This window comes from Bradyrhizobium sp. Pha-3, from assembly GCF_042258615.1.
In the GTDB taxonomy this organism is placed as follows: domain Bacteria; phylum Pseudomonadota; class Alphaproteobacteria; order Rhizobiales; family Xanthobacteraceae; genus Bradyrhizobium.
On the sequence record NZ_CP170152.1, the window covers coordinates 2,179,751 to 2,235,516 of the forward strand.

54 protein-coding genes (2 of these 54 running past the window's edge) are annotated in these 55,766 nt (G+C 62.4%); 35 read left to right on the top strand and 19 right to left on the bottom strand.

Annotated elements, in window-relative coordinates; all coding sequences use genetic code 11:
• The 4 genes in view from ACE10Z_RS10190 to ACE10Z_RS10205 are tightly spaced (at most 54 nt apart) and all read right to left on the bottom strand, a layout consistent with a single transcriptional unit that may run on beyond the window.
• Positions 1-532, bottom strand: the 5' portion of a protein-coding gene (locus ACE10Z_RS10190) for a phospholipase D-like domain-containing protein (protein ID WP_375787803.1). The gene continues 473 nt to the left of window position 1, outside the view; 532 of the gene's 1,005 nt are visible here — the first part of the coding sequence; its start codon is at positions 530-532; its stop codon lies beyond the left edge, outside the window.
• Positions 533-577: 45 nt separating this feature from the next.
• On the bottom strand, positions 578-2,452 hold the full coding sequence (locus tag ACE10Z_RS10195; RefSeq protein WP_375787804.1) for an ABC transporter ATP-binding protein: 1,875 nt from the start codon (positions 2,450-2,452) through the stop codon (positions 578-580).
• Positions 2,453-2,498: 46 nt separating this feature from the next.
• A complete protein-coding gene (locus ACE10Z_RS10200) occupies positions 2,499-2,771 on the bottom strand; it encodes a hypothetical protein (protein ID WP_375787805.1) in 273 nt (90 codons plus the stop codon).
• 54 nt (positions 2,772-2,825) lie between these two features.
• On the bottom strand, positions 2,826-3,935 hold the full coding sequence (locus ACE10Z_RS10205; protein WP_375787806.1) for an HlyD family secretion protein: 1,110 nt from the start codon (positions 3,933-3,935) through the stop codon (positions 2,826-2,828).
• 385 nt (positions 3,936-4,320) lie between these two features.
• Between ACE10Z_RS10205 and ACE10Z_RS10210 the strand changes: the two genes are divergently transcribed.
• From ACE10Z_RS10210 to ACE10Z_RS10235, 6 genes are all read left to right on the top strand, one after another.
• Positions 4,321-4,656: a DUF992 domain-containing protein gene (locus ACE10Z_RS10210; protein WP_375789795.1), complete on the top strand. Its 336-nt coding sequence runs from the start codon at positions 4,321-4,323 to the stop codon at positions 4,654-4,656.
• Between the two features lie 91 nt (positions 4,657-4,747).
• The gene (locus ACE10Z_RS10215; RefSeq protein WP_375787807.1) at positions 4,748-5,407 is read left to right on the top strand and encodes a hypothetical protein; all 660 of its coding nucleotides are present in this window, start codon (positions 4,748-4,750) and stop codon (positions 5,405-5,407) included.
• Positions 5,408-5,507: 100 nt separating this feature from the next.
• A complete protein-coding gene (locus ACE10Z_RS10220) occupies positions 5,508-6,938 on the top strand; it encodes a DUF1254 domain-containing protein (RefSeq protein WP_375789796.1) in 1,431 nt (476 codons plus the stop codon).
• Positions 6,939-7,042: 104 nt separating this feature from the next.
• Positions 7,043-7,189, top strand: a complete 147-nt coding sequence (locus tag ACE10Z_RS10225) for a hypothetical protein (protein WP_375790127.1) — start codon at positions 7,043-7,045, stop codon at positions 7,187-7,189.
• A gap of 169 nt (positions 7,190-7,358) precedes the next feature.
• Positions 7,359-7,712, top strand: coding sequence for a response regulator transcription factor (locus tag ACE10Z_RS10230; protein ID WP_375787808.1), 354 nt, complete (start codon positions 7,359-7,361; stop codon positions 7,710-7,712).
• A gap of 190 nt (positions 7,713-7,902) precedes the next feature.
• A complete protein-coding gene (locus ACE10Z_RS10235; protein WP_375787809.1) occupies positions 7,903-9,678 on the top strand; it encodes an ATP-binding protein in 1,776 nt (591 codons plus the stop codon).
• A 447-nt stretch (positions 9,679-10,125) separates the two neighbouring features.
• On the opposite strand, the gene ACE10Z_RS10240 is transcribed toward ACE10Z_RS10235, so the two are convergent.
• Both ACE10Z_RS10240 and ACE10Z_RS10245 read right to left on the bottom strand, forming a co-directional pair.
• The gene (locus ACE10Z_RS10240) at positions 10,126-10,548 is read right to left on the bottom strand and encodes an SseB family protein (RefSeq protein ID WP_375787810.1); all 423 of its coding nucleotides are present in this window, start codon (positions 10,546-10,548) and stop codon (positions 10,126-10,128) included.
• Between the two features lie 95 nt (positions 10,549-10,643).
• Positions 10,644-12,521: a sigma-54-dependent Fis family transcriptional regulator gene (locus ACE10Z_RS10245; RefSeq protein ID WP_375787811.1), complete on the bottom strand. Its 1,878-nt coding sequence runs from the start codon at positions 12,519-12,521 to the stop codon at positions 10,644-10,646.
• 335 nt (positions 12,522-12,856) lie between these two features.
• Between ACE10Z_RS10245 and ACE10Z_RS10250 the strand changes: the two genes are divergently transcribed.
• The 10 genes from ACE10Z_RS10250 (at position 12,857) to ACE10Z_RS10295 (ending at position 22,737) form a co-directional block, all read left to right on the top strand.
• Positions 12,857-13,900, top strand: coding sequence for an NAD(P)-dependent alcohol dehydrogenase (locus ACE10Z_RS10250; RefSeq protein ID WP_375787812.1), 1,044 nt, complete (start codon positions 12,857-12,859; stop codon positions 13,898-13,900).
• Between the two features lie 57 nt (positions 13,901-13,957).
• Entirely contained in the window at positions 13,958-14,329 is a 372-nt protein-coding gene (locus ACE10Z_RS10255; RefSeq protein ID WP_375787813.1) for a hypothetical protein, read from the top strand.
• Complete coding sequence (locus ACE10Z_RS10260) at positions 14,326-14,559, top strand: hypothetical protein (protein ID WP_342713104.1); 234 nt, start codon at positions 14,326-14,328, stop codon at positions 14,557-14,559. The genes ACE10Z_RS10255 and ACE10Z_RS10260 overlap by 4 nt, the downstream gene beginning before the upstream one ends.
• Positions 14,560-14,711: 152 nt before the next feature.
• Positions 14,712-16,382: an aromatic/alkene/methane monooxygenase hydroxylase/oxygenase subunit alpha gene (locus ACE10Z_RS10265; RefSeq protein WP_375787814.1), complete on the top strand. Its 1,671-nt coding sequence runs from the start codon at positions 14,712-14,714 to the stop codon at positions 16,380-16,382.
• Positions 16,383-16,486: 104 nt separating this feature from the next.
• Entirely contained in the window at positions 16,487-17,527 is a 1,041-nt protein-coding gene (locus ACE10Z_RS10270; RefSeq protein WP_375787815.1) for an NADH:ubiquinone reductase (Na(+)-transporting) subunit F, read from the top strand.
• Positions 17,528-17,576: 49 nt separating this feature from the next.
• Positions 17,577-18,680 carry an aromatic/alkene monooxygenase hydroxylase subunit beta gene (locus tag ACE10Z_RS10275; protein WP_375787816.1) on the top strand — a complete coding sequence of 368 codons (1,104 nt, stop codon included), beginning with the start codon at positions 17,577-17,579 and terminating at the stop codon, positions 18,678-18,680.
• Between the two features lie 44 nt (positions 18,681-18,724).
• Positions 18,725-19,081 (top strand): MmoB/DmpM family protein, encoded by a 357-nt coding sequence (locus ACE10Z_RS10280; RefSeq protein ID WP_029085595.1) that lies wholly within the window; start codon positions 18,725-18,727, stop codon positions 19,079-19,081.
• Positions 19,082-19,192: 111 nt separating this feature from the next.
• On the top strand, positions 19,193-20,236 hold the full coding sequence (locus ACE10Z_RS10285; protein WP_375787817.1) for an amidohydrolase family protein: 1,044 nt from the start codon (positions 19,193-19,195) through the stop codon (positions 20,234-20,236).
• A 5-nt stretch (positions 20,237-20,241) separates the two neighbouring features.
• The gene (locus ACE10Z_RS10290) at positions 20,242-21,042 is read left to right on the top strand and encodes a metal-sulfur cluster assembly factor (RefSeq protein WP_375787818.1); all 801 of its coding nucleotides are present in this window, start codon (positions 20,242-20,244) and stop codon (positions 21,040-21,042) included.
• A 66-nt stretch (positions 21,043-21,108) separates the two neighbouring features.
• A complete protein-coding gene (locus ACE10Z_RS10295; protein WP_375787819.1) occupies positions 21,109-22,737 on the top strand; it encodes a molecular chaperone GroEL in 1,629 nt (542 codons plus the stop codon).
• Positions 22,738-22,831: 94 nt separating this feature from the next.
• Here the strand turns inward: ACE10Z_RS10295 and ACE10Z_RS10300 are convergent, their stop codons facing one another.
• Positions 22,832-24,757, bottom strand: coding sequence for a sigma-54-dependent Fis family transcriptional regulator (locus ACE10Z_RS10300; protein WP_375787820.1), 1,926 nt, complete (start codon positions 24,755-24,757; stop codon positions 22,832-22,834).
• A 438-nt stretch (positions 24,758-25,195) separates the two neighbouring features.
• Between ACE10Z_RS10300 and ACE10Z_RS10305 the strand changes: the two genes are divergently transcribed.
• Positions 25,196-25,726, top strand: coding sequence for a GMC oxidoreductase (locus tag ACE10Z_RS10305; protein ID WP_375787821.1), 531 nt, complete (start codon positions 25,196-25,198; stop codon positions 25,724-25,726).
• 11 nt (positions 25,727-25,737) lie between these two features.
• Here ACE10Z_RS10305 and ACE10Z_RS10310 read toward each other — a convergent pair whose 3' ends face one another.
• From ACE10Z_RS10310 to ACE10Z_RS10320, 3 genes are read right to left on the bottom strand one after another with little or no spacing between them, the layout of a single operon-like run.
• Positions 25,738-26,760 carry a class II aldolase/adducin family protein gene (locus ACE10Z_RS10310; RefSeq protein WP_375787822.1) on the bottom strand — a complete coding sequence of 341 codons (1,023 nt, stop codon included), beginning with the start codon at positions 26,758-26,760 and terminating at the stop codon, positions 25,738-25,740.
• Positions 26,761-26,770: 10 nt separating this feature from the next.
• Positions 26,771-27,622, bottom strand: coding sequence for a TIGR01459 family HAD-type hydrolase (locus ACE10Z_RS10315; RefSeq protein ID WP_375787823.1), 852 nt, complete (start codon positions 27,620-27,622; stop codon positions 26,771-26,773).
• Positions 27,619-28,899 (bottom strand): FGGY-family carbohydrate kinase, encoded by a 1,281-nt coding sequence (locus ACE10Z_RS10320; RefSeq protein ID WP_375787824.1) that lies wholly within the window; start codon positions 28,897-28,899, stop codon positions 27,619-27,621. Before ACE10Z_RS10320 ends, ACE10Z_RS10315 begins: the two co-directional genes overlap by 4 nt.
• 185 nt (positions 28,900-29,084) lie before the next feature.
• On the opposite strand from ACE10Z_RS10320, the gene ACE10Z_RS10325 reads away from it, so the two are divergent.
• From ACE10Z_RS10325 to ACE10Z_RS10370, 10 genes are all read left to right on the top strand, one after another.
• On the top strand, positions 29,085-30,074 hold the full coding sequence (locus ACE10Z_RS10325) for a sugar-binding transcriptional regulator (protein WP_375789797.1): 990 nt from the start codon (positions 29,085-29,087) through the stop codon (positions 30,072-30,074).
• 22 nt (positions 30,075-30,096) lie between these two features.
• Positions 30,097-31,536, top strand: coding sequence for an extracellular solute-binding protein (locus ACE10Z_RS10330; protein WP_375787825.1), 1,440 nt, complete (start codon positions 30,097-30,099; stop codon positions 31,534-31,536).
• Positions 31,537-31,643: 107 nt separating this feature from the next.
• Positions 31,644-32,576, top strand: a complete 933-nt coding sequence (locus tag ACE10Z_RS10335) for a carbohydrate ABC transporter permease (RefSeq protein WP_375787826.1) — start codon at positions 31,644-31,646, stop codon at positions 32,574-32,576.
• Between the two features lie 15 nt (positions 32,577-32,591).
• Positions 32,592-33,449 carry a carbohydrate ABC transporter permease gene (locus ACE10Z_RS10340; RefSeq protein ID WP_375787827.1) on the top strand — a complete coding sequence of 286 codons (858 nt, stop codon included), beginning with the start codon at positions 32,592-32,594 and terminating at the stop codon, positions 33,447-33,449.
• Positions 33,450-33,453: 4 nt separating this feature from the next.
• A complete protein-coding gene (locus ACE10Z_RS10345) occupies positions 33,454-34,557 on the top strand; it encodes an ABC transporter ATP-binding protein (protein WP_375787828.1) in 1,104 nt (367 codons plus the stop codon).
• 19 nt (positions 34,558-34,576) lie between these two features.
• Positions 34,577-35,686, top strand: a complete 1,110-nt coding sequence (locus ACE10Z_RS10350) for an ABC transporter ATP-binding protein (protein ID WP_375789798.1) — start codon at positions 34,577-34,579, stop codon at positions 35,684-35,686.
• A gap of 2 nt (positions 35,687-35,688) precedes the next feature.
• Positions 35,689-37,269 carry an FGGY family carbohydrate kinase gene (locus ACE10Z_RS10355; protein ID WP_375787829.1) on the top strand — a complete coding sequence of 527 codons (1,581 nt, stop codon included), beginning with the start codon at positions 35,689-35,691 and terminating at the stop codon, positions 37,267-37,269.
• Positions 37,262-38,302, top strand: a complete 1,041-nt coding sequence (locus tag ACE10Z_RS10360) for a 2-hydroxyacid dehydrogenase (protein ID WP_375787830.1) — start codon at positions 37,262-37,264, stop codon at positions 38,300-38,302. Before ACE10Z_RS10355 ends, ACE10Z_RS10360 begins: the two co-directional genes overlap by 8 nt.
• 19 nt (positions 38,303-38,321) lie before the next feature.
• Positions 38,322-39,056, top strand: coding sequence for a class II aldolase/adducin family protein (locus ACE10Z_RS10365; RefSeq protein WP_375787831.1), 735 nt, complete (start codon positions 38,322-38,324; stop codon positions 39,054-39,056).
• Positions 39,053-40,555, top strand: a complete 1,503-nt coding sequence (locus tag ACE10Z_RS10370) for a glycerol-3-phosphate dehydrogenase (RefSeq protein WP_375787832.1) — start codon at positions 39,053-39,055, stop codon at positions 40,553-40,555. Before ACE10Z_RS10365 ends, ACE10Z_RS10370 begins: the two co-directional genes overlap by 4 nt.
• 267 nt (positions 40,556-40,822) lie before the next feature.
• On the opposite strand, the gene hemN is transcribed toward ACE10Z_RS10370, so the two are convergent.
• The 6 genes from hemN to ACE10Z_RS10400 all read right to left on the bottom strand — a co-directional run bounded on the left by hemN (position 40,823) and on the right by ACE10Z_RS10400 (position 45,258).
• On the bottom strand, positions 40,823-42,175 hold the full coding sequence (hemN, locus tag ACE10Z_RS10375) for an oxygen-independent coproporphyrinogen III oxidase (RefSeq protein ID WP_375787833.1): 1,353 nt from the start codon (positions 42,173-42,175) through the stop codon (positions 40,823-40,825).
• A 55-nt stretch (positions 42,176-42,230) separates the two neighbouring features.
• Entirely contained in the window at positions 42,231-42,908 is a 678-nt protein-coding gene (locus ACE10Z_RS10380) for a helix-turn-helix domain-containing protein (protein ID WP_375787834.1), read from the bottom strand.
• Positions 42,909-43,081: 173 nt separating this feature from the next.
• The gene (locus ACE10Z_RS10385; protein ID WP_375787835.1) at positions 43,082-43,240 is read right to left on the bottom strand and encodes a hypothetical protein; all 159 of its coding nucleotides are present in this window, start codon (positions 43,238-43,240) and stop codon (positions 43,082-43,084) included.
• A gap of 25 nt (positions 43,241-43,265) precedes the next feature.
• Positions 43,266-43,988: a CBS domain-containing protein gene (locus ACE10Z_RS10390; protein WP_375787836.1), complete on the bottom strand. Its 723-nt coding sequence runs from the start codon at positions 43,986-43,988 to the stop codon at positions 43,266-43,268.
• A 62-nt stretch (positions 43,989-44,050) separates the two neighbouring features.
• Positions 44,051-44,344, bottom strand: a complete 294-nt coding sequence (locus ACE10Z_RS10395; protein ID WP_375789799.1) for a c-type cytochrome — start codon at positions 44,342-44,344, stop codon at positions 44,051-44,053.
• Positions 44,345-44,421: 77 nt separating this feature from the next.
• Entirely contained in the window at positions 44,422-45,258 is an 837-nt protein-coding gene (locus ACE10Z_RS10400; protein ID WP_375787837.1) for a universal stress protein, read from the bottom strand.
• Between the two features lie 164 nt (positions 45,259-45,422).
• Here ACE10Z_RS10400 and phbB point away from each other — a divergent pair, with 164 nt between their 5' ends.
• From phbB to ACE10Z_RS10425, 5 genes are all read left to right on the top strand, one after another.
• A complete protein-coding gene (gene phbB / locus ACE10Z_RS10405; protein WP_375787838.1) occupies positions 45,423-46,148 on the top strand; it encodes an acetoacetyl-CoA reductase in 726 nt (241 codons plus the stop codon).
• 9 nt (positions 46,149-46,157) lie between these two features.
• Positions 46,158-46,643, top strand: coding sequence for a CBS domain-containing protein (locus ACE10Z_RS10410; protein WP_375787839.1), 486 nt, complete (start codon positions 46,158-46,160; stop codon positions 46,641-46,643).
• The gene (locus ACE10Z_RS10415; RefSeq protein WP_298365146.1) at positions 46,640-47,020 is read left to right on the top strand and encodes a hypothetical protein; all 381 of its coding nucleotides are present in this window, start codon (positions 46,640-46,642) and stop codon (positions 47,018-47,020) included. The genes ACE10Z_RS10410 and ACE10Z_RS10415 overlap by 4 nt, the downstream gene beginning before the upstream one ends.
• An 86-nt stretch (positions 47,021-47,106) precedes the next feature.
• A complete protein-coding gene (locus ACE10Z_RS10420) occupies positions 47,107-48,921 on the top strand; it encodes a PHA/PHB synthase family protein (RefSeq protein WP_375787840.1) in 1,815 nt (604 codons plus the stop codon).
• Positions 48,922-48,974: 53 nt separating this feature from the next.
• A complete protein-coding gene (locus ACE10Z_RS10425; protein ID WP_375787841.1) occupies positions 48,975-49,178 on the top strand; it encodes a hypothetical protein in 204 nt (67 codons plus the stop codon).
• A gap of 326 nt (positions 49,179-49,504) precedes the next feature.
• On the opposite strand, the gene ACE10Z_RS10430 is transcribed toward ACE10Z_RS10425, so the two are convergent.
• From ACE10Z_RS10430 to ACE10Z_RS10440, 3 genes are read right to left on the bottom strand one after another with little or no spacing between them, the layout of a single operon-like run.
• On the bottom strand, positions 49,505-49,759 hold the full coding sequence (locus ACE10Z_RS10430; protein WP_375787842.1) for a hypothetical protein: 255 nt from the start codon (positions 49,757-49,759) through the stop codon (positions 49,505-49,507).
• Between the two features lie 54 nt (positions 49,760-49,813).
• Positions 49,814-51,406, bottom strand: a complete 1,593-nt coding sequence (locus tag ACE10Z_RS10435; protein ID WP_375787843.1) for an AAA family ATPase — start codon at positions 51,404-51,406, stop codon at positions 49,814-49,816.
• A complete protein-coding gene (locus tag ACE10Z_RS10440) occupies positions 51,406-52,389 on the bottom strand; it encodes a zinc-dependent alcohol dehydrogenase family protein (protein ID WP_375787844.1) in 984 nt (327 codons plus the stop codon). The genes ACE10Z_RS10435 and ACE10Z_RS10440 overlap by 1 nt, the downstream gene beginning before the upstream one ends.
• Positions 52,390-52,521: 132 nt before the next feature.
• Here ACE10Z_RS10440 and ACE10Z_RS10445 point away from each other — a divergent pair, with 132 nt between their 5' ends.
• The 3 genes from ACE10Z_RS10445 to ACE10Z_RS10455 form a co-directional block, all read left to right on the top strand.
• On the top strand, positions 52,522-52,995 hold the full coding sequence (locus ACE10Z_RS10445) for an Hsp20/alpha crystallin family protein (RefSeq protein WP_298365133.1): 474 nt from the start codon (positions 52,522-52,524) through the stop codon (positions 52,993-52,995).
• A gap of 73 nt (positions 52,996-53,068) precedes the next feature.
• Positions 53,069-53,545, top strand: coding sequence for an HPP family protein (locus tag ACE10Z_RS10450; protein ID WP_375787845.1), 477 nt, complete (start codon positions 53,069-53,071; stop codon positions 53,543-53,545).
• Positions 53,527-55,766 carry the 5' portion of a bifunctional acetate--CoA ligase family protein/GNAT family N-acetyltransferase gene (locus ACE10Z_RS10455; RefSeq protein ID WP_375787846.1) on the top strand. The gene runs 532 nt beyond the window's last position, so only the first 2,240 of its 2,772 coding nucleotides appear in the window; it begins with the start codon at positions 53,527-53,529; its stop codon lies beyond the right edge, outside the window. The genes ACE10Z_RS10450 and ACE10Z_RS10455 overlap by 19 nt, the downstream gene beginning before the upstream one ends.

Here is a 55,766-nt window from a genome sequence, read left to right on the forward strand (position 1 = left end):
GGCTTTTCTTGGCCCCGTCGATGAAAGCCGCAATACGTTCGCGGCCATCGTTGGGACACCAGATGAGCCGCGACTTGGGGGCCGGCTTGAACGGCTTTCGTGACCAATCGGCGTTGAAACACGCTATCATCTCCGCAACTTCGCGCTTGCTGGTCGTTACGACGGCGTAGTCGCGAGTTTCCGTAAGGTCCCGTGTCTCCCAGTTGAGAGACTCCACAAATCCAGACGTATCATCAACTACCATCGATTTCTGATGGGTTAGTGCAAACTTCTCGCTGCTGTTCCGGACCTTGACTCCTGCTTTGAGTAATAGCTTGCGCGCCTTTTCGTTATCGCTTTCCCCGTCGCGTCGCGCCGGGTTCAGCATCACGCGGACATTGACGCCGCGGTGTTGCGCCGCAATCACGGCACGCAACAGTGTCGGATCGGTGAACAGAAACATTCGAATGTTGAGCGAATGTTGAGCCGCATTGATCGGGTCAAGGATCGATTTGGCGGTGTCATCCGGGAGAACGATTAGCCTGTGCGACATTGCCTTAGCTCCGAAAAATCATAAAGCGAGATGGCCGACCGGAAGCTACGGGGTGCCGGCCAGTCTTGCGGTGGACGGTTCATATTGGGCGCGGTGCAGTTCGGCGTAGACTCCCCCGCGTGCAATCAATTCGTCATTTGAGCCTTCTTCCGCGACGACGCCGTCCTTCAGGACGACGATCTTGTCGGCGTCGACGATGGTGCTGAGGCGATGCGCGATCATGATGACCGTGCGTCCCTTCATTAGACGCTCCAGGCCTTCAATGACCAGACGTTCGGATTCCGTATCGAGCGCCGCCGTGGGCTCGTCAAGGATCATGATTGGACTGTTGCGAATGACCGCACGCGCGATGCCGATGCGCTGCCGTTGGCCGCCCGAAAGCGTGTCGCCACGCTCGCCGACAGGGGAGTCGTAGCCGTGCGGCATCCGACTAATGAACTCGTCCGCGTTGGCAATTTTCGCGGCAGCGATGACCTCGTCATTCGTGGCCCCGGGGCGTCCATAAGCGATGTTCTCGCGAATGGTTCCGCGAAACAGCACCGTTTCCTGCAAGACGAAACCAACCTGAGAACGCAGCGACGCGAGCTTGTACGTGGAGATGTCGGCGCCGTCGATCAGCACTCGTCCGCCGGTGGGATTGTAGAAGCGGGGGACCAGGCTCAGCACCGTCGATTTGCCAGAACCCGTTGGGCCGACAATTCCCACGACCTGTCCGGGCTCGATACTGAACGAAACGTCGCGCAACACTGGAGCGTCGTCGCCATAGCCGAATGCGACATGATCGAACGTTATAGCGCCCTTGAGGCGACCAGGATCTGTGGCATCCGCATGCTCTTGGATGATGTCATCGGCGGACAAAATGGTTTGTATGCGTTCCAGGGCCACCGTCGTTTGCGCGATGGCGCTTGTCATGCTCGCGAGGTCTTTGACAGGTTTGAAGAACTTTGACAGATAGGCCAAATAAACGGTCAAAGCGCCTGCGGTCATCGTCCCTGCGACGATCAGGGAAGTCCCTTTCCACAGCACGATCCCCGTACAGACCGCCACCACGATATTGACCATCGGCGACAGCAGGGATTTCACCTGTCGCGCCTTCAGTGCAGCTTCAACGGTGGCGTGGCTCGCGGCCTCCAGATGGGAAACCTCGAGATCCTGCCGTCCGAACGCCTTGACGGCCCGAACGGAACCCAGCCCCTCCTGGACAACGGCAACGATCTCGCTCTGGCGCGCACGCACGGTTCGTGTGACGTCCTTCACCGCCTTCTTGAAGTGGAAGAGGAACACCACCAGGAAGGGCGTGAAACCGACGGCAATCAGGGTGAAATCCCAGTCGAGCCAGAACATCAGCCCGACCATGAAAATGATCGTGATCAGGTCAACGACGATATCGAGCGTCGATGACGATGCAAAACTTTGAATCGTTGCAACGTCGCCGGTGATCGTGGACATCAGCGCGCCGGTCTTGACGTTGTCATAGTAACGCAGCGAAAGGCGATGGAGATGCTCGTATATGCGAATACGAAGGTCGTTTGCCACCCATTGCCCAACGCTTGTGGTGTAGTAATTGTCGATGTAAGTGGCGATTGCTCCGAAGATGGCGATCAGCAGGGTTGCGACCCCTGCGAACAGGGCGACGCCGAGCGTATGGCGTCCAAAGCCGTAGTCGTGTGCCCAGGCGAGCCAGTCCGGGAGCTTGTGGTGTCCGAGGGCGTCGTCGAGCACTAGCTTGAGTGGCCACGGTGCTGCCAGGCTCATGGCGATTTCGACCAACATCGCGACGAACACAATGATTAGCCAGCCACGGTACGGCCTGAGAAGGTCAAGAACCAGGCGAGTCAACTGCCCGCTCTTCGCACGGTTCTCTTTAGAGACTTCGCCGACCGAAGCGGTGGTCGTTGCGGCGGATTTCGAATGCGGCATTCCTGATTACCTGGTCATGGCCGTCCTTCTACCTCGGTTTAAATTTTCACGATGTGACATCATCCGCTATGCAGAATCGGGCAAATCGTGGAGACCGAATTGTTCGGATGAGGGAACGAGGTGCCGATATCGCGCGCGTCATCGTTTCGTGGTTTGCATAGACGGACGGCGCGATGCCGAAATAGACACGATCAGCGAAAGCGGTCTGTTCGTGACCGTTGCCAGGGAAGAACGAGGCAGCAGCGAAGCCGCCGATTCCAGCGTCGCAATCTCCCGGATATTCGATCCATTCCTCATGCGCTGTCCGTTCTTTCAGCATGCCGGAATCTGCCTGATACCTTCCGTGGTCGGGCAACCAAGGAGGCGGCATCGGCTAAAGGTAGGCTGTGTAGGAACTGACCCAGACCAGAATGGAGGCGAGCAGCCCGATAACGCCCGCATTCGCAGCAAAGGCGGTTGCGCTGCCGGACATCCCGAGCCGGAGCGAGTCGCGGCTCATTTCGTCCGGAATGGAGATCACGGCCGGAAAGACCGACGCCCCACCGATCGCATTGGTCCGCGCCAGGGTGCCGGATGCGGCAATCTGTCCCTGGCCTATCCCCTTTGGAATTTCCGTGATTTTTGCGTGATAGATTCGTCCGGGGGCGTTGTCGAACACGATATCGACGGGCGCGCCGGCCTTGACCGTCTGGAAGCCGTTTTGTGAAAACATTCCGACAATCGTAATTTCATTCTCAACGATAAACGACATCGTTGAGCGTGCCTGCAGGGCACGATCGCCGACAGTGAGTGCAGCAGATGTGACAAGGCCGTCGGCCGGCGCGCGAATGGTTGTCTGCGATAACTCCCAATTGGCATTCTCCAGCTGGGCCTGAATCTGGGCAACGGAGGTGTTCACTCCACCGATTTCCGAATCCAGGGCGAGCTTGGCGCTCTGCTGGGCGGCCTTGGCCACATTGAGCTGCGCCAGTGACGTCTCATATTGATTCTGGCGATCCTGCCCCTGGAATTGTGTGTTGGCATCATCAGTGACGAGCTTCAGTATGTCCGCGAGACGTTTTGCGTTGAACGCGACCTGCGAGGTCAAACCAACAACGTTGGCGGTGGCTTGCTCGTAGTTGGATTTCAGGATCTCGGTTTGCTGTTTTGCGGCAGCAAGCGACGCCTGCAACTGTGTTACCTTGTATTGAAATGGTGCCGGATCGATTTGAAACAGGATGTCACCTGACTTCAGCGGCACGTTCGGCTTTACCGGAATCGTTACCACCTGACCCGTCACATTCGGCGTCACCTCGACCACCCGGCCAGCGACCGTCACCTTGCCCGACGGTGTCAGATTATTAAACAGCGCGAGGAATATCGCGAGAATAAGTGCGCCGATCAGTGTCGAAATCGTTCCCGATAGCCAACCCCAGCGCACGAGCTTGAACCTGGAAAACACGACCCACATCGCAGCAATATAAAGGCACAGGATGATGACCACGGGTCCCCCGTCGTTTGGGCACGAGATCGCCATTTGCCGGCAATCGATCAATGCGTGCTATGCAAAATCGGCGTCGTGAAAATCTTCGTACCAAACGATCGCCGTGCTTGTTTTTGCATAGTCGACGTAGCGTGACCTCTCCATGGTGGCCGGCGAGCGAGACCACGTCGGAATCATCGTGACCAACTAGGAGATATACCGGCGCTCAGACGTTGGCCTGCGTTCAGCTTGCGAGCACCTGGCAGGAAGACGCGGAGTTGCTGACGTCCGTCGGAGACGGTGGCAAGGTCGCGGGTGCAAGGAGCGCGATGAAGCGATGCGCTTCAGCCAGCGTCATCCACCGTAGGGCGTTCTGGCGTCTACCGCTGGCGTTCCTGTCGGCGCTCTGGCTGGCACCTATGTTGGTGCAAGCGGTGATTTGGCATTGGGACTTGGTGTCGGGGCAAACGTTCTGGTCGGCGGATCGAACAGAAGCTTCGGGCTGCAACCGGTACCGGTCGAGAGCGTGACCTGCCGGAGACCTGTGATCCCCGCACTAACTGCTACGATCGCTTCGGTCGGTGGCGACTGGCCGGCGTCTGGCATAGGGTCATGGATGCGCTTGTTGCGGCTCGTGGCGGTACGGACGATTGATGATGCGTCGTCCAATGGCGAGGCGGCTCGCTTTATGTTTCCGGTCGGTTGGTTTTTGCATAGTCGGTGCGTCATCGCGCACCCATAGTGCCGGTTAGCGCGGCCGACCGCTGCTGACATTGGTGATAACCCGAGTCCCAACAGGAGATGGAGAGATGACGACTGCAAGATTGTTTCAGATGGCCGGGCTGCTCGCGGTGACGGCGATACTGGGCAGCATGGCAACGGCCAGTGCCCAAACCGCACAGGCGCCGTCTGCGTTGAAAACGATTGGTGCGCCGTCCGCCGCAGCCAAGCCTGAGATCGTCCCCTCGCTGTTCGTGCTCAATTCCCGTGCGGCGACGTTGCAGGGCGAGACGCTGGTGCTGACGGGCATTGCCCCGAGTTCCATCATATTTGCCGACCGCCCGGTGCGATCCGCCGGCCATCAGCTCACCGCCGACGTCATCGCGGAATGGGGATCGGGCGACGACAGCTTTGCCAAGAATCCACCGAACGCGACCGTGTCGGTGCTGGGTAAGGATGGCTCGGTCAAGGACGCCGTCGTGGTGCTGAAGAATCCGAAACTTGAGGGCGACAAGCTCACTTTCAATGTCCAGACCCTCGAAGGCGATCTGGCAGGTGCTGACGGCGCGGCCGCGCTTTTCATCGATATCATCGGCCGGCCGTTCACGCCGCTGTCGTTTGCCGGCGTCGCCCGCCGCACGGCATTCCGGGGCGCGATGTATGCCGGTGCGGTCGGGGCGGCCGCGTATGGGGCGGCTGCCTACTACCACCCGTACGCTTACGCCTATCCCCGTCCGGCCTGCGGCTATTACCCGTATCCGCCCTGCTATTGAGACGAGAGCAGCCGGGGAGGCGCATTTCCCCGCTTTCAATCGATTTCGTTTTCGATCGACGACCCCACACAAAAAGCCAGCCAGTAGAATGGAGATTGCAATGAATATCACCCGCCGTAGCCTTGCGATGGGCGGCCTGAGCCTTCTCGCCAGTGCTTCGATGACCACCTTGAGCCGCGCCGAGTTCGGCGAGGCCCTGGGTCTCGGCGAAGGTCTCGAAGACTTCTGGCTCGCGACCGACGCCTATGTCTATGGCTATCCGCTCGTGACCATGGAGATGACGCGGCGCGTGGTCACCAACACTGCGTCAGCGGTCGGGATGCACGCTCCGATGGGCCAGATCATCAAGCTGCGGGAATATCCCAATGCATCGTTCCGCGTCGTTACTGCGCCGAACGCCGACACGCTTTACACGACGTCGTTTTTCGACGTCGGCAAGGAGCCGTGGGTCCTCAGCATTCCGGATATGAAGGGTCGCTATTTCCTGATGCCCATGCTGGACGGCTGGACCGATGTATTCCAGGTCCCCGGCAAGCGCACGACCGGCACCGGTGCACAGACTTACGCCATCAGCGGACCGGGCTGGAAGGGCTCTCTGCCCGCCGGCGTCAAGGAGTTGAAGTCGCCGACCAGCATGGTCTGGCTGCTTGGCCGCATCTATTGCACCGGTACGCCGGAAGACTACGCCGAAGTTCACAAACTGCAGGATGAGTTCAAGCTCGTTCCGCTGAGTTCGTACGGCAAACCCTATACCCCGCCGGCGGGGACGGTCGATCCGTCCATCGACATGAAGACGGCCGTGCGCGACCAGGTCAACCGGATGGACGCGGTGGCCTATTTCAAGATGCTTTGCGAGTTGATGAAGACCAATCCGCCGCCGGCCGCGGACGCTGGCCAGATCGCCAAATTTGCCAAAATCGGCATCGTGCCCGGCCAGGATTTCGACGCCAGCAAGTTGAAAGCGGATTTCCTCAAGCGTGTGCCGGAAGTGGCTGTGGACCGCATCATGCTCCAGTTCAAGGTCAGCAAGGACATAAAGGACGAGAACGGCTGGGCCTACACCACCAAGGGCGGCGTATACGGCACGGAATACTTGTTCCGCGCGCTGTGCTGCGCGATCGGGCTGGGGATGAACCGTCCGCAGGACGCCATCTACCCGGTCTCGCAGAAGGATGCCGAAGGGCAGGCCTATAGTGGCACAAACAAGTACGTCATGAAGTTTGCCAAGGGGCAATTGCCACCCGCGGAGGGCTTCTGGTCACTGACCATGTACGACAAGGATTATTTCTTCGTGGAGAATCCGATCAACCGGTACTCCATCAGCGCGCGGCAGCAACTGAAAGCCAACCCGGACGGGTCGATCGATCTGTATCTGCAAAAAGACTCGCCGGGCAAAGACAAGGAATCGAACTGGCTGCCTGCGCCAGCGGGCGATTTCATCCTGATGCTGCGCATGTACTGGCCGCAGGAGAAGACCCCTTCGATCATCAATGGCTCCTGGACGATCCCGCCGGTGAAGAAAGTCGCCTGAACCAGCGGCGGCGTCGGCGCTTCGGCGCCGACGTCTCATCCACAACCAAAAACGAAATGGAGCGCACGGTGTAGGGCCCTGATTTTCGCAACGATATGTCCACGATGGCGATTCCGGTCGCCCGCGAGGTTGATTTGAGCACCTATGCTGACGCCAACGGGTTCTTGAATGTGCAGACGCTGACATGCGCCCAACTCGCCGGGACCTGGCAAGGCGATGCCGACCGGCTGACGGCCTGGTACAGCCACTAAGGTCGCGGTGCCCTTTGCCACAGGGGCGGATTTTGCATAGTGACAAAAGGGACATCGGTGCAGAAAGGCTGTTTGCAAGCCGCGCGCTGGTAACCTCATCGCGGTCCGTATCCAGGGCAAATTTTTTTTGCCGAGGGGGTAGCTGCAAACAGCCAATGATCGTTTCGTCATGCGCACCATAGCTGTCGTCGATGACAATCCCAGCTTGCTGCAAGGTCTAAACCGCCTTTTGTCGGCCCACGGCTTTCACGTCAGGACGTTTGCATCGGCGGAGGCTTTTTTGGAGGCCTATGTCGAGTGCGAAGCGGATTGTTTGCTTCTCGATATTCACCTTGGCGGAATCTCAGGCATCGACCTGCAACGGCAGTTGATCGCGTCAGGTAGGGAACTACCAGTCATTATAATGACGGCCATCGATAATGAGGTCAGCCGGCAGGAGGCATTCGACGCGGGCTGCGTTGCGTATTTGAAGAAGCCGTTTCTGTCAAAACTGCTCATCGATGCCATCGGCAGGATTCCCTAAGGAATGGAGCTCAATTTCTTAACGATTGCAGGGGATTATCGCGGAAGTTGATGTTTATAAGTGCTCTCCCAGGCGCTGGGCAAGTCGAGTAGGATTGGGTTCTCGGTCATGATGTGACATCACGGGTAAATGGCCGCCTTATCGCATGATAATTCGACTACTTTTCAGTTCGATCGTTCTGCTCCTGGCGATGACCGGTGCCGCGTTTTCCGAGCCGAAGCGGGTGCTGATTGTTCATTCCGTCGGTCGCGATTTTTCGCCGTGGGATGACTACGCACGAAAGATCCGCGAGGAGCTGAGGCTTCAGTCGAAAGATCCCATCGATATCTTCGAGGTGTCGCTGTCGACGGCCCGCTTCCCCGACGGCAATGAAGACGCCTTTGTCAGCTATTTGAATGCGGTGTTTTCCGAGCGCAAACTCGACCTGATCATGACGATCGGGGGTCCCGCGGCTGCGTTCTTTCGGAAGAACCGGCAAAGGATCTTTCCTTCCGTCCCAACCCTCTATGCTGCCTTTGACCCACGAATGTCTCCGAACATATCGGAGGCGGACGCGATGGTCCCGGTTTCGGTCGACATATTCGGCACTCTCGACCAAGGTCTACAGTTATTTCCGGACGCGAACAAAGTCGTCGTCGTGATCGGGAATTCTCCGATCGAGAAGCTTTGGCTCGAGGAGATGCACAAGCTGTATCAGCCGCTGACAAACCGGGTCGAGATAACCTATTTCAACGAACTGTCGCTAGAGGAGATACTCAAGCGGGTGGCTGTCCTGCCACCCCGGACCATCATCGTCTATGGGCAGATGTTGGTGGACGCCGCTGGCGTCGTTTACGAAGGCGGTCATGCCATAGATCGGCTTCACGCGGTCGCCAACGCGCCTATGTTTTCGGAGCAAGACACGTTCTTTGGTCGAGGGATCGTCGGCGGCCGGATGTCGGACATAGCCGACATCAGTCGACAGACCGCCGCAGTTGCGGTGCGGATCCTGGGTGGGGAGTCGCCGGGTAACATAAAAACGCCTCCGATCCCCGCTGCATCGCCGAGATACGACTGGAGGGAGCTGAAGCGCTGGAACATCAGCGAGAGCCAATTGCCTCCAGGCAGTCGGGTAATGTTTCGCGTGCCGAGCGTGTGGGAGCAGTATCGGCTGGAAGTGTCAGCTGTTACGGCCGCTATCCTGCTGCAGGCCGGTATCATTGGATTGCTGCTGGTCGAGCGGCGCCGGCGCCATGTCGCTCAAGCCGAGGCTAGCAGTCGTCGTCAGGAAGTGGTCCGCTTGAACCGCGTTACAACCGCCAGCGTTCTGTCGTCATCGATAACGCATGAACTCAACCAGCCGCTCGGAGCGATTTTGAGCAATACCGAAGCTGCGCAGGTGCTGCTGAGGGCGAATCCACCTGACATTGCTCAGCTCGGTGAGATCCTCTCCGACATCGTCCGGGACGAACAACGGGCCAGCGGCATCATCGGCGGGTTGCGAAATTTGCTGAACAATAGGACGGAATCCGATCTGCGAACGTTCGATTTGAACGATTCTGTGCGAGACGTAGTCAAAATTGTGTCTCCTGAAATTACAAGGCGGGGCGTGAACTTGCGTACCATTCTCGCGCCCGAGCCGTTACGGGTGCGGTGTGATCCGATTCATCTGCAACAAGTCCTCATGAACCTTGTGATGAATGGCGTGGATGCGATGGACGAGGTGGTCCTGCGCAATCTTTCGATCCGGACGGCGCTGGCGGACGCGGATAGCGTCGAAGTCCGGATATCCGACTCAGGACCGGGCATTCCCAACAACAAGCTGGCCAGCATCTTCAATGCATTCGTCACAACGAAGCCGCAAGGGACGGGGCTGGGACTCCCGATCGCGCGAACGATCCTTGAAAGTTATGGTGGCGAGCTCTGGGCTGAGAACCGCCCTCGCGGGGCCGTGTTCTCCTTCAAGCTTCCGCTGGCCAAAGCTTAGGCAAAATGAGCGGTCACATTCGTTGCGCCGATATGATCTTCTACCGTGATGACTACATCTGTCGATCGACGACACGAACAGTCGGGAACAGCGCGTGAAAAATCGCGCCATCATCCTTGACGGGTGAGACCAAAACTGGCCTTGATCGCCTCAGGGCCGGCTAGCTAGCGAACTGGTTGCCGTGCCGCGGGGTGGGTTCAATATGACCATGAGCGTCGACGGCCCGAAGACGACAACCCTTGCCGTGAAACTTGGAGCTGGAGAAATATCGATATGCGGCCCACGGGCGCAGATTCGATCCCATCTGGTGCTTGGCCGCTTAGAACGCGTCCTGCGAACGGGTCCATCGAGCGCCTTGCGGTCCGAGCTGAGTGTGACAGCGACGAGTTCGACGTGGCCTGCCGTGCTGGCTGGTCGTGCCGATACGTTGTTGCACGAGTACCGCGCCTATCGCGCGGACTTCATCGGCATGCCAAAGATCTTGCCACTCATGAGGAGAGCGATTTCAGTGGCGGGCATCGGCTTCTGACATTCGGATAACGGATTGAGCCAGAAATTAGAGTCAGGCAACATTTCGAACAGATTGCGCGCAGCGGCGCCAAGGCACACCTCAGGCTCCTTGATGTAGTCGTAGATGCGCTTCTTCGAGGTGAAGGCGGGGTGCCATCTCATGTTCTGGAAATCGACCGTTGCGACATTGATCTCCTCCTGAAACTTGAGCGAGCGACGGCGTCCAGGTTTCATCGGCGCCTCCGGCGTCAGAATGTAAATCTCCGTCTCGAGCAACGCGCGATAGAATGCGGGAACGATGCTGGCGTCCCTTGCGGCGGCCTGCATCAGGGCCTCGAGACTGTTTTCCGGTTCGAACATGGCGACACTCCCAATTGGACCCGGCGAGGGGCTGGACTTCAGAGCCTTCAGTTACAGCCGGATCGAGTTGTCGCGGCTCCTCAGCCGCGATCGTGCTAGTCCTTGTTGCCGCGCAGGGCGCGATAGATCGTATTGCGCGACACGCCGAGGCGGCGCGCAGTCTTGCTGATGTTGTTGCCGGTTTCGGTGTACGTGGTCAGCACGTGCGAGCGTTGAATCTCGTGCAGATTGGCCTTGAGCCCACCAGCCGCCGCCTTGCCGGTCAGGCGCCCGCCGCCGGAATGTGCAAGGACGGACTCGACCGATGTCTCGCAGATCAGATCTCCCGGCTCGGCCAGTGACAATCGGGAAAGCACGTTGCGCAGTTCGCGGATGTTTCCATCCCAATCGAGTTCGGCCAAACGATCGATCGCCCCTTCGGTCAAATCCATCAACGGATCGATCTTGTGGATCAAATGCCGCGCGATCTCGGCGAAATCGGAACGCTCGCGCAAAGGCGGCAACGTCACCTCCAGCGTGTTGAGGCGAAACAGCAAATCCGATCGGAATCGGCCCTTCGCTATCGAGTCGTCGAGATTGGCATTGGTGGCAGACACCAGGAGAACGTCGACCTGACGTTTAGTGCCACCGACCGGCCGGACAGTCCAGTCATCCAGAAAGCGCAACAGCACGGCCTGCAACGTCACCGGCATGTCGCCGATCTCGTCGAGGAAGAGCGTTCCGCCGTCCGCTTCCTTGAACAGTCCCGCAGCCCCGCCCTTTTTGGCTCCCGTGAAAGCGCCTTCGGCATAGCCGAACAACTCGGCCTCGATCAGGCTGTCGGGGAGCGCTGCGCAATTCACCGGGACGAAAGTGCCAGCCCGTCCACTGGCGGCATGAGCATGGCGGGCGAGTTGCTCCTTGCCGGTGCCGGTTTCGCCGCGGATGAGGATCGGCATCTTCCGGACGGCCGCGATGCCGACCTGCTGGACCACGGAGGCGATCGCGGGATCCGCCGACACGAATTGCGTGGCGACGCCCTTGGGTGCCGGAGGCCGGGGCCGCGAGATCGCCTGGATCATCGAGAACTGGCGCGCGTTCTCGATGGTTGCGACGAACTGGCTGCCGACCTCATCTTGCAGGCGCTGGCGTTCTTTGTGCCGCCCTTCATCGACAAAGGCGCTGAACTTGGTGCGAAACACGTCGGCGAAGCGGCGCCCCGGTGAGGCGGGCAGGCCATGCAGCAGGACGCTCGCGGCGCGGTTCGCCGCAAGGATACGGCCCTCATTGTCGACGGCGAGCAGGCCGGCGCTCAGAGTGTGCAGGTATTCGCCGCGGTTGTGGAAGGCGATCAGGATGTTGCCGCGGTGATACTCGCGGAACAGGCCATTCTCGATCTGGGTTGCCGCCATCGCCACCAGCGCCTGGGTGTGAGCCTGGCGCGACATGCAATCCGATGACGCATCCAAGATTCCTGCCAGTTCTCCGTCGGGCGCGAAGATCGGGGCCGCGATGCATGTGAGGTTGCTGTAGCGCGGGAAGAAGTGCTCGCGTCCGTGAACGACGATGGCCCGCTTGAGATAAGCCGCCGTGCCGAGGCCGTTGGTGCCGCAGCTGGCTTCGCTCCACACCGTGCCGGGCCGGATACTCGCGGCGTCGGAGGTGTCACTGAAGCTCGAGTCCGAGATGATGTCGAGCAGCAGGCCGTCGGCATTCGCAAACGCGATCATGAAATTCGAGCCGGCGATCTGCTGATGCAAGGTGTGCATCTCCGCGAGCGCCAGGCCGCGGATCAGTGAGCAGCGCTGCTGTTCATGGCGCAGCACGGCGCTGCTCACGAGTTCGGGCGATGGCGGACGCAGGGTGTCGAGGCCAAGCGAAATGCAGCGCATCCAGCTATCGTAGATGTCCGCGGACAGAAGTTCGGCCGGCAGTGCACCGCGCTGCTCGAGCGTCATCCAAGTACTGTCGATGCGTCGGCCGGATGTCAGCATTCTGGCTCCTCCCAGAGTCGCGGCTTGGCGTTTTCCTCTTGGTCGCGTCGCTCGGCTCGTGTTGTTCGCGCGACGCAGTTTTCACAATCATAGATCAAGCAATCGAAAATCCAAATTTCGGCGCCGTCGTTGTCGCGCTCATCGAACTGTTCCGACTCGGAACAGTTGCGCGCAAAGCCTGCTCCGTGGCGGATCGGCGCGCGCACGCCGGCGATCGCAAGAACGATAGGAAGATCAGGCCTTTGTGGGCTTGGCACAGCCCTTGCTGACTTATTCAGCGAGATGGCGATCGCGTCCGATCGACAGAATCAAAAATTTTTGGGGAGGCCTTTTCAATGAAAGCGGCGGTGCTGCATGAGTTCGACGAGAAGCTGACGGCAAAGGAGTTCGTCAGGTTCGAGGACGTGACCGACCCGAAGATCTCGCGTCCGATGGACGTGATCGTGCGCATCGGCGGCGCCGGCGTCTGTCGGACCGACCTGCATATTGTCGAAGGCATTTGGCGCAGCAAGGTCGACGTCAAGTTGCCTTACATCATGGGTCACGAGAATGCCGGCTGGGTCGAGGCGATCGGGCCGGGTGTCGAAGGGGTCAAGGTCGGCGACAGCGTGATCTGCCATCCGCTGGTGACCAGCGGGCATTGTCTGGCGTGCCGCCGCGGCGACGACATGCACGCGCTGGATAGTTCGTTTCCCGGCATCAACGCCAATGGCGGCTATGCGCAGTATCTGCTGACCGGCCAGCGCTCGCTGATCAAGTTGCCGAAGTCGCTCGCACCGAAGGACGTCGCTCCCTACACCGACGCCGGCCTCACGGCCTATCGCGCCGCCAAGAAGGCATCCCGCCATCTGCTGCCGGGTGAATATGTCGCGGTGATCGGCGCCGGCGGGCTGGGCCATATCGGCATCCAGGTTCTGGCAGCGCTCTGCGCGGCAGAGATCATCGTGATCGATCGCGTTGCCGACTCGCTCGAGCTCGCCAGGAAGTGTGGCGCGCATCATCTCGTGAAGGCTGACGGCAATGAAGTTGAAGCCGTGCTGGCGCTGACCGGCGGGCGGGGTGCGGAGGCTGTGATCGATTTTGTCGGCGAGGGTGACGCTATCGCCAAGGGCCTGTCGATGACGGCGAACGCCGGCTACTACTACATCGTCGGGTATGGCGGGAAGATCGATATCCCGACCATCGACATGATCACGTCGGAAAAGACAATCGTCGGCAATCTGGTCGGTACCTATGCCGAACTGGTCGAGCTGATGGCGCTCGCGGACCGCGGCCTCGTCGAACTCCACACCAGGGAATACCGGCTCAGCGAGGCCAATGAGGCGCTTCATGATCTGCATCATGGGCGCATTCATGGCCGTGCGGTGCTGATCCCCTAGGGCATGTGCCGCGAGATGCAAAGCTTCAGTCCGGATCGTCGAGCGAGAGTGGCGCGAGTGACAGACGACAGCCCGCCAAGGCCACAGATCACCGCCGGGGATGCGGCCGAACTGCGGCGCGCCCGCGACCGGATGATCGCCCGGGACAAGGTGATCGACGAGATGGTCGACAACAACGAGCGGCGGATCACCAACGAGCATGCCCGCGGTGGCGCCGAAATCGAGCTCGCCTGTGCCGTGCGTGGCGCGGCGCGTGCCGAAGCCGGGACTGAGGCGCATGCGGAGCTGGAGCGGGCGATCGCACGGCTGGAGCTGCTCCGGGAGGAGGATCGGCGCCTGGTGGCCGAGCGCGAGTGGCTCAATACGTCACTGCGCGAGATCGACGACGGCCCGTCACCCGGCGAACACGAACGTTCGGGGCACGCATGACGAACGAGGCGACCATGATTGCATCAGAGGAGCAGAAGCAAATGCCGTCTCCGCAACCGGGCATGAGCGAGGAGGACAGGTCGAAAGACGCCTTCTTCATCCAGCTGGCCGAGATCGCGGAAGCCATGATCGCCGCTCACGGCAAGGATTTCGCCACGGGCGCACTGGTTCTCTCGGCGAAATTCGTCGCCGAAGGAAAACCTCTCATCAAACGGGCCAGCGGAGGGTGACGAGGAACGACGAAGTCAGCAGATCGATCAATCCATTTAACGGACTCAAAGTGAGTTTTGCAGCCGAGAATTTCAACAGAACGAACCAGGGGTTTTGACCTCTGATCAAAACGAGAATGCCGGAAGCAACGCAACGTTCAAAGGAGCTGGAAATGACCGCAAGTCTGACACTGAACAAGATAACCGCGCAGAAAGGGATCAGCATCGCTGAAGCGGCCAACCGCGTCGCGGATCTTGGCTGGACGCCAAGCTACGTGCAGGAGGCGATGACGTTCCCGACCGACTACAAGATCTCGAAGACGCCGCGTGACCCGATGAAGCAGGTGCTGCGGTCCTATTTCCCGATGCAGGAGGAAAAGGACAACCGGGTTTACGGCGCGCTGGATGCCGCATTACGCGGCGACATGTTCCGCAATGTCGAGCCGCGCTGGGTCGAGTGGATGAAGCTGTTCCTGGCGATCATCCCGTTCCCGGAGATTTCGGCGGCGCGTTCGATGGCGATGGTCGGGCGGCTCGCGCCCGGCGAGGAACTGCGCACCGGCTTCACCATGCAGATGGTCGACGAGTTCCGTCACTCGACGATCCAGATGAACCTCAAGAAGTGGTACATGGAGAACTATATCGATCCCGCCGGGTTCGATATCACCGAAGCCGCGTTCGGCAAGTGCTATGCGACCACGATCGGCCGCCAGTTCGCCGAAGGCTTCCTGACCGGTGACGCGATCACCGCCGCCAACGTCTACCTGACCGTGGTCGCGGAAACCGCCTTCACGAACACCCTGTTCGTGGCGATGCCCTCAGAAGCCGCCCGCAACGGCGACTATGCGCTGCCGACCGTGTTCCTGTCGGTTCAGTCGGACGAATCCCGCCACATCGGCAACGGCCACTCGATGCTGATGGCAATGATCAACGATCCGTCGAACCACCAATTGCTGGAACGCGACCTGAAATACGCCTTCTGGCAGAACCACGCGATCGTCGACGCGGCGATCGGCACCTTCATCGAATACGGCACGACCAACCGCGACAAGAACAAGGAGTCCTACGCGGAGCTCTGGCATCGCTGGATCTACGAGGACTACTACCGGACCTACATGCTGCCGCTCGAGAAGTACGGCATCAAGATCCATCACGACGACGTCGCGGCCGCCTGGGACCGGATCGTCAAGAAGAACTACGTCCACAAGACCGCGCAGTTCTTCACGGTCGGCTGGTCGGTGAACTTCTGGCGCATCGAGGCCCAGACCGAGCGGGACTTCGAGTGGTTCGAGCATAAATATCCGGGCTGGTACGCCGAATTCGGCGACTTCTGGAAGTGGCACGCAAAGCTCAGTGTGCCCGGCGAAACCAACATCCTCTTCAACAGCGAAGTGGGCTACGTGTACCCGCATCGATGCTGGAGCTGCATGGTTCCGTGCCTGATCCGCGAGGACTTCGTCTGCGACGAGGTCGACGGCAAGATCTACACCTACTGCTCGGAAGGCTGCCGTTGGACCCACAAGGTGGCGTTCGCCGCCGAATACGAGGGGCGGGCGACGCCGGCGATGGGCCGCTTCAGCGGTCGCCGCGAATGGGAAGACTGCTACCACGGCTGGGATGTCGCCGATGCGATCAAGGATCTCGGTTTTGTCCGGCCTGACGGCAAGACCATGATCGCACAGCCGCATCTGCGCTTCGACGCCAAGGACATGTGGACGCTCGATCACGTGCGCGGCCACACGCTCGGCAGTCCGTTGCGCGGGTTCCGGGCGCTCTCGCCTGCCGAACGTGAGGTCGCGACGGCGGAATATCGCAAGGGCTTCAAGATCAACCCCTGCAACTAAGCGTGACGATGGGAGGGGCCGCGCTTCGCGGTCCCTCCTGCCGGCGGCCGGCGAAGGCTCGTCCGGCTGTTCTGTTCAATTGCCGTGAAGACAAGGCGGGGACGATGACGGACGTGCTGGTTCATAAGGTTCGTTTCGAGCCGGTGGGCATCGAGATGGAAGTGGAAGAGGGCGAGACGGTGCTCGACGCGGCGTTTCGCCAGGGCATCTCGCTGATGCATGGCTGCAAGGAGGGCCAGTGCGGGAGCTGCAAGTCCAGGCTGGTCGACGGCGACATCGAACTGCTGAAATATTCGACCTTCGCCTTGCCGGACTACGAAAGCGACACCGGCCACGTGCTGCTGTGCCGGACGCATGTCTACAGCGACATCAGCGTCGAGCTGCTCAATTATGACGAGGATCTGCTCAGCCGCTCGATCGCGGTGAAGGCGTTTGCCGGCCGCGTGACTGATGTGACGGCGCTGACGTCCGACATCAGGCTGCTGGAGATCGACATCGACAAACCGATGAAGTTCTGGGCCGGCCAGTATGTCGATCTGACGCTGGAGGATGGCAGCATCACGCGCGCATTCTCGATGGCGAACCCGCCGTCTGAAGCGACCCGTCTCCGCTTCATCATCAAGAAATACCCGAACGGGGCGTTCTCGGCCCAGCTCGACGGGAAGCTCGGCGTCGGGGATGCGGTGACCGCCAAGGGGCCTTACGGCACCTGCTTCCGGCGCGTGGAGCGGCCGGGGCCGATGCTGCTGATCGGAGGCGGTTCGGGCATGTCGCCGCTGTGGTCGATCCTGGCCGATCACATCGGCAGCGGCGAGCAGCGGCCGGTGCGGTTCTTCTATGGTGCGCGTACCCGTGCCGACCTGTTCTATCTCGAAGAGCTCGCGGCGATCGCCGCGCGGCTCGACGATTTCAAGTTCGTACCGGCGCTGTCGCATGCCGAGGCGGGCGATGGCTGGGACGGCGAGACCGGGCTGATCCACGAGGTCGTGCAGCGGCATCTGCGCCAGGAGAAATTGAGCGGTGCAATAGACGCGTATGCGTGCGGGCCGACGCCGATGATCGACGCCGTGTTGCCCGTCCTGCAAATGAACGGGGTCGAGCCCGAACACATCTACTTCGACAAGTTTACGCCGGCGGTGCGATGACGGCGTTCAAAAGTTCGTCGCAGAACAGAATGGCAAGAGGGAGTGAGCAATGAGCGCGCAAGCAAGTAGAGCAGCAGCAACCAAGCCGGCAGCAATCGTCAAATCGGGGGCGGCGGGGGCCGCAGTGTTCCCCGGCTCTGACAGTCGCAAGTACAACTACTTCGAACCCAAGGGCCGCAAGGCGACCCACTACGAGGACATGACGGTCGACGTTCAACCGGATCCGGAGCGCTATCTGCTGCAGGACTGGATCATCTCCTTCCCGGACGGAACGCCGACCTATTCCAAGGATTGGACGGCTGCGAAAAGTTCGAACTGGCACAAGTTCCGCGCCGTCGACCAGGAATGGGAGCGTACGCACTATCAACGCCAGTCGACGATTTGCGGGATGGTGCAGAACACCATCGAGAATGGCCGGAAATCGGGCGCGCCAACCCGCTTCGATCCGGCCTGGGTGAAGATTTTGCAGAACCATCTCGGCGCCTACAAGCATGCCGAGTTCGGTCTCGGCACCTCCACGATGCAGGCGCAGCGTTACGGTTACACGCAGATGGTCAACAATGCGATCCTGACCAACTCATCCTACAAGCTTCGCTTCGCGCAGGACATCACTCTCTATCTGAGCGAAATCGGCCTCGACCTTCCAGGCTTCGACATTGCCGCCGGCAAGAAGCACTGGCTGGAAGATCCGATCTGGCAAGGCGTGCGCAAGTCGGTTGAGTCGGTGATGGGTTCAAACGACTATCTGGAGCAATATTTTGCGACCAATGTGGTGTTCGAGCCGCTTATCGGAGAACTGTTCCGTTCAGGCTTCCTGATGCAGGCGGCATCTGCGCAGAACGACTTCATCACTCCGGCTGTCGTCTCCGCCGCGGAAGCCGACTATGAGCGAAATCTCGCCAACACAGTCGAGCTGTTCCACATCCTCGGCACCGATCCGACCTATGCGGCGCAGAACCTTGCGTTGTTCAACAAATGGTTGGCCAGGCATGCCGATCTCGCGCTCGATGCCGCCAATCATCTGCAGCCGATCTGGTCGCAGCCGCGTGTCAAGGTCGCGGCGTTCGCCGACGCGTTGGCGCACGCGAAGAATCGCATCAGGGGCATCGCTGCCGAGCTTGGCCTGACGGTTCCGGAAAATCTCGCGTCGTAACCAACACCGCTTCACATCCTCACTCAATTCTTCAGGAGATCGACATGCTGCACGAGAATGACAACATCTTCAAATCGATGAAAGACATCACGTTCGAGGACACGGTGTCGCATCAATGCGGGGTCACCATGAACGATAGTGTCGAGGCGCGTGCCATTGCCGAAGTCATGAGCCGTCACGACCACATCAAGGTGACATACATGCCGGCGATGATTCGCATCGATGGCGACGGCAAGATGGAATTCAAGATGGACGAGATCTCGGAAGAGCTCGGCCGGGTCATGACCCCGCATCTCTTCGAGATCTCGACCTCGACGCATTACGGTCGCATGGTGATGACGGATGACAACACTGTCATGCTGTTCGGCGACATGAACGAGATGATGAAATACATCGTCTGATGACCGCCTGCGAACAAACCCTGGCCGGCGCGACGCCGGCCGGGCTCGTTCGACGACATTAATCGCGCGCCTCGTAACAACACGCCATCCAGCGGGATCGGGAGAAACGCCATGTACAGGACAGCCAAAGGTGAAGAGATTTTTGTCATCGATGGGCATACGCATTTCTGGGATGGAAGTCCGGCAAACCAGAAGAACATCCACGGCAAGCAGTTCATCGACTGCTTCTACGCCTACCACTCGAACCTGAGCCCGCCCTCGGAGAAATGGCAGAAGGAGAAGTTCGAGAAATACGATGCCAAGACGATGTTCGACGACCTGTTCGTCACCGGCTATGACGACATGGCGATCCTGCAACCGACCTATCTCACCGATTTCTACAAGAGTGGTTTCAACACCACTGAACGAAATTCGGCGATGAAGAAGAGCCATCCTGATCGTTTCATCCTGAATGGCGCGTTCGATCCGCGTGACGGCACCAAGGGCCTGGAAGCTCTTCATGCGCTGTCCGAGAAGCACAAACTCAAGGGCGTCAAGCTCTACACGGCGGAATGGCGCGGCGAATCAAAGGGCTACAAGCTGACCGACAAGGCGTCCTACCAATATCTCGAGGCCGCGCAAAAGCTCGGCATCAAGAACATCCACGTCCACAAGGGACCGACGATCATCCCGCTCAACCGCGATGCGTTCGATGTGGCCGACATCGATGATGTCGCGACCTCGTTCCAGGACCTGAATTTCATCGTCGAGCATTGCGGCTTGCCGCGGCTCGACGATTTCTGCTGGATCGCGACCCAGGAGACCAACGTCTATGCGGGTCTTGCGGTGGCGCTGCCCTTCATCCATTCGCGGCCGGGTTATTTCGCCCATGTGATTTCCGAACTGTTGTTCTGGGTTGGACCGGACAAGATCCTTTACGGTAGCGATTACGGCATCTGGACGCCGAAATGGCTGATCGACAAGTTCATGGCATTTGAGATTCCGGCCGACGTCACCAAGGAGACCGGTTCGGTGTTGTCGATGGAGGCCAAGACCAAGATTCTCGGCCTCAACGCCGCCCGCATCTACGGCATCGATGTGGAGGCGCAGAAGAAGAAGATCCGAGCCGGCGGCGGTTATGCCCATTTGCCCGAAGCCGTTCACGCGCCGAGGTGATGGTCATGAAGCGTGGCGTTGAGGGGAGGGAGCGGCCGAGAAGCCGCTCGTCAGATGACAAGCAGTCCCAGATATGGGCCTGCTTGCAAGGCGTGATGGATCCGGAACTCGACGAGTCCGTCACCGAGTTGAATTTCGTGACCAGGGCCGATGTCGACCCCGAGGGCCACGTCCACATCGAGTTTCGCTTGCCGACCTATTGGTGCGCTGCCAATTTCTCATTCCTGATGGCAGACGACATGCGCCGGGCCATCAGCGCGTTGGACTGGGTCAAGGGCGTCAGCGTGGTCTTGGGCGAGCACATGTATGCCGACAAGATCAATGCGGGCCTCGCCCAGGGGCGCTCGTTCCAGGAAACGTTTGGCGCCGAGGCCGATGGCAGCCTGGATGATCTGCGTCAGACATTCCTCGTCAAGGCGTTCCAGCGCCGGCAGGTGGCACTGCTCAGCCACCTCGTTGCGCTCGGGCAGTCGCCAGCACAGATCGTGAGCCTGACGTTGAGGGAGCTGGGTTGCCTGCCGCTCGACGATGCAGGTGAGAAGTTGATTCGGCGCTATCTTGAGCGGCGTGCCGTCGTGGGCCCGGCAAGCGGCGATGGGCCTGCCTTTGTCGATGCGAACGGAGCACGGCTAAGCGCCGACAGTCTTGCCGGATACGTATCGAATCTACGGCGTGTCGGCATCAATGCCGAATTCAACGGCGCGCTGTGCCGTGGCCTGCTTGCCGCGCGGTTCGACCTCGAGACACCGTTCGTACCGAAATCGAGGACGATACCGGCGTCGCCGGGCACGCAACAGGGGCCGTGATGCCGGTGCGCAGCATCGGTAACCAGTCCAGACCAGACGACCTCAAGGCAAAGTCGGGGATTTAGAATGCCGAAGATCATGTTGCACGATGAAGCTGCGCGGGCCGCGCTCGGCCGGGGCGTCGCCAAGCTCGCCAAGGCGGTACGCGGGACGCTGGGTCCGAAGGGCATGAACGCGATCATGGACCGACCGATCGGAACGCCGATCGTGTCGCGCGATGGCGTCAGCATTGCCAGCGAAATCGAACTTGAATGCCCGTTTGAGAATATGGGCGCGCAGGTGTTGCGCGAGGTTTCAGCGCGAACCAATGAGGTGGCGGGGGACGGCACCACCACGGCCACCGTGCTCGCCGATGTTCTTGTGCAGGAAGGCCTGAAATGTCTGGCGGCCGGCGCCAATCCGGTCGAGCTGGTTGAAGGGCTGGAACTGGCGGTTACTGAAACCATTACGGCGTTACGACGGTCGGCGAGACCGCTGCAGGGGCCTGCCGGCCTGCGGGCCGTTGCGAGCATTGCCGCCAACGACACAGCGCTCGGCGACATGGTAGGCGAAGCCTTCGAGCGCGCCGGCAATCACGGTATCGTCGCGGTGGAATTCGGCAACACGGTCGAGACGACGCTGGAAATCGTCGAAGGCATGGCCTTCGATCGCGGCTATCTTTCACATCACATGGTCACCGATGTCGAGAAAATGCAGGTGGTTCTCGACAATCCGTTCATCGTCATGACCGATCTCAAGGTCCAGGCGGGGGAGCAACTCGCTGGTGTGATCTCGCTCATCGAGAAGAGTGGGCGACCTTTGCTGATCATAGCCGAGGAAGTGGCGCCATCGGTTATCATGCAATTGCTGGCGCGTCGGGAGAAATCCAATTTCAAGGTCGCCGCGATTCACCCGCCGGAGTTCGGCCATTGGCGCAAGGCCCTGCTTGAGGACATTGCGATCACGACCGGAGGGCGCGTCATCTCGGCTGATCTGGGCGGAAGGCTCGAGAAGGCGGAGCTGCACGACCTTGGGTCCGCACGCCAGGTGCGCATTTCCGCCTCCAAGACCCTGATCACGGCGGGAGGTGGCGATCAGAAGACCATCGCGGCGCGACGCGAACAGGTGTTACGCCAATACGATGCTGCTCCCGAAAATATCGAACGGGACAAGTTCCAGGAGCGCATCGCAAAACTGTCCGGCGGCACGGCGATGATTCTCGCCGGCGGCGCGACGCCGGTTGAGCAAAAACGCCGGACCCAGTTGATCGAGGATGCAATCAACGCGACCCGCGCTGCGCTCGAAGAAGGTATTGTGCCGGGCGGCGGAGTGGCATTGCTGAGGATCGCTGCAAGGCTCGACGAATTGATCAATCGCCTGGACGGAGGCGCCAGGCAGGGCGCCGAACTGCTGCAACGCGCACTCAGTCGGCCGCTTTTCTACATCGCCGCCAATGCCGGCCTGAACGGAGAGGCGGAGGTTGCGAAAATTGCCAAGGCCAGGAATGGCCACGGGCTCGACGTGCGCAATGGCTCGGCGGTCGATCTTGTCGAAGCTGGCATCATCGACCCGGTCAAGGTTTGCTACAGCGCGGTTCGCAATGCGGCATCGGTGGCCGGACTGATTCTGACGACGCAGACCTTGATCGCCAAAAAGCCGGATGATTACGATCCAACCGCCGGCCCGGCCCGAGGTGGTGGTGCTGAGCTGCTCTGAACGGAGCGGATCGTCGGTTCGAAGCGACCGGCGCCGTCGATAGCCGGGCATGCTGCGATACTCGCAACATCCCACGATTCGAGGCGCTATGGCGTCACTCGGGCTTCTTCTGCCCGAGAGCGCGATAGATGGTGTTTCTTGAGACGCCGAGACGGCGCGCGGTTTCGCTGACGTTTCCGGCGGTCTCGGCATAAACCACCAGGATTCGCGCGCGATGGATGTCGTGGAGTGATCCGGACTCCGTTCCGGCGGGGTGAACGATGTTCTCCGCGCTGGCTCCGTTGATAGATCCGTCCGCGGCGGCAAGGCTGAATCGCGTCAGAACGTTGCGGAGCTCGCGGACGTTGCCGGGCCAGGGACGTGCGGCGAGATGCGCAATGTCGGTCGGCCCGATTTCGCAATTCGGGTCGATCGTATTGAGCAGATGGCGAACGATGGCATCAAAGTCGTTTCGATCCCGAAGTCGCGGCAGAGTGACCTCGAGCGTATTGAGACGATAGAGCAGGTCGGATCGGAATCGGCCTTCGACGATGGCCTTGTCCAACCTGGCGTTGGTGGCGGAGATGAGAAAGACATCGACCTTCGATCTGACGCCGCCGACGGGGCGCACGGTCCAGTCGTCGAGCAGGCGTAGAAGCACCGCCTGCAGCGCGACGGGCATGTCGCCGATCTCGTCAAGGAACAGCGTGCCGCCGTCGGCCTCCTTGACCAGTCCAATCGAGCCGCCGCGCCGCGCCCCAGTGAATGCTCCTTCGGCATAGCCAAACAGCTCGCTCTCGATCAGGCTTTCCGGCAGGGCGGCGCAATTCACTGGAACGAACGCGCCGGTCCGCCCACTCGCGATATGGGCGTGGCGGGCAAGCTGTTCCTTGCCGGTTCCGGTCTCGCCGCGGATGAGGATGGGCATCTTGCGTGCTGCCGCGGTCTCGACTTGACGGACGATGGCTCGGACCGCCGGGTCGTGCGCAACGAAGCTGGCGGCCATGCTCTGAAGAGACCGTGGTTCCGGCTTTGAATCCTTTCGGGCGGATGATGAACTCGCGGTCTCGCTGCCTTCGGATTCGGACCTCGATTTCCGGGCGTCGGGATGCGTAATCAACTGGCGTCGGCGCGTATGCAGCACCACGATTGCGCCGATGCAGGAGCGTTCGTGCTCGACGAAGTTGAAGCTCGCGTTGGGAAGCAGCTGCTTCAGCCTGCTCGGCCACTCATCGAAGGGAACCGTCTTCAAAAAGCGGGTTGGCGCGTCGGTGTGAATGCCGTGGCGATCATGCTGGAGTGCGTTGAGAGCACGCTCGGTGGCGTGGAGGATCATGCCACGACGATCCAGCACGATGCATTCATCGTTCGCCCATTGCGGTCTCTTGCCGAGAAAGCGGCACAGCAACTCCTCGTGTTCCTGTCGGACTGATTGAGCCAGAACGCTTTCCACGTGGTGGCCGACCGCGACGGCCAAAGCCAGGCTCTGCGGATTGAAGGTGCTCGCAGGACCCGAGATGTCGACCACGCCAAGCAGTTCGCCATCGGTCGGGTCATGAACCGGGACGGCAGCGCAAGTCCACCGCTGCACCTCCGAGCAGAAATGCTCTGTACCGTGAATCTGGACAGGTTTCGATTCAGCTATCGCGGCACCAATCGCGTTGGTGCCAATGTCGGCTTCGCTCCAGCGACCTCCGTGTTCGAGATGGACTGCGCGGCCGGCGTCAATGACCCTGTCGTCGCCCTGCGTATCGACGATCAGCCCACTCGGATCGGTGAGGATCATGATTGAGTTTGCATCGCATAGAAATGTTTTTGAATTTTCGAGAGCGCAGCGGGCGGCATGACGGAGTGGCGCGTATTTGGAGCGACGACGAAACAACTCGGCGTCCGCGACGAGCGGCGCTCGCGCACGGTCGACGGTGACGCGATGGTTCCTGGATCGCTGCCACGACGCTGCGACCGATGATCTCAAGTCGGATGACAACGCTCCGCGCTCGACGAACTTCTCCCATGCCGCCAGCACTTCTCGTTGGTCCATCCCGGCTCCTCCGACGCGAAAGGTGCTGCACCCGCTCATGACGGGCCCTGCGATCATTCACTTGCATGCGGGGGAATGCCTGCCGCAACTGCCGGTTCGCTCACGCAAAGTCCGACGGCAAGACCCGTCCAGGCCGCCGTAACGGCCGTCTGATCGGATTCCATTCCGTCGGACCCGCCGTCAAGACGACCGCGCCTTCCGATCAAGCAACCCCTTCAGCGTCCCACGTCCCTAACGTCCCAGGCTTTTCTCTCGTACCCGTTGACCAGATCAGCCTATCCTTTTCGAATGGTTCTAGCAAAGGTAGCGATCGAAGTTCCGTCGGGCCGCGGCTGGATATGTTCGAAAATTGGCGCTAGGCGCGCTGTAGTGCGGCGCAGCATCAGGGAATTGGACGGCGCTCGCCAATATCTTCGGCCATCCACACCAGCCGCAGCTATGGACATCCGGGCCGCATCCGATCAAGCGCGGAGGCGATTCCGGGTATCCAACCCGGAGACAACGGCGGCGACCGATCCTCTCAGGCATCCGTCGATCCGCCCGAACTATCTGGAAGCGCCGGAGGATATCAGCAACATGCGCGACGGCATCAGGATCGGCCGCGAGCTGATCGCCCAGAAGGCGTTCGATCCCTATCGCGGCGAGGAATATGCGCCGGGCTCCCGCGCAATGTCGGATGCCGACATTGACAGCTATGTTCGCCAGAATTGCGAGACCATCTATCACCCGGTCGGCACCTGCAAGATGGGTTCGGATCCGCTGGCCGTCGTCGACGATCAGCTTCGCGTGCACGGCCTGCAGGGACTGCGCGTCATCGACGCGTCGATCATGCCGCGCCTGGTGTCGGGCAACACCAACGCGCCGACGGTCATGATCGCGGAGAAGGGCGCCGATTTCATCCTCGGCCGGCAACCTCCTGCCGCGACGGCAGGAGCCGCTGACAGAGCCGTGCGACAGGCCCGCCCGTAGCGCAGCCGCGGTCAGCGGCTGGCGGTCAATTGCTGGCGATAGCGCTCGGCGTCCCAGTTGAGCAGGGCGTTTTCGTTCTGCGCCGTCAGGTAATGGATCGGCGCATTCGGAGGCAGCCGGCAGGTCACGAGCGCAAGGCAGCTCAGCATCGCTTCGGCTCCCGCGCTCGCATCCTTGCGGATGACGCTGCCGATGCCGGGAACGAGGATTGCGACGGGCGGCGGTCCATCGTCCCTTGGCAGGTCGGCGGCGCGGAGACTGCGGCCATTCTCCAGGGTCGGCATGGCCGGTCCCAGGAATACGACATGGTCAGGGTAGAGCGAGCCGCCGGCGGCGACCGCGAGATTGTGCAGGTCGGTGGCGATGCCGTGGCAGCGCGGATCTGACGGCACCCGATAATCGGTCCCGGCGCAGATCGTGCGCAGCGCATCATGGTCCGCGGCCAGCGCGTCGCGCGGCGCCAGCGCCAGGCGCCGTTCAACATCGGCCACCATCGCTTCCGCGCCCTCGCAGGTGGCTGCGCCGACCACGAGGCCGTGGTTGCCGAGGATCAGGATGTCGACGGGTTCGCTTGCGATCGCCGCGCTCACAGCCTGGGCCAGCGGCAATCCCGGATGGCAATAATCGAGATAGCGCCAGTTGAGGCCATCGAGCCGCCGTGCGAGCTCGGCGGGCGCGTCGGTCCGCACCGCCCAGGCGATCGTGTTGACGGAGTGGACATGCAGCACGACGGGATGCGGCATCAGCGCGTGCAGCGAGGTCTCGATCGAAGCGCGCAGCGTCGTCGTGGCGCCCGGTGCGAGCGGTACGCGCTCGTCGCCCTGCTCGAGCGCCGTGAGGGCAGCCGACAGCGCAACCGGAACGAAGATGTCCTTGTCGTTGGCGTCGGACAGCCAGGTGCCGGAGGCCTTGACCCAGAGCGTGTCGCCATCCTTCACCGACGAGTTGCCGCCGGCGCCCTGCACCAAGAGGATGTTCCTGCCGACGCGCGCCGACACCTCGCGGAGGTCATTGATTTGGGTGGGCTGTTGCATCGTTCGGGTCTCACCAGGCTAAGCGCGTCATGGTCCAATGCGGTGGGCGGGTGCTTCCGTCGGTCATCGTCTCGAGGGAACTCGAAGCACCATCCCGATGCACGCCGTTGCACAGGAACAGCGTCAGCATGCCGGCGGCACGTCCGCCGGCAATGTCATGGTCGAGGGAATCGCCGACCATCAGCACACGCGCAGGCGCGGGGTGGCCCAGTCGTTGAAGTGCCGTGGCAAAGATCGGAGCATGCGGCTTGCCGACGAATGTGACGCGACCGCCGATTTGCTCATAGAAGTGCGCCAGCGCGCCCGGCGCGGGGATCAGTCCCTTCGCGCCGAACATCGCGAGATCGGGATTGGCGCACAGCATCGGCAGGCCACACGCTGCGGCCGTGGTCAGGCACCGCCGCCAATGTTCGGGCTCGGCCGCGGCATCGTCGAGGCCTGCGAGAAGGATGAAGTCGGATTTCTCCACCTCGTTGACGACCGCAAGATCGAGCCCGTCGACGACCGTGCGATCGCTGCCGCGGCTGATCAGGAAGCACTTGTGGCCCAGCTCATTGAATGGTGCGTGCGCGCGCGTCTTGAGGCCGATCCAGGTGGCTTCGCCGGACGTGAGGATGCCGTCATAGGCGTCTGGCTTCAGACCCAATGAGGCTAGGCGTTGCGCATTGCTGCTGGCGCGCTTGCCGGAATTCGAGAGCACCAGCACCCGCTTGCCGGCCTGCCGCAGCCGCGTCACGCAGTCCAGTGCCACCGGAAAGATCGACTGTCCCTCATGCAACGTGCCCCATTGGTCGAGCAGTACATGATCGAACCGGTCGATGATGACGTGAAGACCTTCGATGTCGATCGAACCCTGCTTCATGCCGGGCCGCCCCGCAGCGCCAGCAGCGCCGCGCCATAGCTGGCTTCGGTCTGTTCGGCGACGGTCACGGGGACGCCGAGCGCGCGGTGCCTGATCTTGGTCCACGCCTCGTTCTTCGCGCCGCCGCCGATGCTGATCACCCGGCGCAGCGGCGGCGCGCCGAGGTTGGACAACTGCCGATAGGCGAGTGCCTCGACCGAGGCGATGCCCTCCAGCAGCGCTTGGAAGAAGCGATGATCCTCCGGTGGCCGCGGCGTGACCCGTGGCGGCATCGCGGGATCGGCGATCGGAAATCGCTCGCCCGGCTTGGCCAGCGGATAATAGTCGAGGCCGGTTGGCACCTCGGGCCGCAGTTCCGGCGTCAGGCGCTCCATGTCAGCGGCGCTGAAATGCGCAAGCAGCGCACCGCCCCCTGTGTTGGAGGCGCCGCCGGCAAGCCAGCTGTCACCAAGCCGGTGCGAATAGACGCCTTGGCTCGCAGCAAAGATCGGCCGTGTTGCGAGCAGCTTGACCACCAGCGTGGTGCCCAACGAGGTGACGGCATCGCCCGGCGTATCGGCGCGGGTGGCGATAAAGGCCGCGACGCCATCGGTGGTGCCCGCAGCAATGCGCGCCGACGACGGCAGGCCGAGCGAAGCCGCAATTGTGGGATCGATCTCGGCAAAGGTTGTTCCCGGCACCAGCACCTTCGGCAGAAGTTTGCGGGGAACGTCGAGATGATCCAGCCAGGCGGGCCAGGTCTGTGTCACCGGATCATAGCCAAGCTTCAACACATTGTTCTCGTCGCTGATGCCGTGCTGCCCGGCCAGCCGGCCGGCGATCCAGTCCGCCTGATGCACGGCAAGGCGTGCGCCGTCGGCTGCTCCCCGATTCAGCAGGTGAAGCAGCTTCGCCAGCGCGCTGCTCGCGCCATGCGCGCCGCTTTCGGCGGGTGCCGCCGCCGCGATGCGGGCAGCCTCCGCCGCGGCGCGCGCGTCGTTGTACATCAGTCCGGGCGTGCGCGGCCGGCCGTCGGCATCGATCAGCAGCAGTGTGCCGGAGGTGCCGTCGACGGATATCCGTTCGACGTTTGTGAGATCGATCTTGCCCGCGAGCTTGCCGATCGCCGCGATCGTCGCCTGCCACCAGAGTTCCGGATCCTGATCGATCGCGTTGCCATCCTGTCGCGGCGGCGGCAGGGGGGTGGACTCCATGCTCCGGATCTTGCCGTGCGCATCGATCGCGCAGGCGCGGACACCACCGGTGCCGACGTCAATTCCGAGGAACAAGCCTGCCATCCGACTTCACCACGATTGGCGACCGCGTCGTAACACCTCGCGGACCGCGCCGTTCGAGAGCGTCATTGCACCGCAGCACGTTTGGGGGATTGACGTCCCGGGTCGCGTCTGCAATTTTTTGCAGTGTCTGAAGAAATTTGCAAGTGGGCTTTTGCGGCGTGGTGACCTCCTCCGACAGGGTGCCGATGGTTGATGGCGAGGCGTCGCTTGCGACACGCGCGGCATGGCTCTATTTCGCCGCCGGGTTGACGCAGTCCGAGGTGGCCGACCGGCTCAACATCCAGAGCACCAAGGCGCACCGGCTGATCGCGCGCGCGAGCCGCGAAGGCATGATCCGGGTCTTCGTCGAGGGACCGGTCGCCGAATGCATGGCGCTGGAGAACACGCTGACCGAACGCTACGGACTGGGCTTCTGCCGCGTAGCGCCCGACCTCGGCGAGGGCGATTGGCCGTTGAAGGCGCTCGCGCTCGAGGGAGCGAGCTTCTTGCGCCAGATCCTCGAGCGCGGCGAGCACAACATCATCGGCGTCGGCCACGGCCGCACGCTCGCAGCCGTGGTCGAGCAAATGCCGCAGACGCCGGCGCGCGGCATGCAGTTCGTGTCGCTGCTTGGCGGATTGACGCGCAAGTTCGCCGCCAACCCGTTCGATGTGATCCATCGGCTGGCGGAGCGCACCGGGGCCGAAGCCTATCTCCTGCCGGTGCCGGTGTTCGCCAATTCAGTCGCGGACCGTGCGGTGCTGATGAAGCAATACGGCATTGCGGACGTGTTTGCGCTCGCGCGCCAGGCATCGCTGCTGTTCGTCGGTATCGGCCAGATCCACCCCGACGGGTTCCTGGTCTCGAGCGGCATGATCAAGCCGGATGAACTCGTCGAGCTGAAGCGCGCCGGGGCCTGCGCCGACCTGCTCGGACATTTCTTTAGCGCCGACGGCAAGGTGCTCGATCTCGAACTGTCCGCGCGTGCCACGTCGATGGCACCGGAAGATCTCAGGAAGCACCGCATCGTCGCCATCGGTGGTGGATTGGCCAAGGTGACCGCGTTGCGCGCCGTGCTGCGCAGCGGCTTGCTGCACGGCCTCATCATCGACGAAGCGACCGCTCAGGCACTCACAACCGATAAGCCGGGGGCAACATCCGGCAAGACCAAGAACAAGGGTCGCAAGGGAAAGTAAACGCGCACAATGGGAGGTAATAATGCACGATCGCGAGAAGAATCTGTTCGATTCCTACGCCGCCAAACGCATCAGCCGGCGTGATCTGCTTGATGGCGCCGCCAAGCTCGGCATCGCCGGCGTCGCAGCCAACGCCGCCTTCGCATCCTCGGTATCGCGGGCGATGGCGGCGGACTTCAACTGGAAGGCCCATAGCGGCAAGAGCGTCAAGCTGCTCTTGAACAAGCACCCCTACGTCGATGCGATGATCGGCGATCTCGAAGCGTTCAAGACGCTCACGGGGATGAACGTCACCTATGACATCTTCCCGGAGGACGTCTATTTCGACAAGGTGACCGCGGCGCTCTCCTCGAAATCGGATCAGTACGATGCCTTCATGACCGGCGCCTACATGACCTGGACCTACGGTCCGGCGGGCTGGATCGAGGATCTGAACGCCTATATCAAGGATCCGGTCAAGACCAATCCGGCTTTCGCCTGGGACGATGTGCTGCCCGGCCTGCGCGCCTCGACGGCATGGGACGGTGTGGCCGGCTCCGAACTCGGCTCGGGCAAGGCCAAGCAGTGGTGTATCCCGTGGGGCTATGAGCTCAACAGCATCACCTACAACCGCAACATCTTCGACAAGGTCGGCGTCAAGCCGCCGAAGAATCTCGATGACCTGCTCGAGGTCGCCGCGAAGATCACCAAGGATGCCGGCGGCCCGTATGGCATCGGCGTGCGTGGGTCGCGCTCCTGGGCGACCATCCATCCCGGCTTCCTGTCCGCCTATTCGAACTTCGGTCAGAAGGATTTCGTGATGGAAGGCGGCAAGCTGAAGGCCGCCATGAACACCAAGGCGTCGAAGGACTTCCACGAGAAATGGGTCAAGATGATCCAGGGCTCGGGTCCGAAGAACTGGTCGACCTACACCTGGTATCAGGTCGGCACCGATCTCGGCGCGGGCGCGTCCGGCATGATCTACGATGCCGACATCCTCGGCTACTTCATGAACGGCGGCGACAACAAGGAGAAGGGGCATCTCGGCTATACGCCGTTCGCCGCCAATCCGGCCGCCAAGGCGCCGACGCCGAATGTCTGGATCTGGTCGCTCGCGCTGTCGAGCTTCTCCAAGCAGAAAGACGCGGCGTGGTTGTTCATGCAGTGGGCGGCCTCGACCGAGCATGGCCTGTTCGGCGCCCGCAAGATGGACTTCGTCAATCCGGTGCGCGCCTCGGTGTGGAAGGACAGCGAGTTCCGCGACCGTATCGCAAAGTCCTATCCGGGCTATCTCGAGCAGCATGACGTCTCCTCGCCCGGCGCCAAGATCTACTTCACCGCGCAGCCGCTGTTCTTCGACCTGACCACCGAATGGGCCGCCTCCTTGCAGAAGATGGTCGCCAAGGAAGTCAGCGTCGATGAAGGCCTCGACAAGCTTGCCGAGAGCATCAACCGGCAGCTCAAGCAGGCCGGCCTCGGGTGACGATTTGCGTGGTGCCCTGATTCCTCCGCACCACGACAACCCGCCGGTTCGGATCGCGCTCCGATCCGAACCGGCGATGTCGCAGCGAACAAGTGAGCTCTGTCATCATGAGCATGGCCCAGTTGTCCCAGACCAACGCCGTCCCGCGCCGCAGCCCAAGGTCGCGCGGCCGCCTGCTGCCCTATCTTCTGAGCCTCCCGGCGCTGCTGGTCTGCATCGCGATCCTCGTGCCGTTCGTGACGGCGGCGATCTATTCGCTGCAGCGCTATCGGCTGAACCTGCCCTATTTGCGCGGCTTTATCTGGGCCGACAATTACATCGACTTCCTCACCGATCCGGCATTCTGGAACACGCTGCGTATCTCGCTGGTCTATACGGCGGTGACCGTGGTGCTGGAGCTGTTGCTCGGCCTCGGGATCGCCCTGCTGCTGCGTCGCCCGACACGCTTTCACAATGCGGTCTCGATCATGCTGCTGCTGCCGCTGATGACGGCTCCGGCGATCGCTGCGCTGATGTGGAAGCTGATGACCAACCCGAGCTTCGGCATCTTGTCCTATGTGGTCAGTCTGTTCGGTATCCACGATTTCAAATGGGCGTCCGATCCGTCGACCGCGCTGTTCACGGTAGTGCTAGTCGATGTCTGGGTCTACACGCCCTTCATCATGATCCTGCTGCTGGCCGGGTTGCGTTCGCTGCCGCGCCAGCCATTCGAGGCGGCCGCGCTGGATGGCGTGCCGGCAAGCTTCGTGTTCTTCCGCATCACGCTGCCGATGCTCGCGCCCTACATCATCACGGCATCGCTGTTCCGGCTGCTCGATTCGATCCAGCAGTTCGACATCATCTATGCGATGACGCAGGGTGGTCCCGGCGACCGGCTGATGGTGTTCCAGGTTCAGGCCTATCTCGAATTCTTTCAGTACACCAATGTCGGACGCTCGGCGGCGCTGTTGATGATCCTCTGGCTCATCACCAATATCCTGTCGAACATCTTCATCAAGAACTGGCTGCGGCTGCGTGCGCGCGCCCATGCCCACGCGTAGGCGATGGAGGCGGCGATGGACCATTCCAGTCTTGCAGGTCGGATCTTCCGGGGCGTGGCGCTGGCGCTCGTGCTGGTGTTCTTCATGTTTCCGATCGTCTGGATCTTCCTGATGTCGTTCCAGAGCAATGATCAGATCCTCCGCATTCCGCCGCGGATCCTGTTCGAGCCGACGCTGAGCAATTACCAGGCGCTGATCTCCGGACAACTGCAGACCACGGCCGGCAATCTCGAGATCTCCTTCATGCGCAACCTCATGAACAGCTTCGTGCTGTCGAGCGCAGCGGTGATCCTGGCGCTGGTGCTCGGCGTGCCGGCGGCCTACGCCTTCGCGCGGTTCAAGTTCCGGCTCGGCGAAACCATCGCCTTTACGCTGCTGTCGTTTCGCTTTGCGCCGCCGCTGCTCGTGCTGCTGCCGTTGTCGCTGTACTATCAGGAGCTGGGCCTCAGCGACACTTACTTCGGCATTGTCTGGGTGTATCAGCTGATCGCCTTGCCCCTGATCCTGTGGATCGTGCGCGGCTATTTCGAGGACATCAGCCCCGACATCGAGCACGCCTATCGCCTGGCCGGACATTCCTGGCGCGAGACCTTCACACGCATCGCGGTGCCGCTCGCGGGGCCGGGCATCGCGGCTGCCGGCCTGCTATCCTTCATCTTCTGCTGGAACAATTTCGTCTTCGCGCTGATCCTGGCTTCCGCCGACAAGCAGCCGGTGACGGTGGGCGCACTGGCTTTCGTCACGGCGTCCGGCATCCAATACGGGCAGATCGCAGCGGCCATCGTGCTGTCGGTCACGCCGACCCTGCTGCTCGCGCTCTATGCGCAGCGCTATCTGGTCGAGGGTCTGTCGCTCGGTGCGGTGAAGGGCTGAAAGCATGGTACGTCTCGACATCAACGCCCTCGGCAAGTCGTTCGGCCCGGTCCGCTGCGCCGACGGATTGTCCTTCACGGTCGAGCCCGGCGAGATCGTCGCGGTGTTCGGCCCCTCGGGCAGCGGCAAGACCATGCTGCTGCGCATGATCGCCGGCATGTACGAGCCCGACGAGGGCGACATCCTGGTCGGCGGGCAATCGATCGTCGGCGCGCCGCCGGAGCGGCGCGGGATCGGCATGGCGTTCCAGAATTTCGCGCTGTTTCCGCACATGACGGCGCGCGACAACATCGCGAGCGGCCTGCGAGCGAAGGCTGGCGATTCCGACCTCGCCGGGCGGGTCAAGGCGATCAGCAAGCTGCTGAAGATCGAGCATGTCCTCGGCCATATGCCCCGCGAACTGTCCAACGGACAGAAGCAACGCACCGCGCTGGCGCGCGCCTTGATCGGCAATCCCGACGTGCTGCTGCTGGACGATCCGCTGCGCAACGTCGACGCGAAACTGCGCTACGAGATGCGGCTGGAGCTGCCGAGCCTCTTGCGCCGCAGCTCTGCGGCCGTGCTCTATGTCACTCAGGACTATCGCGAGGCCATGGCGATTGCGGACCGGATTGCGGTGCTGGTCGGCGGCCGGCTGGTCCAACTCGCCCGACCGGAGGAGATCTATGCGAAGCCGGTATCGGTCGCGGTGGCGAGGCTATTCGGCGATCCCAGCATCAACCTCGCCGAGGTCGAGCCGCAGTTCGGCCAGGGCGGCCTGAGCGCCGACGTGGCCGGCACCCGGGTACGGCTCGATGCGACCGATCAGCCGGCGGTTCACGGCCCCTGCTGGCTCGGGGTTCGCCCGGACGATCTGCGTATCAGCCGCAGCGGCGGCGATGATGCCATTCCGGCTCGCGTCGTCGCAGTCACGCCGATGCATGAGCGCGCGGTGCTGCTGCTTCGTTTCGGCGATGGGTCCGAATGGCTGGCAGCGCTGCCCGCGGATGCGCCGGTAGCAAGCGCCGATAACGACGTGTTCGTCGGGTTTGCGCCGCAAACGGCATTGCTGTTCGATCGCGCGACAGGGCTTCGCGTCGGACAGGCCGATCGGCGGCAGGCGGGATGAGGGGATCGTGACCATGGGCATGCTCGAAATCCGCAATGTCGACAAGGTCTATCAGAGCCGTGGCAAGCCGCCGGTCCATGCCGTGCGCGCGCTCGATATGGCGGTCGGCAAGGGTGAGATCGTCGCGCTGTTGGGGTCTTCCGGTTGCGGAAAGACCTCGACCTTGCGCATGATCGCGGGTTTCGAACGTGTTACGTCGGGCGCGATCACGTTGAGCCGGCGCCGGATCGACGAACTGCCGCCGGCGCGGCGCAAGGTCGCGATGGCCTTCGAGGGCTATTCGCTCTATCCGCCGCTCACGGTGCGCGAGAACATCGCCTTTGCGTTGAAGGCGCAGCAGCTATCGCACGGTGAGGTCTCGCGCCGCGTCAATGCGATTGCGCAGCTGGTCGAGATCGAGGATACGCTCGACAAATATCCGCGCTCGATCTCGGGCGGCCAGCAGCAGCGTGTGTCGCTGGCGCGGGCGCTGGTGCGGGATGCCGATCTCTATCTGCTCGACGAGCCGATGGGACAGCTCGAGCCGCAACTGCGCGCGGTGCTGCGCGGGCGGATCAAGGGCCTGCTGACCGAGCGTGGCATGACTGCGATCTTCGTGACCCACGACCAGACCGAGGCGAGTGCGCTGGCCGACCGCATCGCGGTGATGGAAGACGGTGTGCTGCAGCAGTTCGCGAGCGAGAAGGAATTGAAGAATCGGCCGGCGAACCTGTTCGTAGCCAGCTTCATCGGAGAGCCGCCGATGAACCTGCTGGAGACCGAGGTGGCATCCGCGGATGGCGGCTTCCGCTTGTCGGTCGGGCCCGACATCACCTTCCATATTCCAGGCAGCTCGCTCGATCAGACCGCGCGCGAGGCGCTGGCGCAGAGCAAGCGCGTCCAGGTCGGCATCCGGCCGCAGAAGATCGCCGTCGGCAGCGGTGACGTGCAAGTGCGCGTGATGTCCAATCAATGGCTGGGTGACCAGTCGCATGTTGCCGGCGAGTGCGCCGGCCATCTGCTGATCGCGGTGACGTCGAGCCGGGTTGCGGCGCGGCCGGGTGATATCATTCCATTTGCGCTGGAACCGCGGCATTTGCACATCTTCGGTGCCGACGGGGTCTGCATTCGCCATGCGGAGGCGATCTGATCATGTCGATCCCGCAGCGCCGCGACGTCATCATCGGCATCGACGCCGGAACGTCCCTGATCAAGACCGTTGCGTTCACGCGTGATGGCCGGCAGCTGGCCGATTTCTCGCTGCCCAACAGCTACAGCACCGCGCCTGGCGGCCGGGTCGAGCAGGATATGGCGCGGACCTGGACCGACTCCGTCGCCGCGTTACGCGGTCTTGCGGTGGCGGTGCCGGACTTCGCGTCGCGGGTGGCGGCCGTCGCCGTCACCGGGCAGGGCGACGGCACCTGGTTGATCGATGATGACGGCCGTCCGGTTGCGCCGGCGTTGCTCTGGCTCGACTCACGCGCCGGCGACCTGGTCGAGGGAATCCGGTCCAGTGACCGCAACGCCGCGCTCTACCAGCGCACCGGCTCCGGGCTCAGCGCCTGTCAGCAAGGGCCGCAACTCGCCTGGCTGCAATCCCACGCGCCGCAAACCCTTGCGCGCGCCAGCACCGCGTTTCACTGCAAGGATTGGCTCTACTTCCTGCTCACCCGCCAACGGGCGACCGATCCGTCGGAGGCGAGCTTTACCTGCGGCAATTTCCGCAAGCGCGGTTTTGACGCGGAGACCGCGAAGCTGATCGGCATCTCCGATCGCATGGCGTTGTTTCCAGCGGTGGTCGACGGTGTCGTGACGACGCATCCGCTGAGCGCGGCCGCTGCGTTGGAGACCGGGTTGCCCCAGGGCGTCCCGGTCTCGCTCGGCTATGTCGACGTGATCTGCAATGCTCTGGGGGCGGGGCTCTATGATCCGGCGCCCGATGTCGGCTGCACCATCATCGGCTCGACCGGCATGCACATGCGGCTCGCATCCAGCGCCGACGCTGTCGTGCTCAATCCTGCCGCCACCGGCTACACCATGCCGTTTCCGGTTCCCGGTCACTACGCGCAGATGCAGTCGAACATGGCGGCGACGCTCAACATCGACTGGCTGATCGATCTTGCGCGCGACCTCTTGTCCGCCGAAGGCGTGACGCGTTCGCGCGCCGATCTGATCCACGGGTTGGACGCACGCGTGCTCGAGGCGCGGCCGGGCGAATTGCTGTTCCATCCGTTTATTTCGGATGCCGGAGAGCGCGGTCCGTTTGTGTCGCATGAGGCCAGCGCGCAGTTTCTGGGCCTGCGTACGCGGCACGGCTATTGGGACTTGATGCGGGCGGTGATGGAGGGGCTTGCCTTCGCGGCGCGCGATTGCTATGCGGCGATGGGCAGCTTGCCGCGTGACCTGCGGATCACCGGCGGAGCGTCGCGAAGCCGGGCGCTTGGTTCAATTTTCGGTGCCGCACTCGAATGCAATGTGCGGGTTTGCAGCCGGAGCGAGGCTGGTGCCGCCGGCGCTGCGATGATCGCGGCGGTGGCGACCGGCATCTATCCCAACATGACGGCTTGCGCGGAGGATTGGGTGAGACCTTGTCTCAATGCCCCGCAGACGCATGATCCGAACCTTGCCGCGCGCTATTCGCGTATCTTCCCAACCTATCTCGAGGCCAGGCTCGCGGCGCGGCCGGTCTGGAAGCAGCTCGCGGCACTGCGCGCAGGAGGTGGCCATGTCTGACACCATCGCCATCATCGGTGATCGCTTCATGCTGCCGTCCGTGTTTGCCGAGCGGATCGCGGCGACTTGCGGCAACGCGATCGACATTCGTACCCTGGAGCTGCGATGGCCGGATGAGCCGATGGAGCATGGTTATGCCGGCTCCAAGCTCGACGGATTGAAGGAGTTCATGGGCGATCCAAACGAGATCGCCGACTTCATCGCCGATGCGCCGATGCTGGTCACTCACCTGGCGCCGATCTCGCGCGCGATGCTGGAGCGGCTGCCAAGCCTCAAATTCATCGCGGTGTCGCGCGGCGGGCCTGTCAATATCGACATGCAGGCGGCGCGGGATCGCAATGTGCTGGTCGTCAATACGCCCGGGCGCAATGCGAGTGCGGTGGCCGAGTTCACCATCGGCGCCATTCTTGCCGAGACGCGCCTGATCCGCAGTGGCCATGAATCCTTGCGCGGCGGCCAATGGCGCGGCGATCTCTACCGCGCCGATCGTACCGGGCGCGAGCTCAGCGAGATGACCGTCGGGATCGTCGGCTATGGCGCGATCGGCAGCCGGGTGGTGAAGCTGCTCAAGGCCTTCGGCTGCAAGATCCTGGTGGCCGATCCCTACGTCCAGCTCAGCGCGCAGGATCGCAATGACGGCGTCGAGCATGTGGCGCTGGCCGATCTCTTGACGCGCGCCGACGTGATCAGCATGCATGCGCGGGTCACGGCGGAGACCACGCGTTTCATCGATCGCACGGCGCTCGCGCGGATGAAGCCGGACGCGTATTTCATAAATACCGCGCGCGGCCCGCTGGTTGACTATGACGCACTCACCGAGGCCCTGTCGGCGGGACGGCTGAGCGGCGCAATGCTGGACACCTTCGCGGTGGAGCCGGTGCCGCCGGACTGGCCGCTGCTGCAATTGCCCAATGTCACGCTGACGCCGCATATCGCCGGCGCCTCCGTGCGCACCGTGACCTTTGCCGCCGATCAGGCGGCGGAAGAGGTTCGCCGCTTCCTGAGCGGCGAGCCGCCACTCAATCCGTGCTGAAGACGAAAGGTGCCTTGATATGACCCATGAGGAACGACAGCTGCGCGAAGCCATCATCTCCAAGTGCCGCTGGATGAATGCGTCGGGTCTCAACCAGGGGACATCGGGAAACATCTCCGCCCGCTACAAGGACAGGATGCTGATCACGCCCTCGGCGACGCCCTACGACGCGATGAAACCTGCCATGATTGCGTCAATGCCGATCGAGGGCGACTACGGCTCCTGGGACGGGCCGTTGCAGCCATCGACGGAATGGCGTTTCCATCTCGATATCATGCGCGGCCGGCCCGACGTCGGCGCCGTCGTGCACACGCACTCGACCTACGCGACCGTGCTTGCGATCGCACGCAAATCGATTCCGGCGTGCCATTACATGATGGCGGCATTCGGCGGCCATGACATCCGCTGCGCCGGCTATGCGCGCTACGGCACGCCGGAACTGTCCGAGCATGCCCTCGCTGCGCTCGAGGGCCGCAACGGTTGCCTGTTGGCCAATCACGGCATGATTGCGGTCGGCGCCGATCTGGACAAGGCGATGTGGCTCGCGGTCGAGCTCGAGACTATCGCGCGTCAGTATTATCTCTCGCTCGCGCTCGACGGCCCGCACATCCTCAGCGAGCAGCAGATCGCCGAAACCGCGCAGGGCTTCTCGACCTATGGTCTGCATGCGCCGAAGCCGAAAGCTGCGAAGGCGCGCGCAACGAAGGCCGCAGCGCGGCGCCGGGTCGAGAAGAAGCGCAGCAGGACGCGATGACGGCTGCGGAACCGGGCGCGGACCATGGGCTCGTCGATATCGCCATCATTGGCGGCGGCATCAATGGCGCCGGCATCGCCCGGGATGCGGCCGGCCGCGGCCTCAAGGTGCTGCTGTGCGAGAAGGGCGACTTTGCCGAAGGCACGTCGTCGCGCTCCGGCAAGCTCGTTCATGGCGGCCTGCGTTATCTCGAGTATTACGAATTTCGCCTGGTACGCGAAGCGCTGATCGAGCGCGAGGTGTTATTGGCGTCGGCGCCGCACATCATCTGGCCGATGCGCTTTGTGTTGCCGCATTCGCCCGAGCAGCGACCGGCCTGGTTGATCCGGACCGGATTGTTTCTCTACGACCATCTGGGCGGCCGCAAGCAACTGCCGCCGAGCCGCGGGCTCGATTTGTCGCATGCGCCTGACGGCGCACCGCTGCGTCCGGAATTCCGCCGCGGCTTCGAATACTCGGATTGCTGGGTCGACGATGCGCGACTGGTGATCCTCAATCTCATCGATGCCGCCCGCAACGGCGCAACGATCCTGCCGCGGACACGTGCGGTCAGCGCACGACGCGAGCAGGGTGCATGGCGCCTGGAAATGCAAAGCGAGACTGGCGGCCATGAGGTGGTGTGCGCACGGGCGCTCGTCAATGCGGCTGGCCCCTGGGTGAGCGATGTCATGCAGGGCGTCGCGGGGCTGAACTCGTCGCACAATGTGCGGTTGGTCAAGGGGAGCCATATCGTGGTGCCGAAGTTCTGGAGCGGGCCGCAGGCCTATCTGCTCCAGAACGAGGACCGCCGCGTCATCTTTGTCAATCCCTATGAGGACAATCTGGCGCTGATCGGCACCACCGATATTCCCTATGACGGCCGGGCGGAGGACGTCGCGATCGACGCCGACGAGACCGCCTACCTGCTTGCCATCCTGCGCCGCTACTTTCGTGCATCGCCCCAGCAGGGCGACATCCTGCACGCGTTTTCCGGTGTGCGGCCGCTCTATGATGATAATTCGGACAATCCCTCGGCGGTGACGCGCGACTATGTGTTCGAGGTGCACGGCACCCCGGACGAACCACCGCTGCTGGCGATCTTCGGCGGCAAGATCACCACCTATCGCCGGCTCGCGGAACATGCGCTCGGCCGGTTGGCGTCGTGGTTTCCAAAGATGTTGCCGGCATGGACGGCGGGACGGGTGCTGCCCGGCGGCGACATTGCCGGCACATTCGATGATTTCGCAGCCGAGCTGGCACGCGCATATCCCGATCTTCCCGGGCCCGTGATCGGTCACTATGCGCGCCTTTACGGCACGCGGGCTCGGGATCTGCTCGGATCGGCCCGTAGCCCCGCCGATCTCGGCCGCCACTTCGGCGCGAACCTCTACGAGCGCGAGGTGGACTTTCTACGTCAGACCGAGTGGGCGACGACGACCGCTGATATCCTCGAGCGCCGGACCAAGCACGGTCTGCACCTGACGCGCGCGCAACGCGAAGCGTTCGAGCGCTATCTGTGAACGATGGCCAGGTCGTTCGTGCGAGCGCAGCACGACGTTCCGGGCGGCCTGCTGCAATTGGTGCGCAGCGGAGCGCAAACCAGCTCACGAACGAAGAGTGCACGCATCTGGTGCGGCGACCCGTTGGACCCAAAAGCAACGAGCCAGCATAGTCGATCTCGAGCTTGGCCTCGCGAACCACGAACATAAGCTCGCGGATCTCACTATGCTCTAGCACACGCGTCCCGTCGCTCCCTCGTCGAAAATATTGCCCGCCATGGTCACAACCTAGACCGCTCGGCTGTGCCGGGCCGTGGCGCGGCCAAGGTGAGCGTCGAATGCCGAGGCGACGCTTCGAACCAGGAATTCCGCGTCATCGCTAATCGAGAGGCGATCACCCATCATCGTCACGGCGCCGTCCGCGATCAGCCTGTCGAGCCGGGAACGATCGACGACGGCCGAACCAAGATCCCAGCGGTGCCGGCGGCACATTCCCGGCAGGTCGACGGCCATGTCGCACATGATGCGCTCGATGATATCGGCACGGAAACGGTCCTCTGCGGTCAGCATGTAGCCCTTGACGGTGGCAAGCCGGTCCTCGGCGATGCGCGCAAGGTAGTCGCGTGTCGCGACTGCATTCTGCACGAAGCCCCGCGGCATGCGGCCGATCGCGCTGGCGCCGAGACCAATCAGGGTCTCGGCAGAATCATCGGTGTAGCCCTGGAAGTTACGCCGCAGCCGGCCCTCGCGCTTTGCCATGGCCAGATTGTCGCCGGGGAGCGCGAAATGGTCGAGGCCGATGCGGATGTATCCGGCATCGGTCAGCGCCTGCGCGATTGCTTCGGACTGACGATGCCGCTCGAGACTGTCCGGCAGCGACGCTTCGTCGATCACGCGCTGGTGCTTCTTGAAGGAGGGAATATGGGCATATCCGAACACGGAAAACCGGTCGGGCCGCAGCGCGACGCATTTGTCGACAGTATCCAGGCAGGAAGCGACAGTCTGAGAGGGCAGGCCGTAGAGCAGGTCGAAGTTGATGCGACCGACAGCAGCACGGCGTAGCCGCTCGACCGCTTGCGCGGTCTGCTCAAGGCTCTGCGAACGATTGATGGCGTGCTGAACGACGGGGTCGAAGCTCTGGACGCCAAGGCTCGCGCGGTTGACGCCGCTGTAGCCCAATGCCTCCGCCATCGGCTCGGTCAGGGTGCGCGGATCGATCTCGACGGCGATCTCGGCGTCGGGCTGCACGAAGAACGAGTAACGCAGCGCGCTGACGAGATCGGCGAAGGTTTCGGGCGTCATGATCGTCGGGGTGCCGCCACCGAAATGGATGTGGGAGACGGGCAGTCGCTGACCGACCGCTTCCGCAACGAGGTGTGCTTCGGTGCGAAGGCCGGCGGCGTAAATGGCGACCGGTTCGTCGCGATTGGTGATCGAGGTGTGGCACCCGCAGTACCAGCACATCGACCGGCAAAACGGTACATGCAGGTAGATCGAGGCCGGCCGGCGGGCTGGAACCGACCTCAGCCATGTCCGGTAATCGGCCTCGCCGACCTCCGCAGAAAAATGCGGAGCCGTGGGATAGCTGGTGTAGCGCGGCAGCCTGTCCTGCCCATAGGTGATCGCCAGGTTCGACCGCATTCGATTCCTCGCCTCTCACTCGTGGCCGGTCATCGGAGCCTGGCGCGCCCTTCGCTCACGCCGCCATGGTTCGGTTCGACAGCGCACACTTGCGCAGTTCCACTCGGCGCGAGGTCGGAAGCGAGATCACGCCGTTCTGTTCGAGCTGGGTAAAGGTGCGTGACACCGTTTCGATCGTCAGGCCGAGATAGTCGGCGATATCCTGGCGCGACATCGGAAGCTCGATGGCGGCATTCTTGACGGCGCGGCGCGCCATGTCATGAAGGAATCCGACGACACGATCTTCGGCGCTGCAGATCAGCAGCATCAGATGCTCCTGGAAACGACGCAATTCCTGGGCCGTAGCATCCCACAGCTGCCGTGCGAGGTCCTTTTCGTGAGTCGCACGGACCATGAGCGCGGCGCGCTTGACCACGATGACCCGCGTCTCGGAGACGGCCTCGGCCGAGGAGATATGGGTCTCGCCAGCCTCGAAGCCGAAGATATCCCCGGGCAGATAAAATGCGCCGATCTGGCGACGTCCGTCCTCCAGAACCTTGTAGGTTCGGACGGCGCCGGAAACGACCTGGTAGAGGTATTCCGCGGCCTCGTCCTCGCCGTAGATCTCGCTGTTGCGTGCGAACCGCATCGGCGTCCCAATCATGCCGAAGGGCCCTTCAACGCGCGCCTGCCGGCTGAGGATGCTGGTCGTGTAACGGCTATTCTCGATAGAAACGGCGTTCTGGGTCTGCATGCCGGCACTCCATGGATGGGAAGATCGATGGAGGCAGATTGATCGCATCTCCTGGATCGGGAAATTTGGATGTTTCCCCTAAGTAGAAGCCACTTACGTATTTATACGTAGCTCCCGGATACAGCAGCTTCGTGCCGAGACATCGGTCCCTTGGCGCGAGGCGAAAAGCGGGGCTAGGTCCGATTCTTGTCGGGATAGGCAGCGCGTGTCGTGGCGCGATTCCCGTCCTGTTCCTGACGCCAGCGCGTCGTGCTGCGATCGGCCAGGGCAAGCACGAGCGCAAAGATCGAGAAGATGAGACAGACGGCTGTGACGACAAGCAGCGTGCTCATTGCCATGTTGAGCTCCTCGATCTGATCAGCCGGCCGCCTTGATGTCTTCCGGCGATTCCACATAGTAGCCGGAATAACCGTCGACGAAGCAGAGGTGATCATGGACCTCCTTGACGCCCGAGGTGTTCTCGGCGAGCACGATCGCGGCCTGGCGCGCGCGGTCATCGAAGATCAGGCCGTGCAGATGCACGACGCCGTTGCGCACCCAGACCTGGAAGCCGGCGGGACGCCAGCCGGTGGCGTTGATTTCGCGCAGGATGCGTTCGCGGATATGGCCGTCATCGGCGGTCGGATCGGGAACTTCGCGCGCCAGCGATGCAACAGCCTGCAGGATGTCCGCCCGGGTGACGATTCCGACCATGGTCTTGCCGTTCACGACCGGCACCCGCTTCACGCCATGCTTGTGCATCAGATGCACGATCTCCTCGAGCGGCGTCTGCTCCTCGACGGTGATCGGGTTCGCCGTCATGACATCCTCGACCTTGCGACCGCGCTCGTGCACGAAATCGGTCGCGGCACGACCCACGCCGGTGAACAGTTCCAGCCATGCTGAGCGCTTGTGTCCCGTGCCGATCTCGCCGCGCTGCAGGAAATCTCCCTCGGACACCATGCCCCTGAGCGTGCCGTCTTCGTCCATCACCGGCAGACCGCTGAGGTGGCAACGCAGCATGATGTTGGCCGCATCCAGGATCTTCGTGTGCGGACTGACGGCGATGATATGCTTGGTCATGATCTGATGCGCGCGCATGTCGGACCTCCGTGTTGAGAAACGAACAATAAAGCTTCGCGTGCCCCGCAAGTTGACCTGGCTCAACGGTCTGCCGGGCCGCGCTCCAGAGATTTCAAGAACAGCATGAAGTCGCCCACCTGGTCCGGCTCGAAGCTGAACTGGGGCATCGTCGGATGGCCGGTGACGATCCCTTCCGCCAGCGCTTCCTGCAGCATCTCGACCGGATAGCGTTCGTGCAATGTACGGAACGGTGGTGCGATCTTCAGCGGACTCGGGCTTACCCGGTCGATTGAATGGCAGCGGGCGCAGTAGAGCTGCGCAAGGCGACGGCCTTGTTCCTGGTCGGCGGCGGCCGGAGTCAGCGCGGCGCAGATTGCGCCGATGATGGCGAGGCCGGGAGCGACATGATGCTGAAATGTCCTGGCAGGATGTTTCACGAGAAGGCTCGCGCTTAGTGGGACATCAGGACCGGGACGGTCATCGCACGCAGCATGTCGCGCGTCACACCGCCGAGCAGCGTTTCCTGCAGGCGGGAGTGGCCGTATCCGCCCATCACCAGAAGGTCGAGGCTCTCATCCGCCGCGATCGACAGCAGGATCGACTGAACTTCCGACTTTGACGCCGGCAACGACGTGATCTTGGCCGGAAGCCCTTCCTTCGCAAGATAGCGCACCAGATGATTGGTGGAGCTTTCCGCGGGAATTGGATCAGAGCCGTCGATGGTGATCACGGCGAGAGTATCGGCTGCGCGCAGCAGCGGCATTGCATCGCGAAGGGCGCGGGCAGCAAGCCGGCTGCCGTCCCAGCAGATCCCGATTCGCTTCGCCGAAAATGCGCCGTGGAACGTGTAGGGCATGAACAGGACGGGACCGCCAGCCTGGAATAATAGCTCCCGCGGGATCACGTTGTCGTAGCTGTCGTATTCGCCCAGCGGCTGCACCACCACGGTCAGGTCATGCAGTCGCGCGCTCGCGCAGATGATCTCGCGAGCATCGATGGGGAGCGCACCCACGGCGCGGGCCGTGTAGGATATCCCTGCATTCCGTGCCTCGATATCGAAGACGCGCAGCGCCGCCTCCGCGCGTTCGAGCGCCCGTGCATGTTCAATCTCGAACAGCGAGGCAACCGCCACGCTCCCTTCAACGACGAACGGTACGCTGGCGGTCTCGTAGCCGATCGCCATTGCATCGAGATGCGCGCCGATGCCGCGCGCGAGTGAAATCGATCCGTCGACCGCGGGACGCGGCGACAGCTCGGTCGGAATGTGGACCAGGATGTTCTTGAACATGGGCCGTTCTCCAAAAGGGGTGGACGAGCAAGTGCCATCTGAGCACGGGTCGAGGCGGCCCAATTTGATCTGCCTCATGCGCGTTCGTGGATTCTGATTGAGCGAGATCAATTCATTGCGCGTGTACTTCGCGCAAATGTTGCGCGCAGCTTGGAGGAGCCGGCATGGCGCGCGTCGCATTGGTTACGGGGGGGAGCAGGGGAATTGGCGCGGCGATTTCGCGCGCCCTCGCTGCTGCCGGATGTCGGGTTGCGGCCTGCTATCCCGGAAACGCAGGAGCCGCATTGTCGTTTCAGGATCAAACCGGAATTCCCGTATTCCGGTGGGATGTCGCGAACTTCCAGGCGTGCGCGGCCGGTGTCCGCGAGGTGGAAGCGGCGCTGGGCCCGATCGATATCCTGGTCAACAATGCCGGTATCGTGCGCGACGCCACACTGCATCGAATGACCAAGCCGCAATGGGACGCGGTGATCCGAACCGATCTCGATTCGCTGTTCAACATGTGCCGGCCCCTCATCGAGGGCATGCTGGCGCGCAGGTTCGGGCGGATCATCAACATCTCCTCGATCAATGGGCAGAAGGGCCAGATCGGCCAGACGAATTATGCCGCGGCGAAGGCCGCCGAACTCGGCTTTACCCGCGCGCTCGCGCTTGAAAGCGCCCGGTTCGGGATCACGGTCAATGCAATCTGCCCCGGTTACATCAATACCGAGATGCAGGCCGCGGTGCCGGCCGATGTCATGCAGAACTCCATTCTGCCGCAGATCCCGGTCGGGCGGCTGGGACAGCCGGAAGAAATTGCCCGTGCCGTTGCGTTTCTTGCCGCCGACGAAGCTGGGTTCATCACCGGGTCGACGCTGTCGATCAACGGCGGCCAATACATGTGCTGAAGAGGAGGGATGACGATGCTCGCAACCGATGTGATGCGCAGTTCATTCGCGTCGATCAAGCCGACTGCCACGGTGCTCAACGCCGTCGAGCTGCTGCTTGAAACCGATCAGCGCGGCCTGCCGGTGATCGACGATGCCGGCGACCTCGTCGGCATGGTGTCCGAGGGCGATTTCCTCCACCGCGACGAGCTTGGTATCAGCCCGCCGTCGGGAAACTGGCTGGAGTCTCTGCTCGGCATTGCGGAGAATACGCCTGAACGCGAGCGCATGCGTACCCTGCGGGTCGGTTCGCTCATGAGTTCTTCTCCGATCACCGTCGATGTCGAGGCATCGATCGAGGACGTCGTCGCGCAAATGGATATCTACGACGTTGCCCAGATCCCGGTGATCTGCGCCGGAACCGTCGTCGGTATCGTTAGTCGCCGGGAGCTACTGGCGGCATTGGCGATCCGATTAAGAGAAGCAGAGAAAGCAAGCACCGGAGTGACTTCATGAGCGAGATAGCTGTCCAATCGCATTCACACGCCGTCGTTTGGATCGACCACCTTATTGCGAAGATCTTCGGCATCGGGCTGACAGGCATAAGCGCGACGGCCGTCCACGCTCACTTGCCCTCGCAGCACCTGCATCACAAGGCGAATACCGTCGGCGATGGCCGCGTGCAGGCCGATGCAACATTTCTCGCCCGGGTAGGGGAGGCCGTAAGCGGTTGCAGCGATTTGCTCGTCATCGGTCCAGGTATCGAGAAGGCCGAGCTGACGCAGTATCTCAAGGCGGAGCGGCCCGACCTCAATTTGCATGTTGAGCCGAGCGATCATCCCACCGACGCGGAGATCGTGGCGATGGGTCGGAAGCGGTTCCGCCTTGGCTGAGCGGCAACGGCCCGGCGTCTGAACAGTTGCCAGACCGAAAGATTGATTGCGCCCGAGCCCATCCGGCTCGGGCAAGGAGGCGAGCGATGACAGTCCAAGCAGTTCTCGACCAACCCACATCTGCCGCTAACGACGACGTGGCGGCTGCGAGAGCGCCTGCTTCGGCGCCGCCCCAGGGCGAGGCACTAGTTGCTGCGGAATCGATCGACCAACTGGTTCACGCGGCAATGGCGCGATGGACCGGGGGGCTTTCACCGGCCAGCCTCGCGCTCGCTTTCGCCGATTGGCAACTCCATCTGGCGGCCTCACCCGGCAAACGGCTTCAGCTGGCGCTGGATGCGGTTGCTGAAGGCTCGCGTTTCGCGCGCATGGTGTCGACGCCGCATGCTGCCTGGCAGCCCTGGTTCATGGTCAAGCCTCAACCGGGCGACAACCGGTTCGCCGGCCAAGACTGGACATTGCCGGCCTTCAACGTCATGGCGCAGGCATTCCTGCTGGGTGAGCAATGGTGGCATTCGGCGACCAGCGGCCTGCGCGGCGTCACAAAAGCAAATGCAGCGGTCGTGGAGTTCACCGTCCGCCAATGTTTCGATGTCGTGGCGCCGTCCAACTTTGCGTTCAGCAATCCCGAGGTGCTGCGGCGGGCAATGGATTCAGGTGGCGGCAACTTCGTGTCGGGCTGGCATAACTGGCTGGAAGATTGCCGGGACCTGTTGAGCGCCAGGCCGTCCGGACCGGCCCCATTTGTGGTCGGCAAGGACGTTGCCGCGACCAAGGGCAAGGTTGTCTACCGGAATGAGCTGATCGAGCTCATCCAATACGCACCCGAGACGGCCGACGTTTGCCCCGAACCGGTACTTATCGTGCCGGCGTGGATCATGAAGTACTACATCCTCGATCTCTCGCCGCAGAATTCGCTCGTACGGTTCCTGGTCGAGCGCGGCTTCACCGTGTTCATGATCTCGTGGCGAAATCCTGGCCCGGCCGATCGCGACCTTAGCCTCGATCACTATCGCAAGCTCGGGGTCGACGCGGCGATCGACGTGATCAATCGGCTCGCCCCTGAACGCGCAATCCATGCCGCTGGCTACTGCCTCGGTGGGACGCTGCTCGCAATAGCAGCAGCTCGGCTGCAGAAGGAGCGGCCCGGCTGCCTGCGCTCGGTAACGCTCTTGGCAGCCCAGGTCGATTTCACCGACGCCGGCGAGCTGACGCTCTTCATCAATGAAAGCCAGGTCGCGTTCCTCGAGGATATGATGCGGCAGCGCGGCGTGCTCGAGACGGCGCAGATGGCCGGTGCGTTCCAGTTGCTGCGGTCGAACGACATGATCTGGTCGCGCCTGGTGCGTGACTATCTCATAGGCGAGCGCGCCACGCCGAGTGACCTGATGTCATGGAATGCCGACGCCACGCGCATGCCCTACCGGATGCATTCGGACTATCTGCGCAAGCTGTTTCTCAATAACGACCTTGCCGAGGGCCGCTATTTGGTGGACGGACAGCCGGTAGCGCTTTCCGATCTTCGTGTTCCCATGTTCGCGGTCGGCACTGTCCGCGATCACGTCGCGCCCTGGCGGTCGGTTCACAAGATTCACCTGTTGGCCGATGCCGACATCGCCTTCGTGCTGGCGAGCGGCGGTCACAACGCCGGCATCGTTGCTCCACCGTCGGAGGAGGGGCACAGCTATCAGTTGTTGGAGAAGAGGGCGGATCAACCCTATGTCGGCCCGGACGAGTGGCTGCGGAAGGCGGCCCATCGCGACGGATCCTGGTGGCTGGAGTGGGTTCGCTTCCTCACGGCGCATTCGGGTGCGTGGGTGCCGGCGCAGTCGGCGCTTCACGCGCCCGAGGGTGTACCGTCGCTCGGTGATGCGCCGGGACAGTACGTCCTCCAGCATTGAAACGTCGCACCGGCTTGATCTGTCGCAAATCCTCACCGCCGCGAGCCGCTAGGATGGAAAAGGTCGCATCAGGTTGCAGCGAGAAAGCCATGAGTCTGATCCTTCGCGTTTTCTTCATACTTGCGGGATCCATCGCCGCGCTGTTCGTCGCGCGCGATTCTCTGAACTTTGACATCATGCAAATGTTCGTGGCTATCCTGTTCGTGATCGGGCTCGTGTTGGCCGGCAGTCTCTGGAGCCTGTGGCGACAAACGTGACAGCTCGAGCTCGGTCGATGGCCTTGGGATTGGGGCGTCCGTTATGGTTCGCTGGTATCGGCGCCATTCGCCCATAATATTTGCTATTGCACTTCACGTGCGCGTTGGATCGGTGATGCAGTAGGGCTCGAAACGACTGGGCGCGCGGCGTCGGATCCTAATCGGAGGGGAGGTCGAAGAGGGCTTCGCTGGGTTGGCCCAGATCGTTTCGGCCCAGTTCGGAACGGTATCGCCACGGGGCGATCCGCCCGCCGAGGGCCGGCTGTTCAGGCCGGCCTTCGGAAAGCAGGTGGCGGATGGCGTCGATACATCCGGAATGGAAACGTCTATCGTCCTTCGAGCTCATTAGAACCCTTGGTGATGTTCATGAACATCAGGGCTATTGCAGACGCGGCAGCAACAAATGCCGCGGTCCATCTGACGGTGGAGACGGCAAAGACGGCGTCAAGCCGCCAGCTTGTGGGTGCCGGCTCGGTCGAGGCAAGCGGTATCACGTCCGGAAAGTACCAATTGCAGAATAGAGCGAGCACGACCGCGAGGATCGCACTACCGACAAAGATGAAGGTTAATCGCCGCTTCATGGAACTCCTCCTGTCAATGGGACAATGTTGCCAGACCTGACGGCATCGACCAATTCAGGAGTTTCCCTTAGGCGATGTACCGCTCGCCCGTTCTGTCGGGGACGCCAGCAGGCGGGAAGTACTGCGTTCAAGCGTGGTGGCGGGCGTGCCGGAAGCGTCTACGATACCCCAATCGATCATTCCGGTTTCAATGTTGTCCTGGATCAGGACTACATCGGACGTCGCGTCCGACGCGTCGTTTTGCCGCGATGCCACGCGGTGCAGCCGTGCGGCGCGCCCGGCGGTCAAGAAAATGCCGCGAAAGTCGACTTTGGCGTCGCGAGCAACCGCTTCCGCGGCATCACGCTCCACCGGCTTCAGGAAGGCCGCATCGAGTATGACCGAAACTCCCTGGCCTAATGTGTACGCGGCATGCTTGAGCATGGCCCGATAGACGCGATCGGAAGCATCGGCCGTATATGTCGTTGCGGGTAAAACTGTGTGCTCGCTCACGCCGTGGATTTGTTTGCGAATGACGTCCGATCGTAGGACGAGCGCGCCCGGCGGCGGCGCGATCAGATGCGCCATGTCGCGCGCCAGCACGCTCTTGCCGGTGCCGGACTTCCCGCCAACTGCAATTAGGCGGGGCGGCTCCGGTTCAATGAGCCGGCGTGCAAGCTCGAAATAGCGCCTAGCTTGGGCGCCGATCGCTTGATCGAGCTGGTGTTGCCGTGCCTTGGTGAAGAGCACGTTGGCCCGGATCGCTGCGCGCATTGATAGGAACAGTGGCAGCAAACACAACGCACCTGATTGCGTGTCCCAGGCGGTCTGCATGTAGCTATTGAACAGCCTGTTGGCCACGGTCTCCCGTCTGAAGTACAGCAGGTCCATCACGGGGAATGCGAGGTCGTAGAGGACGTCGGTCGTCGCGATATTGGGGTCGAACTCGATCGCATCGAACAGAATGGGCTCGCCGTCGAGCAGGACGATGTTGCCGAGATGTGCGTCGCCGTGACAGTGCCGGACCTGCCCAGCTGCGGCGCGGCGGCGCAGCAGTTCGAGGTTGCGCGCGAGGGCCTGATGACTCAGTTCGTGCAATCTATCGACTTCCTCCCGGGAGAGAACTGGCTCGGCGCAAAACTGCTTCGTATTGCGATCGATGATGACAGGGAGCGAGGCAAGCCATGGGGATCCTTCGTGTCCGGTTGCAGTCCGGTGGGATTCGAGCAGGATAGCGGCCAGTCTCTCGCCGAACTCCGGCCGGATTGCATCTTGCTGGGCAAGATGATCGAGCGTCTTGTTTTCGTCGAAGCGAGCCATTTCGACGGCCCATTCGACAACCGGTCCGGTCCCCCCGATCGCAAGACCATCGCGTCCACGCGTGATCGGAACCAGCCTGCGATAGATGGAAGGGGCGTGGCGCTTGTTGACCGCAATCTCATCCTCGCAAGCCCGCCGCCGCTTCTCCAATGTCGAGAAGTCGAGATAGGGCAGCTTGACCGCTCGCTTGATCTTCAGGACGCGCGAAGGTTCGAGAAAGACGATCGAACAATGGGTGTCGATCCGTTGCACCGGTCCATGCGGCTGGATATCGCCGGCCAAAAACGACAATACGGCGGCCTGGCCAGTCTCGCCTGTGGCAGCCTCGGTCGGTGATGCCGGCTTCATCATGGCTTCAAGACGGCTGCACCGACGAACTTGCCGTCCCGCAAGCTCGCAAGTGCTTCATTCGCCTGATCCAAGGGAAAGACGGTGACGTGCGTCCGGATTCCGGCCTTTGCCGCCGTCTTGAGAAAGTCGATGCCATCCTGTCGCGTCAGGTTGGCAACGGAGACGATCTGCCGTTCACCCCAAAGGATGTCGTAGGGAAAGCTCGGGATATCCGACATGTGAATGCCGGCACAGACCACGCGTCCGCCCTTTCGTAGCGCGCGCAGCGCAAGCGGGACAAGCGGCCCGGCCGGGGCATAGATGATTGCGGCATCAAGCTCGGCCGGCGGCCGATCTTCTGAAGCTCCCGCCCAGCATGCGCCGAGCGATAATGCCAAGTGCTGGGCCTCGGTGTCGCCTGCGCGGGTGAAAGCGTACACATCCCGCCCTTGCCAACGCGCCACTTGCGCGACGATATGTCCCGCCGCGCCAAAACCGTAGATGCCGAGTTTGCGGCCGTCGCCAGCCATCACCAGGGAGCGCCAGCCGATCAGGCCGGCGCACAGCAGGGGTGCCAGCTCCGCATCCTCGCCGTCTTCGCCGAGCGGAAAGCAGTAGCGCGCGTCTGCCACCAGGTGGGTGGCAAAGCCGCCGTCCCGCGTATAGCCGGTGAACAGAGGAGCGTCGCAGAGGTTTTCCTTGCCTTCCCGGCAGTAGGGACAATGCCCGCAGGTCGATCCGAGCCAGGGGACGCCGACGCGTGCACCGAGATGCAGACCGTCTACGCCGTCACCGATCGCGTCGATACGGCCAACCACCTCATGGCCGGGAACGATCGGATAGGCGATGTCGGGCAGTTCTCCGTCGACGACATGCAGGTCGGTGCGGCAAACGCCACACGCATTGATCTTGACGCGCACCTCGCCCGGGCCAGGAATCGGATCGGGCCGCTCGGTATATTGCAGCCGCGCGCCGCGCGCGGGCAGGATCATGGCGTGCATGACGGAACTCGCTAGGGTCTTCGCCCTTCCTTTGATCACATGACATTGACCCGGTTTTGATCCTGGTCAACGGCCGGGCGGCTGTTCCTGATTAGCTTTGCGTAGCGAGCAACTCCCAAACAGGAGGTCCTGATGGTCAAGGACGTGATCCCCGTTGGAACCGAGCGCGCCATGGCGCGGCGGGAAAATAACCCCTTCACATTTCTGCAGCAGGAGATCGACCGGCTGTTCGATGGATTCGGTCGCAACTTCCCGGCGTTCGCCGCGCCGCAGGCGATGATGCCGCGCATGGACGTCAGCGAGACCGACAAGACCGTCGAGATCTCCGCCGAGCTGCCCGGCCTCGAGACCAAAGACGTTCAACTCAACCTTGCCGACAACATGCTCACGATCCGGGGCGAGAAGAAGAGCGAGCGCGAGGAGCAGGACAAGGACTATCACCTGATCGAGCGCAGCTTCGGCGCATTCTCGCGGTCCGTTGCATTGCCCGAGGGCGTCAAGGCGGAGGATGTCAGCGCCGAAATCGCCAAGGGCGTGCTCAAGGTCACCGTCAAGAAGCCGGCTCCCAGGCAGAGCAAGCAGATCGACATCAAGACGGCGGCGTAACCGCCTTGCGAGCGCGTCGCCCGTCGGCGAGCGACGTGCCCGCCAAATAGCCATCTATCCAAGGGGATCAGCCATGTACGAGTTTCTCCAGGAAACCGTCGCGAGCAATATGACGAAGTCGGTGCGAAGTGTCGCCCCCGAGATGACCGTCGGCGACTTGTACCGGTTGTTCGCAGAAGACGACTATGACGCCTATCCCGTGCTCCGCGACGATGTCGTGGTCGGGTTCGTCACGAAACTCGACGCCCTGAAGGTGTTCGCCTGTCCGACCGATCACATCTTGCCACGTTACGACGATCGGATGGGAACGACGGTCGATGAGATCATGTCATCAGATGTGATCGCGGTCGAGCCGGACACAAATCTGCAGCGTGTTCTGCAGATGTTGGTCGCACATCGGCTCAAGAGCCTGCCCGTGATTGACAAGTATCGCCACCTGGTTGGAATCATTGCTCGCGAGGATGTCATGCGGGCTCTGGCGCGCTGCACGAAGCGGCAGGCGCCTCCGCTCGTTCCCTGCGAGACCGTCCGATGTCTACGTTTGGTCTAGAACGGGTTCTTTCGCCTCGAACGGTCGCGCTTGTCGGCGGCAGTTCGCGTCCATCTTCGCTCGGCCTGGCGGTGCTCATGAACCTCAAGGCGTGCGGCCTTCCCGGCCGCATCGCCGTGGTCAATCCGAACTACTCTGCGATCGACGGCGAGGTTACATTCCCGGATCTCAAGTCACTTCCATTCGTTCCGGACCTCCTTGCGATCACGGCGCCCGCGGCCGCGATTCCCGGAATCATCGCGGACGCTGCTGCGGTCGGTGTCGCCGGTGCGGTGATCCTGTCCGCCGGTCTCGGGCACGGCGCCGGCTCGCTTGCCGAGACGGTCGCGGAGACGGCGCGCAAGCACGGTATGCGCCTGATCGGACCGAACTGTCTCGGCGTCATGGTGCCGCGCGCAAAGCTCAATGCGAGCTTTGCCGCGCATCAGCCCGCCGAAGGGCGTCTTGCCCTGATCTCGCAGTCCGGGGCCGTCGCTGCAGCGATGATCGAATGGGCGGCAGAGCGGCGGCTCGGCTTTTCCGGCGTCGTATCGATCGGAGACCAGCTCGACGTCGATGTCGCTGATTTGCTCGACTATTTCGCGCAGGACGATCACACCAACGCGATCCTGCTCTACATCGAGGCCGTCAAGGACGCGCGCAAGTTCATGTCGGCCGCGCGCGCCGCGGCGCGGATCAAGCCTCTGATTGTCGTGAAAGCGGGCCGGATGGCGCAGGGTGCCAAGGCCGCAGCCACCCATACCGGAGCGCTGGCCGGTTCGGACGCCGTCTATGATGCGGCGTTCCGAAGGGCCGGCATGCTGCGCGTATACGACCTTCGGGAATTGTTCGACTGCGCCGAGTTGCTTGGCCGCGGCTTCGTTCCGCGCGGCAACCGGCTGTCGATCCTGACCAATGGCGGCGGGCTCGGCATCCTCGCGATCGACCGGCTCGTTGAGCTCGGGGGCGTTCCGGCGAGCCTGTCGGCGGAGACGATTGCGGCGCTCGATCGGGTTCTGCGGCAAGGCTGGTCTCGCGCCAACCCCGTCGATATCTCCGGCGATGCCGATGCGGCCCGCTACGTATCTGCACTCGGCGTGCTGCTTGAGGACGCCAACAGCGACGCCGTGCTGGTCATGAATGTGGAAACGGCGGTCGCGCCGACCGAAGGAATCGCCGAAGCGGTGGCACAATGTGTTCGGGACCGTCGGACCGGGAAGAGTGACGTTGCCGCGCTGGTGCTTGCATCGTGGGATGGTGCCGACGAGCGCACCGCGGCAACCTTCGAAGCTGCCCGCGTCCCGCATTTTCCCACCGAAGATGACGCGGTGCGCGCTTTCATGTATTTGGTGAGATATCGTGAGGCCTCCATCGCGCTGGCGGCAACTCCGCCGAGTATCGCCTCGACGTTTGCGCCGGAGACGGCGGCGGCGCGGCGCGTGATCGCGAAAGCGCTGTCCGAGGGGCGGGGATGGCTCGACCCAGTCGAAATCGTGGCCCTGTTCAAGGCGTACGATATTCCAATCGTTCCGACGGTCGCCGCCCGTGACGCCGACGATGCCGCAGACAAGGCTGCGCCGTTTCTGGCCCAGGGACTTGCGGTTGCGGTCAAGGTGTTCTCCCGCGACATCAGCCACAAGTCGGATGTCGGCGGCGTCATCCTCGGCTTGCGGACGCGCGAACGTGTCGTCGAGGCAGCGAGGGTAGTATTGTCGCGCGCTCGTGCCGCGCGGCCGGATGCCGTCCTGCAAGGCGTGACGATCCAGCCGATGATCGAGCGACGGGCGGCACGCGAATTGCTCCTCGGCATTGCCGACGATCCGACCTTCGGTCCCGTGATCGTGTTTGGCCGCGGTGGCACCGCGGTCGAGGTGATCAACGACAAGGCGCTGGCGCTGCCACCGCTCGACATGAACCTGGCGTGCGACCTGGTGAGCCGGACACGGGTCTCGCGGCTTCTGGCTGCCTATCGCGATGTGCCCGCTGTCCCGGCCGAGGTCGTGCCCCTCACCCTCGTCAAGCTGGCGCAGATGGCGGCCGATATTCCGGAAGTCGCAGAGCTCGACATCAATCCGCTACTGGCGGACGAGGCCGGCGTGCTGGCGCTCGATGCACGCGTGGCAATCCGCAAGCCTACGCGCTTGTTTGCCGGCCAGACTCGTCTCGCAGTGCGACCCTACCCGTCGCAGTGGGAGGGCGAGCTTGCCCTAAGGGATGGCTCGCGCGTGGTGGTAAGGCCGTT

What these genes read in the sequence shown, in the direction of transcription:
- ACE10Z_RS10385 (WP_375787835.1), bottom strand. Translation starts at nt 43,240, where the DNA reads ATGAGCACGCTGCTTGTCGTCACAGCCGTCTGTCTCATCTTCTCGATC.
- ACE10Z_RS10195 (WP_375787804.1), bottom strand. Translation starts at nt 2,452, where the DNA reads ATGCCGCATTCGAAATCCGCCGCAACGACCACCGCTTCGGTCGGCGAA.
- ACE10Z_RS10220 (WP_375789796.1), top strand. Translation starts at nt 5,508, where the DNA reads ATGAATATCACCCGCCGTAGCCTTGCGATGGGCGGCCTGAGCCTTCTC.
- ACE10Z_RS10325 (WP_375789797.1), top strand. Translation starts at nt 29,085, where the DNA reads ATGGTTGATGGCGAGGCGTCGCTTGCGACACGCGCGGCATGGCTCTAT.
- ACE10Z_RS10200 (WP_375787805.1), bottom strand. Translation starts at nt 2,771, where the DNA reads ATGCTGAAAGAACGGACAGCGCATGAGGAATGGATCGAATATCCGGGA.
- ACE10Z_RS10270 (WP_375787815.1), top strand. Translation starts at nt 16,487, where the DNA reads ATGACGGACGTGCTGGTTCATAAGGTTCGTTTCGAGCCGGTGGGCATC.
- ACE10Z_RS10305 (WP_375787821.1), top strand. Translation starts at nt 25,196, where the DNA reads ATGGACATCCGGGCCGCATCCGATCAAGCGCGGAGGCGATTCCGGGTA.
- ACE10Z_RS10330 (WP_375787825.1), top strand. Translation starts at nt 30,097, where the DNA reads ATGCACGATCGCGAGAAGAATCTGTTCGATTCCTACGCCGCCAAACGC.
- ACE10Z_RS10295 (WP_375787819.1), top strand. Translation starts at nt 21,109, where the DNA reads ATGCCGAAGATCATGTTGCACGATGAAGCTGCGCGGGCCGCGCTCGGC.
- ACE10Z_RS10410 (WP_375787839.1), top strand. Translation starts at nt 46,158, where the DNA reads ATGACGATGCTCGCAACCGATGTGATGCGCAGTTCATTCGCGTCGATC.
- ACE10Z_RS10400 (WP_375787837.1), bottom strand. Translation starts at nt 45,258, where the DNA reads ATGTTCAAGAACATCCTGGTCCACATTCCGACCGAGCTGTCGCCGCGT.
- ACE10Z_RS10235 (WP_375787809.1), top strand. Translation starts at nt 7,903, where the DNA reads ATGACCGGTGCCGCGTTTTCCGAGCCGAAGCGGGTGCTGATTGTTCAT.
- ACE10Z_RS10450 (WP_375787845.1), top strand. Translation starts at nt 53,069, where the DNA reads ATGTACGAGTTTCTCCAGGAAACCGTCGCGAGCAATATGACGAAGTCG.
- ACE10Z_RS10360 (WP_375787830.1), top strand. Translation starts at nt 37,262, where the DNA reads ATGTCTGACACCATCGCCATCATCGGTGATCGCTTCATGCTGCCGTCC.
- ACE10Z_RS10335 (WP_375787826.1), top strand. Translation starts at nt 31,644, where the DNA reads ATGAGCATGGCCCAGTTGTCCCAGACCAACGCCGTCCCGCGCCGCAGC.
- ACE10Z_RS10250 (WP_375787812.1), top strand. Translation starts at nt 12,857, where the DNA reads ATGAAAGCGGCGGTGCTGCATGAGTTCGACGAGAAGCTGACGGCAAAG.
- ACE10Z_RS10215 (WP_375787807.1), top strand. Translation starts at nt 4,748, where the DNA reads ATGGCCGGGCTGCTCGCGGTGACGGCGATACTGGGCAGCATGGCAACG.
- ACE10Z_RS10300 (WP_375787820.1), bottom strand. Translation starts at nt 24,757, where the DNA reads ATGGACCAACGAGAAGTGCTGGCGGCATGGGAGAAGTTCGTCGAGCGC.
- ACE10Z_RS10275 (WP_375787816.1), top strand. Translation starts at nt 17,577, where the DNA reads ATGAGCGCGCAAGCAAGTAGAGCAGCAGCAACCAAGCCGGCAGCAATC.
- ACE10Z_RS10230 (WP_375787808.1), top strand. Translation starts at nt 7,359, where the DNA reads ATGCGCACCATAGCTGTCGTCGATGACAATCCCAGCTTGCTGCAAGGT.
- ACE10Z_RS10310 (WP_375787822.1), bottom strand. Translation starts at nt 26,760, where the DNA reads ATGCAACAGCCCACCCAAATCAATGACCTCCGCGAGGTGTCGGCGCGC.
- ACE10Z_RS10260 (WP_342713104.1), top strand. Translation starts at nt 14,326, where the DNA reads ATGACGAACGAGGCGACCATGATTGCATCAGAGGAGCAGAAGCAAATG.
- hemN (WP_375787833.1), bottom strand. Translation starts at nt 42,175, where the DNA reads ATGCGGTCGAACCTGGCGATCACCTATGGGCAGGACAGGCTGCCGCGC.
- ACE10Z_RS10440 (WP_375787844.1), bottom strand. Translation starts at nt 52,389, where the DNA reads ATGCACGCCATGATCCTGCCCGCGCGCGGCGCGCGGCTGCAATATACC.
- ACE10Z_RS10365 (WP_375787831.1), top strand. Translation starts at nt 38,322, where the DNA reads ATGACCCATGAGGAACGACAGCTGCGCGAAGCCATCATCTCCAAGTGC.
- ACE10Z_RS10245 (WP_375787811.1), bottom strand. Translation starts at nt 12,521, where the DNA reads ATGCTGACATCCGGCCGACGCATCGACAGTACTTGGATGACGCTCGAG.
- ACE10Z_RS10285 (WP_375787817.1), top strand. Translation starts at nt 19,193, where the DNA reads ATGTACAGGACAGCCAAAGGTGAAGAGATTTTTGTCATCGATGGGCAT.
- ACE10Z_RS10420 (WP_375787840.1), top strand. Translation starts at nt 47,107, where the DNA reads ATGACAGTCCAAGCAGTTCTCGACCAACCCACATCTGCCGCTAACGAC.
- ACE10Z_RS10280 (WP_029085595.1), top strand. Translation starts at nt 18,725, where the DNA reads ATGCTGCACGAGAATGACAACATCTTCAAATCGATGAAAGACATCACG.
- ACE10Z_RS10290 (WP_375787818.1), top strand. Translation starts at nt 20,242, where the DNA reads ATGAAGCGTGGCGTTGAGGGGAGGGAGCGGCCGAGAAGCCGCTCGTCA.
- ACE10Z_RS10380 (WP_375787834.1), bottom strand. Translation starts at nt 42,908, where the DNA reads ATGCAGACCCAGAACGCCGTTTCTATCGAGAATAGCCGTTACACGACC.
- ACE10Z_RS10320 (WP_375787824.1), bottom strand. Translation starts at nt 28,899, where the DNA reads ATGGCAGGCTTGTTCCTCGGAATTGACGTCGGCACCGGTGGTGTCCGC.
- ACE10Z_RS10390 (WP_375787836.1), bottom strand. Translation starts at nt 43,988, where the DNA reads ATGCGCGCGCATCAGATCATGACCAAGCATATCATCGCCGTCAGTCCG.
- ACE10Z_RS10430 (WP_375787842.1), bottom strand. Translation starts at nt 49,759, where the DNA reads ATGAAGCGGCGATTAACCTTCATCTTTGTCGGTAGTGCGATCCTCGCG.
- ACE10Z_RS10240 (WP_375787810.1), bottom strand. Translation starts at nt 10,548, where the DNA reads ATGTTCGAACCGGAAAACAGTCTCGAGGCCCTGATGCAGGCCGCCGCA.
- ACE10Z_RS10315 (WP_375787823.1), bottom strand. Translation starts at nt 27,622, where the DNA reads ATGAAGCAGGGTTCGATCGACATCGAAGGTCTTCACGTCATCATCGAC.
- ACE10Z_RS10225 (WP_375790127.1), top strand. Translation starts at nt 7,043, where the DNA reads ATGGCGATTCCGGTCGCCCGCGAGGTTGATTTGAGCACCTATGCTGAC.
- ACE10Z_RS10355 (WP_375787829.1), top strand. Translation starts at nt 35,689, where the DNA reads ATGTCGATCCCGCAGCGCCGCGACGTCATCATCGGCATCGACGCCGGA.
- ACE10Z_RS10340 (WP_375787827.1), top strand. Translation starts at nt 32,592, where the DNA reads ATGGACCATTCCAGTCTTGCAGGTCGGATCTTCCGGGGCGTGGCGCTG.
- ACE10Z_RS10445 (WP_298365133.1), top strand. Translation starts at nt 52,522, where the DNA reads ATGGTCAAGGACGTGATCCCCGTTGGAACCGAGCGCGCCATGGCGCGG.
- ACE10Z_RS10345 (WP_375787828.1), top strand. Translation starts at nt 33,454, where the DNA reads ATGGTACGTCTCGACATCAACGCCCTCGGCAAGTCGTTCGGCCCGGTC.
- phbB (WP_375787838.1), top strand. Translation starts at nt 45,423, where the DNA reads ATGGCGCGCGTCGCATTGGTTACGGGGGGGAGCAGGGGAATTGGCGCG.
- ACE10Z_RS10415 (WP_298365146.1), top strand. Translation starts at nt 46,640, where the DNA reads ATGAGCGAGATAGCTGTCCAATCGCATTCACACGCCGTCGTTTGGATC.
- ACE10Z_RS10265 (WP_375787814.1), top strand. Translation starts at nt 14,712, where the DNA reads ATGACCGCAAGTCTGACACTGAACAAGATAACCGCGCAGAAAGGGATC.
- ACE10Z_RS10350 (WP_375789798.1), top strand. Translation starts at nt 34,577, where the DNA reads ATGCTCGAAATCCGCAATGTCGACAAGGTCTATCAGAGCCGTGGCAAG.
- ACE10Z_RS10425 (WP_375787841.1), top strand. Translation starts at nt 48,975, where the DNA reads ATGGAAAAGGTCGCATCAGGTTGCAGCGAGAAAGCCATGAGTCTGATC.
- ACE10Z_RS10370 (WP_375787832.1), top strand. Translation starts at nt 39,053, where the DNA reads ATGACGGCTGCGGAACCGGGCGCGGACCATGGGCTCGTCGATATCGCC.
- ACE10Z_RS10435 (WP_375787843.1), bottom strand. Translation starts at nt 51,406, where the DNA reads ATGAAGCCGGCATCACCGACCGAGGCTGCCACAGGCGAGACTGGCCAG.